Below are 57,671 nucleotides of genomic sequence, written 5' to 3'. Positions count from 1 at the left end.
CCGCTGTTTATATAGATTCTGGCTTTCAGTACCAATTTGATTGCTGACTAATTCCAAAGTCGGAAATCGACCTTTGTAAATAGCAGTGATGTCCATTCGAGCATCTAAAGGGTCTCCGTTCCAGATAATCGTGCTCCCCTTCTCAAAGTCGAATTGTTTTTTGATCGGTCCGAAGTTGAAGGAATAATTTCCTTTTTCAACTGTGAATGTGCCGGACATTGTTATTTTTTCACTAGCATCGATCGCTGTATTCAATTCGGCGATACCTTGTATATTCAATGCGTCTTGTGATCCCTCATCGATGATTATTTTGAATTTGGCTTCGCGATCTGTACTTAGATTTAGAGCGAGATCCATTCCAGAAAACTTGGTAGCTGTAGTCATGGAATCTAGTTTGGCAAAAATATTTGCCCTAGTGGTATCACTTTTATCAACGAATTTGACGACTCCCTCACGGTCTGCAATCCCTGGATTTTCATTTGGAACAATAAAGACAAAGTCAGTGTTTTCATTCGCACGTACATCGCCATCAATAACGGGCTTGTTTATATCTCCAGTGATTCTAATATTGGAGGTAATGTTTAATTTGCCGTAAAACAGATCATTATCTTCTCTAGTAGAATTTACTGCTGCAAAATTTTTTGTCGTCAAATTGAGGTTGAAAGCAAAGTCTGAATAGTTTTTGGTTAAAATAGTGCCGTTTAATTTAGCCAGGTTACCTTTCATGTCATTAAGTGCAAACTGACGGAAAGCAATTCCCTGATCATTGAAGATAATTTTTTGATTATCCATCATTAAATCGGCATTTAACATGGATATGTTCATTCGAGCTTTATTAAAAGTCAGATCACCCAAAATCTTTGGTGCGTCCAAACTTCCACCAATTCGTAAAAGACCATTTAGATCGCCTTCGCTATTTTTTAAGTATCCCATACTGAAGGCTTCGATGGTTTTGATTTTAAGTGGTTTTAGCTCTAACTTAGCATTAAAACTGGCTTCGCCTGACGGTGGAGATATATATTCTCCCAACAGTTGTACATTGTTCCCATTTTCGGTTACTTTAACATCTGCCGAGTAGGTGTTTTCCCGCATGTTATCCACTTTGACTAAGACGTTACCAACAGTGTCTTGTCCAAAATAGAATTTTTGGATTTCTAAATCGGACACGAATACAGGATTGCTTTCTAAACGAGATATTGTCGCTGCTCCGTTTATACCCCCTCCGAAATTCAACGTTTCGGATTCCAACATATTGGATAGGGTCTCTATTCGGAAATTGTTAAAAGTCAGGTTGATAGGTGAATTTAAAGTGCTGTCTTGAGATTGAATCATAAACTCTTGACCTTTATAACTTAATTTGAAATCTTGTGCCCGGATACCATCTTTACCAAAACTAATCTGATTTTCAGGAGATATATTCCACTTATCGTAGTTAAGCATTAGACCATCTTCGAAGAGACTGAGCATATAGTTACTTTCATCTACACTCATTTTTGCGCCTAAATGATAACGGTCTTTTTGTGCCTTGTCCTTGATCCAGAGTCCAAAATCCAAATTGTTTTCAATTATTTTTCCACTGAGAACGGTGTTATTCAACTCAATGTTATCCACCTTAATCTTATTAATAAGCGTAGAATAGTACATTGTACTATCTACGGTAATGATATCTAAACCAACATCTCGAACTTCAATACCATCATATATTAATGTCGGAGCTATTAGTTTGGCCATTATGTTTTTCTCTTGACTATTAAAAGTTCCATCCAGCGAGATATCGTCCATTTTTTCAAGTCCCGGGAAGAAATCTCGTAAGAATCTAGAATTATTTAATGTGGCTGAAAACTCGAAGTTCTGATTTTCGTATTTTAATTGCTGTGCAGGCTCATTTTTAGGGTTATAGTAAATCCGGGCAACATCCTGTAAAGAGGATGAAAGCTCTGTTAATTTGTATTTTCCGACTAAATGGGCCCGCAGAAATTCTGATTTTAGAATGAGTGTGTTGCGGTTAGTATCTGCAGCAGCTGTAAGGGCTATGGTATCTAAGGCATATCGAGCATCGTTGTATGCGATTGATGATTGCGAGACAACTAGCTTACCATTGAGGTGATTAAGATCTGCCGTTTTTAAATCTAGATTTACTTTTCCATGGTAACGGAAATTGTCGTCCATGAGTTTGAGATTTTTTAGATTGACAGAGTCAATCATTAGTTCGGCCTTGACCTGAGGATATTGTCCTTGCATATTGGCAGCCATATCCAGATTGAATTTAATATTCGGGTCGCTAGAGTTTATATTTCCTGCGATGTCTCCATTTTTAGCATTTAGATCGAGACGGATATTTCGATATTGGTAACCAAGCGCATCTACTCGATTTATGATGCCATTAATAGCTGCATTCATTGACTTTGGATCTAAACCTTTGCCCTTTACCTGTGCATCTACCGATATTATTCCTAATGTAGAGTCTTGGTTGAGCAAATGCCCTAGATTGAAGTCTGCTATGGAAAGTGTAGCATCGTAAGTTGTATCTTTTCCGGCCATATTGAGATAGCCATTGATCGTGGCATTGCCCTTTTCTGTCAATAGACTCATATATGCATCAAATCCCTTCATGCCGCCCTTAAAGGTGCCCGATAGCGAAATAGAATTTGGGAATTGAACCGCCATATCTTTAGGCAATATAGATTTAGCAATGAGTCTATCTAAATCTATATTGCTCGTGGTTAGTTTTTTCAGATTAAGATTTATGAACAACTTGTTCATATCGGGGAGTCCCTTTATATCGGCACTGGCTGAGATGTTCGTGTTATCTAATGTTCGAAAGTCTAAAGAGGGGATATGTAGATCATTTAATTTTCCAGTGATGCGACCATCCAGATAGAATTTTTTAGTCATTAGAGGTTGCATGACATCCATTTGTTCGAGATCGGGGACAAAGAAACGGATGTCCGACATATCAATCTGCGTCTTTTTTACTTTGGCATCTATAGATAACAAAGCAGGGGTCTTCGCAACAGCATCTAAGGAAGGGTACGATATTTTGAAGTAATCGCGGATAATAGTATTAGGGGTTTCTGCCAGTAAATTTTGTATGGTGGCACCTGTATTGGTGTAAACAAAATCGGCTCTTAATCGTTTTAAATAAAAGCCAGAATGATCCTTGGCTGTTAAGTTTTGTAATGAGCCGCTAATAGAATCTGCGGAATAATGCAATTGATCGAGTGCACCGGCAAGGTCCGTAATTTTGATGTTAAAATAATCAAAGCCTTTCATTCGGGCTTGATTGTCATCTCTAAAAGCAAAATTTGTTTTATCTATAGCTAGTTTTTCAGTCGATACTACCCAGTTGATCGAGGTGCTGTCTGGTCTTGTAGTTTCCTTTTTAATTGTTTTGCCAAATGTGACATAGGAATCGGACTGATTGAGGATGACTTCACGAAGCTTTACAACTTCATTATTGAGGTCTATGACATCTACATTAGCGGATAGGTTTTTGATATCAAACTTGCTATCCATCGCAGATGAAGCGTCTTGGTAGCGAACGAAAACGTCTTTTAATTGGATGAATTCTGTCCCAATATTTGGTAGCAAAGCTGTCGCATTAGCCGAAGAGTCTGTGATTCCGAAATCTTCCGCTTTAAGAGCCGTGTTTTCTGTCGTAGGTGGCCACTGTTTAATATATGCTGTAAGTCCTTCTATATTTATTTTTGGCATGTCGAAGGTCATGTTTCGCTGCAGGTCAAAGGTTTTGATTCGGGTGTCAAAATGCTTAAGCCAAATATCCGCAGAAGTCCCTATCATATCGTCGGCATAGGCGAAGCGAATCCGGTCAAAGTTGACTTTGTCAATGTTAAAGATAAGGGCTGACGAAGTATCTGGGGCTGTTATATTACTTTCTTTTTCAGAGGTAAAAGCCTTTAGAATATAATCAAAGTTGAATTGACCATCCGGTGAAAATCGCTTTATCTTGGCCGTGATACCTTCTAAATCCAATTCTTGGACCTCAATAGTATTTTTCAATAATTTTAACATATTGATATCTACTACTAATTTTTCGCCAGCGATTAAGGTATCTTTACTTTGGTCTTCAAAATAGATGTTTTCTAAGACCAGTTTCTTGGGGAAAGTAATCTTGACATAACCGATGTTTACTGGGGTGCCGATTTTGGTCTCGAGATAATTTGCGACTTTGCCTGCTATGTAGTTTTGTACTGACGGCAGACGAATTAAGAATATCAGTAAGAGAACTAAAGCTATTACTGAACCAAAAATCCATAGAAAAGTGCGTAATAAAACGCGAGTGAATTTATTCAAACCAACGATTATATATTAATTACAATGCCTTATTATAACGTAAAAATAAGCTAAAAGTTTACTAAATTGTAATTTTTATGGGCGAAAGTCAATAAATTGTAATCCGCTATGATTAATTCCCAAATGTTTCCTAATTATGGTTTCATTATTGTTTGTTAAGGGAATAAAGTTTTTTTATTTTAATATTCACACCGATGAAAGTGCTTATTATTGAAGATGAGATTGAGTTACAACGAAGTATTCAGGATTTCTTGGAAAGAGAACATTTTCTTGTAGAGAGCGCTAATACTTACGAGGCAGGTTTGGACAAGGTACTCAATCATTCTTACGATATCGTATTATTGGATATTATGTTGCCCGGAGGTAATGGATTAGACTTACTAAAAATATTGAAACGTGAAAACAAGTCCCATTCCGTACTTATTCTTTCAGCTAAAGATTCGGTGGATGATAAAGTGCTGGGACTTGAAATAGGAGCGGATGATTATTTGGCTAAACCTTTTCATTTCGCTGAACTTTTAGCTAGAATTAAGAGTATTGTGAGACGAAATAGCCAAAAAGGTGATTCGGTGATCCGGTATCAAAACGTTTCATTGGATGTGGATAATAGAACGGTTTTTGTTGAATACCAAGAACTGCAACTTAATAGGAAGGAGTTTGATATGCTATATTATTTTCTGTTGAGACCGAAAAAGCTTTTAGAAAAAACGACACTGGCAGAAACTGTATGGGGTGATCATGCAGATCAAGCTGATAATCTTGATTTTATTTATTCTCAAATAAAGAACTTGCGGAAAAAGCTGAAAGATGCAGGTGCAAATCTAGATATTCAAGCTGTATATGGGGTAGGTTATAAATTAGTGTAATGGCTGTTTCTCTAAAATATTATACCAATCGATTTATTATTGTTGCCATACTTGTTGTTATGGCGGTTTGGGCATTACTATTTTATGCTATCCTCATGGATGAAGTGTATGATAACATCGATGATGGGTTGAAAAATCAAAAAATCGAAATCATAAGGGAAGCTTATGATAATCCGATCATATTGGATAATACCAAGGAATTTGGAATTAACCAATTTCGTATTCTACCGATAGAAAAAAGCGAAGAAGATCTCGATAAAAACCATTTCTCTAAAGAACTTATCTATATGCCTTACGATGAGGAAGATGAGCCTTATCGCGTCTTGCGAACCGGATTTTATAGCAAAGAGGGGAAGCCTTATTCTTTGGAAATTCGAACCTCAACAGTAGAAGAGGACGACTATTTAATTAATTTGGCAATTTCTTTAGGGGTATTATATCTTGTTATAATTCTCAGTATATTGATTATAAATCATTTTGTATTAAGTAGGGCTTGGAGGCCATTTAGATTGACTTTAGATAATCTGAGTAGTTATAGATTTGGTGACACAGCTAGTTTTAATATAATTCGAACGAATGTTAAGGAGTTTGAGGAGTTAAATCGGGAAGTCAAACACATGATTGATCGTAACGAAGCTGTATTTGAAAGCCAAAAGCTCTTTTTGGAAAATGCTTCACACGAGTTACAGACACCATTGGCAGTTACTATAAACAAATTAGAGCTTTTAATGGACGATTCAAATCTCACTGAAGAACAGCTTGTTAAAATAGCCGATGCTAAAGCCGCATTGCATAGAATGGTGGGTTTAAATCGATCGCTTTTAATGTTGTCACGTATTGATAATAATCAGTATGCGTCGATAGAGTTTGTAGACTTTGGAGCATTGGTGAGATCTATAGTAGAGGAACTTACTGATATGGCCGATCATAAAGGGGTGCTCATTTCTATCAATGAAAAAGCAGCGTTTAGATTGAATTTTAATATGAACCTCGCTCGTATTTTACTTTCTAATTTATTAAGGAATGGGCTTAAGTACAATGTTAAGGACGGGGAGGTGATGGTTGACATTACTGCTGATAAAATTTATATAGCAAATGATAGTAATTCAGGAGCCCTTAATCCTGATTATATTTTTGAAAGGTTCTATAAAGGAAGCCAGGATAATAATTCAAATGGCCTAGGCTTATCCATAGTACGGTCTATTCTTGAAAAGCAACATCAGCTAAAGCTTCTCTATTCTTACGAATCAGGAAAACATTTTTTTATACTTCAGAAAATTTTATAATTTTTTTTGAAAACATTTCTATTCCTAATTGTTTCCTAAGTTGGGTACGAACTTTGAATTATAAAATCAAAATAAGTTAAAAACATGAAACCATCATGATTGATTCAATCGCATCGAGGGATGAATAAATCTGATAGCTTCATCACAAATGAAAAAAATTAAAGGTATGAAAACAATGATTAAATCTTTAATGACTGTAGCACTACTAGTGGTTGCGGTTGTTGCAAATGCGCAAGACAAGGTAATTACGTTTGCGCAATTGCCTAAAAAAGCGCAAAACTTTGTTACTACTTATTATGCTGCAGATCAAGTGGTACTTGTAAAAGAAGAAAGTGAGCTATTATCTGGCAAAAGTTATGATGTAAAGCTTAGAGATGGTGTGAAGTTAGAGTTTGATGCTAAAGGGGAGTGGACAGAGGTAGATGCAGAACTTAAAGCTGTCCCCGTGAAAATTGTACCGGCTTCAATTCTTGAATACGTGAAAAAGAGTTTTCCAAATAATGAGATTGTTCAGATTTCGCGTTCTAGTAGAAAATACGGAGTCGAGTTGACAAACGGGATAGATCTAGAGTTTAATAAAAAGGGACAATTTGTTCGTATAGACGATTAATATTTGATGTAATTTAAAGCGATATAAGATGAAAAAAATAATATTAAAACTTAGTTTATTGTTGGCAGTTGCCTTTATTGCTGTGTCATGTGAAAAGGAAGAACTTATTGATGTGAATAATCTTCCGGCCGTAGCCAATACATTTTTAAATGACCACTTTAAGGATGTTAAAGTACTTTCTGTAACTCGGGAAAAAGAAACTTTGTCCGGTACAGAGTATCAGGTGCTTTTGAACAATGGCGTAGAGGTGAAATTTGATAAAAATGGAAATTGGACAGAAGTTGAAGCTCGTGAAAACATGACGTCTATACCAACTTCATTTGTTTTGAAACCTATCGTGGATTATGTAAAAGATAACTATGATAATGCTGGGATAAACGGTATTGATAAAGAGAAGTATGGATTTGATGTCGAATTGACCAATGGATTAGATTTGGTGTTTGACACGGATGGTAAGTTTGTACGTATTGACGTTAATTAAGTTAAAAAAAGAGGGTTATTAAACCCTCTTTTTTTAACTTAATTAACCTTTTCTAGCAAGTTCTATTTTAGTCTCTATCTCGTTGACTACTTTGTCGACATCTGCGGAACCACCAGATGATTCAAAACGAATAAAACCTTCTTTATCAATAACTACTTTGTGAGGAATTCCAGAAACGCCGTATGCGGTAGTCGTTGCTTTGGTACGATCTTTCATTTCATCAAACAATACATGAAATGTGTAGTTGTTTTTTGTCATGAATTCATTTACCAAATCTTTGTAGTTTTCTTCACGCTGCCAAGTATCTATAAAAAGGAACTCTACATCTTTGTCCGCTTTGTATTTGTTTACTGCTGCCTGCATTCCTGGGAATGACATCACACAAGGGCCGCACCAAGTTGCCCAGAAATCTAATACAACAACTTTTCCTTTGTAATCGGCGAGGGAAACTGTTTTACCCTCTCTATTCACTAAAGAGAATTGTGGAGCCTCTTTTTTTATCATTTCCGATTTGTACTTGGAGACCATTGCGTCCTTGGCTTTGGCTTCAACAGCCGCAAAGTAAGTGTTGAAATCAGCTTTATTGTTATTTAACTTGTTGTAAAGCGGTTGCATTTCTTTCACTACGTCTGCATTTTTACCGTTCTTAACCACAAAATTTTCTAAGGATAGAAAGGCATCCAATTCTTTACCCTGTTTCGCAAAAGCCTTGGCTAACGTCATTACATTGCTAGGAGAACTAGCAGCATATGGAGACGACTTCATTAAGTCTTCCATCACACGAACTGCTTTGTCTACATTGCCTTTTTCTAATAAAGCCTGTGCATAAGTGGGAGCTAATGATCCGTATGCTCTAGCTGCTGCTCCATTTTTTATTTTCGGATCAGTAGACTTGGATGCTTCTAAACCGCTAATATATGCCTCTTCTAAGATCGGAAGAGCAGCGTCATAGTTGCGGTCTTTAATTAAGCCTGAGGTAATCCTGCTCGCATAAGATGCAAAGCTTGGACTAGCTTTAAGTTGATTGATGTAGCTATTGGCTTTGGCGATATTGTTTGCTTTGAAATACAAGGATGCTAAGCTTACTGCCGCTTGATCGTAGATACCTCTATCTTTTTCTTCGAAAGAAGCCGCTGGAAATTGTTTTAACCAAGCGGTATATCCTTTTTCAACAATTTCAGCAGAAGCTTTTTCATCGCCAAAAACTTTTTCGTAAGCTTCAGAGCGCGCTTTAATTCCTTTAGGGAATTTTTTTAGAATAGTTTTATTTATTGCTTCTGCTTTGTCTTCTTGTTCTAGGCTTTGATATACCCTGGCAGCCATGGATACAAAGCTCTCATTCTTGCTTTTTGACATAGCCAGGGCTTCTTTTCCTAGCTCTACCTTAGATGCTTCATCGCCTTTTTGGAATAATCCGTTCAGGTGTTTTAACAAATCATCCATTTTGACATCTTTCTGCTTAGCCATTTGGGCATGTGCAGAAGAAAAGGCGATTCCAGCACTTAAAAGTGCAATTGATAAGATTTTCTTATTCATCAGTCTATAATTTTTTCTCAAATATAAATTGAAATGTATTTGTTTATCTATTGTAAGTAATTTATTACACCTACTTTTTAAGGCTGAATTTATAAATTATCGTCTGATCAAGCTCTTCACCAGGGGCTAAGATCACGTTAGGGAAGTTTTTTTGATTAGGGCTATCGGGGTAATGCTGTGCTTCAAAACAGAATCCGCCATGCCGTAAATAGCGGTGGCCAGACTTTCCTAAATCATTGGAAAGAAAATTCCCTGTATAGAGGTGTATACTAGGTTGGCTTGTAAAGACTTCTAATAATATCCCGCTTTCCTGAGAATAGGCAGTTGCAGCAGCAGTACTTATCGTTGATTGATTGACAAAGCCATGATCATAACCTTGCGCATATTGTAGTTGTTCTTCGGGACTATGGATATTCTCAACTATCTTTTTTGGTTCCCTGAAATCAAAGGCCGTGTTTTCTACAGAGAACACTTCTCCGGTAGGGATTTGCTTGCTGTTGATAGGTATGTATTCCGTAGAAGGGATCTGTAGGATGTGATTAAGTACGTCGCCATTGCCCTCGCCATTCAGATTGAAATAGGCATGGTTTGTCAGATTGATGACAGTCGTTTTATCTGTAGTGGCTCGAAAGCGAATTTTGATCTCGTTTTCATTGGTCAATTCATAACTAACATTGACCTTTACAGTACCTGGAAAACCCTCCTCTCCATCAAGGGAGATGTAACAAAAATCGACTTGTTTTTGCAAACTCACCTGTCTATCCCATACCTTTGTGTGAAAGCCATTGGGGCCACCATGGAGTGAATTCTCCCCATTATTTTGTGCTAATGTATAAGGAGTATTGTCTATTTTGAAAGAACCATGAGCAATTCGATTGGCATATCTCCCGATTGTAGCTCCATGATACTGTTCGCCTGCATTGATATATCCCGTTAAGGTATCAAACCCTAAGACTACATCAACAAGGTTGCCATGTTTGTCTGGGACTAAAGCACTTACTAAGCGAGCCCCATAATCACTTAAGGCAATTTGCATACCTGCACGGTTTACGAAAGTCAGCAGGTGCGTATTTTTATTATTTAAGCAGCTTTCGAAAGCTTTTGTATCAGGAAGTTTGTAGATTGTCATGACTTGAATTGTTTCTATAAAAATAGCAATTATTTAGTTAGTCCGAAAGTTTAATACGTGTCATTCTCCCAGAATTAACCCACTAATGGAGATATAATATGCAGGTAGATTCAAGCTGATTTTTCCTGTAGGTATTCGCGAATTCAAAGCATTTTATATAAGTTTGCCCTAGAAAATCCATAATATTGATGAACTGGAAACAACTTTTGTCTGCAAAAAGATGGGGGTACGAAGATCGTATTCCGAATGAACAATTTGATGCAAGATCTGAATTTCAGCGTGATTACGACCGGTTGATCTTCTCTTCTCCGTTCCGTCGGCTGCAGAATAAAACCCAAGTTTTTCCCTTGCCAGGTGCTGTTTTTGTTCATAATAGATTGACACATAGTTTGGAAGTGGCGTCTGTCGGGCGCTCTTTAGGTAGGTTGTTCTATAACCTGATGAAAAAGCAGAACCCGGATATTGATGCAGAGGTGCCTTATTTACAAGAGGTAGGCAATATTATATCATCTGCTTGTCTTTCGCACGATTTGGGAAATCCAGCCTTTGGCCACTCGGGAGAAGCTGCTATATCGTCCTTTTTTACCCAAGGAGCAGGCCAGAAATATCAAGAGCATGTTTCGGCAAAGCAGTGGGCGGACTTAACTCATTTTGAAGGGAATGCGAATGCATTAAGGATACTAACCCATGCTTTCAGTGGTAAGGACGAAAAAGGCTATGCGCTCACTTACTCGACATTAGCTTCTATCGTCAAATATCCATGTTCGGCAATTGATGGTCATATAAAAGGTAATCATCATCGTAAGAAATACGGTTTTTTTGAGGGAGAAAAGGTTGTTTTTGATAAAATAGCTGTGGAATTGGGGCTGGAAAAGGATCCGACTAATCCCAATGGCTATTTACGACACCCTCTAGTGTATCTTGTTGAGGCCGCAGATGATATCTGTTATAATATTATTGATCTCGAAGATGCGCACCACCTCAAGATATTGTCTTACAAAGAAGTCGAAGAACTCTTGTTGCCTCTTTGTGGAGGAGAGGAGTTGAGGAATAGGCTTGACGGACTAAAAGATTCCGGGAGCCGGGTGGAGTTGTTGCGTGCTAAAGCTATAAACACATTGATAAATGGCTGTGCCGAAGTGTTTACAAATAATCAAGACAAGTTTCTGTCGGGGACATTTGAAAGTTCGTTGATTGACGCGTTGTCTCCCGAGATTGTAAGTCAGATGAAAAGGATAGAAAAAGTTTCGGTTTCAGAGATTTACAATGCTTCTACGGTAGTTCAAATCGAAATAGCAGGATATAAAGTGATGAATGCTTTGCTTGAAGAATTTGTTCCTTCCTATCTGAAAACAAACAAAACTATGTTTGATCGTAAGATTGTAGCTATGATTCCCGCGCAATTTCATACAGAAAAGGAAGATGCGTATTCTAAAATTCGAGCTGTATTGGATTTTGTTTCCGGAATGACGGATGTGTACGCGGTAGACCTGTATCGTAAAATAAAGGGAATTTCCATCGCGTCGCTCGACTAAGGTTTGTCGACTATTGGAAATAGAAGAACGGAGATTAGAAATAAGGAATAACGTGATAGTATAGAGGTTGTGTCTCGATACACAACTCTCGATACGTAATACTATAATATGAAGGTAGTAATAGCAGAGAAACCCTCTGTCGCGAGAGATCTAGCCCGAGTGATGGGGGCAAAGGAAGTAAAGGATGGATACATAGCAGGAAATGGTTATGCTTTTACCTATGCATTTGGACATTTAGTACAATTGTGCACGCCACAGGCTTATGGTTATCATAACTGGTCCGTTTCCAATTTACCCATCATTCCTAATAAGTTTGAGCTAGAAGTCAAAAAGGTCCGTAAAGACGGCAAGCAGATCGATGATGGAGGTGCTTTGAAGCAAATTCAAATTATCAAAGGATTACTTGATCAGGCGGAAGAAATCATTGTCGCGACGGATGCTGGACGTGAAGGGGAATTGATCTTTCGCAATATATATTATTTTCTAGGCTCTAAAGTACCTTTTCGACGATTGTGGATATCTTCACAAACAGATAAAGCGATTAAAGAAGGATTTGCTAATCTAAAAGGGGGACAAGAGTATGATAGTCTTTATGAATCTGCTCGATCTCGATCAGAATCAGATTGGTTAATTGGGATTAATGCGACCCAAGCTATTACACTAGCAGCTGGTAACAAGGGGTTACTTTCGTTGGGGAGAGTTCAAACTCCTACATTGGCGATGATCTGTTCTCGTTATCTGGAGAATAAGGATTTTAAGCCTCAGGCTTTTTACAAGATCCAAGCTGGATTTGAAAAAGATAGTATCGCTTTTAAAGCAACGTCAGATAAAATTGAGAAAAAAGATGTTGCAGAAGAAGCTATATCGAAAATCAATATTGGAACAGAAGCTAAGGTTGTTAAAGTTGAAGCAAAAGAAACAAAGGAGCAGCCTCCACTACTCTTTGATCTGACTTCATTGCAACAAGACGCAAATAAAAAGTATGGTTACTCTGCTGATCAGACACTTGGTATTGCACAGACATTATACGAAAAGAAGGTGATTACCTATCCCAGGACAGGATCTAGATATATAGGGGAGGATGTCTTCGAGCAGATCGATCCCCTTTTTCAGCATTTGGCAAATACTGCTGAAGAAGGAATCGCGGCTATATCTGGGAATTTAATAGGAGCTAAGCTCAATAAACGTTCTGTGGATGATAAAAAAGTGACGGACCACCATGCGCTATTAGTGACCGATGAGAAACCTGGTCCTATGCTCAAAGAACAGCAGAATATTTATAATATGATAGCTAAGCGCATGGTCGAGAGCTTTTCAGAAGTCTGTCTGAAAGATATTACAACGGTAACTATCGATGCGAACGGAGTAGAGTTGATCGCTAAGGGAACAGTAATAAGGCAATATGGATGGCGGTTGTCTGCTGATCAAATTGAGGTAAATGATGACGAGAAAAACTCGGACGATCAAGACAATGAAAATGCACAACTCCCGAAATTAATAGCCGAAGAGTTATTAGAGATACTATCTCTAGAGTTATCTGAGCGTTTTACCAAAGCAAAGCCTATCCATACCGAAGCTTCATTGCTTAAGGCTATGGAAACATCCGGAAAGGAAATTGAGGATGAGGAAATGCGCCAAGCTATGAAGGATTGCGGACTCGGAACACCTGCGACTCGTGCTGCAACTATTGAAACTTTGTTTCAAAGAGAGTATATCAAGCGGGATAAAAAGAAACTTGTTCCAACAGATAAGGGGCTCGCTGTTTATAATCTCGTCAAAGATAGATCGATAGCTAAAGTGACATTGACCGGGAAATGGGAACAAAAGTTGGAGGAAATGCGGGCTAATAAGGTGTCTTATGATGTTTTTATGAAACATATTAAGGACTATACTGCAAAAATTACCAAAGAGTTGTTGCAGCTTCGCATATCCATTGCACAGGAGGAAATCAAGCCACAGCAAAAGGGAAAAATAAAGTGCCCGAAATGTCAGCCCGGAAATATTCAGCTTTATGATAAAGTAGCGCAATGTGATCATTATGCACGAGGCTGTGACTTTAAAATATGGAGGACATTGAACGGTGTTTTTTTGGAAGAAAAAGAAATGAAAAACTTGCTGGAAAAAGGAAGGACCTCAGAATTGAAGGGGCTGCTAACCAAGGAAGGGCAGGTGGTAAATGCTTCTTTAGTCTTTCAAGATTTTAAAGTAAACGTAGTATAGCATTAAGAAGGAAATCTATGGTCAAATTAGAGTCAATCCTTTCGTATAGTCGTAAATTAAAAATGTAAAACTCTACCTTTGCGGCTTATGACAACAAAACTGTACAACCCCTTTATAGATTTTAAGTTCGATCTACACACCTGTTTTTTAACAGGTGAGACATTGAGCTCTGATGAAGAGCGTATCCAGGTTTTTCCGGTCTGGATGATGCGTTCTTTCGATTTGGAAGAAAAGCCTTTCAAATTACTCGATGAAAGTATGATTACCTATAATAAATTGCAATTGCCATGTTCAATAGGTGCTTCCTTACATATCGAGAGAGTTGAGAAAGAGGTAGAAGAGGCGATGAAGACGGGATACGATGCGGTTAGTCAGTTGGATCAGATCACACTATTTCAATGGATTTCAAAAATATTGTATGGTGTGGTGTTTAATGAGATCCAGGTCGGAATTAGACAATCGATGTTGACTGGCGAGGAAATGAATTTTTCTCAAGCCTTGGTGCATAAGTTTAGGAATCTACATGCGATGATGCAATCGTTGTATATCCCTATGGAATTTGAGCATAGAAACCCTTTCGATATCCGGGTGTTTCCTGTAAACAATGCCCCAGATACATTTTTGTACCGAGATGAAATCAATACGCTGATCTTTTCGTTACGTATGGGGGATTTTGCGATTATTGCAACTCTACAGGATAATGGGACTAATGCAATCTATCACGAGGATGCATTGCAAAATATAGGTGGACAAGTGCTCCACCCAATCCAATTTGAAGAGATATGCGCCCGCTACTTTTATTCTGCTTATCTGTTTAATCGTTTGCCGGAATATACCTATATGGAAACTCCGCTTGCAGTTTTCGTAGAACCGATGCCTTTGACCGATTGGACATTGAAACCAATATTTGATAATTGGCAGGTTAAAACGTATGGTCAGGTGCTAGAAAACTTCTGGAAGCCATGGGGACATACCTTATTCGAAATTATTAAAGATCCGGAGCGTCCAATGACTTTTTTAACGGATGAAAACGGTGTTTTTAAAAATGTTGAAAATTTAACGAAAGGATAAATCGACCTTACTCTCCATATTTATAATCGATATTTTTTTTGTTTTTGATATTCAAATAGTTTTATTAACTTAAACCTACAAAGAGTAGAGTTATGAGGGTTGGAATTATTATTGTGCTGTGTATATGGGGGGTAGCTTCGGATGCAAAAGAAAAAAAATTGAATTCGTATCAAGATACAAGTATTGTGGCTGATATTGATATGGCCCCACAGTTTAAGGGAGGTATTAACGCTTGGAGTAGATTCTTGCAGAATAATCTAAATGTAAGTAATCTAGCCCAAAATATGGATAGTACCGAGTATGTAACTTACGGTGTACGACAAACAGCAATATTGGAATTCACAGTTTGCGAAGATGGGGCTGTATGTGATATTACCGTTGTTAATAAGGATAAAATAAGTCCGGATTTTGCTAAAGAGGTTTTACGGGTTATGAAGAGGTCTCCGAAATGGATTTCAGCAACCAAAGAAGGTGTTCCTGTTCGTACAAAATTTAAACAGTCAATAAGGGCTATATTAGACTAATAAAAGCATGTCTTTTTGGAACAAAGTAAAGAGAATTATTTCTTCTGGCGCAGAACTAGAAAATGAAAAGAATAAAGACGAAAATAATTCGATCGAAAGTGAGGTGACTGCTGGTGGATCTAGAGTGTATCGCTATGAGGATACCGATGAGGGAGATCGAGGATTTTCATTTCCTGAGGTAGTCTGTGTTTATTTGGAAGAAATAGAGCAACATTTGTCTAAATATATTGGGGCACCGGATATGGTTTTCCATGAAATTATTTCTGATTTGGTACATATTGATGTGCATTGGATTAAACCATCTGCAGAATATCCTTTTAATATATTGGTCACCTCAGGTATGAGTGATTTTCCGATGACTGTTTCTGATGAAATCGAAGATAAGGAAGAATATGAGCGAGCTGAGCTAATGGTTGTGTTGCCTGTTGATTGGAAAATTGGTGATGAGGATTTTCAAGATAACAACAATTACTGGCCCGTGTATTTTCTCAAGATGTTAGCTCGTTTTCCACATGAGTACAAAACATGGCTTGGTTATGGTCACACGATACCGAATGGGATGGATGCTGAACCTATCGCTAACACGGGATTTGGCTGTATGTTGTTATTGCCTCCGTTTCTATCTTTTGAAGATGATTTCCTTTGTATGAAAGCCCGTGATGGAAAGGTAATTAATTTTTACGCTGTTATCCCGCTATTCACGAATGAGATGGAATTTAAGCTTGAAATGGGCACAGAAGCATTATTAGACAAATTTGATGAGTTTGGTGTGTCTGAACTCATTGATATAAATAGATCCAGTGTTGTGTCTTAATAGAAGTTGCCGGATTATTTTTTCTTTTTTGATTTTTTTGTTGAACCTGAATTAAGGTTTTTTTTTGATTTTTTTTCAAGCTCTTTATTAAATATCCAAATCATTATTGAAGGACCCAATACTGGAATTATTAATGCTAAGAAAGTAATTATAAGTTGTCCACCGGTAGCACTGTTTAATTTAAAAAGACGGAACAGCATTATTCCGGTGAGAGCCATGTGGATTACGAGAACTATATTTACCAGAGTTGCTTTGTCAAATTCCATTTATTGATAAGTTTTGTTCAAACCTACATAAATTCGCCTTTACACGCAATATAATTGTGTCGTAATATAAAAGCGAATTTTGTAGCTCTCCTCATCCATTTAGATTCTTTTAATAGAGGAAAAATAGGTGAGTTGTTTTGGAATGTCAATCTCAAAAAAATATTTCTGTCTAACATCTAACACATTTAATTTTTATTGATTAGTTTTGTTTTCAATCGAATAACATATAACCGTTCCCGTGGCATTAGTATTTAAAGATGATCGTCCTGTCGTTAGATTAAGAGCATTCCGTGCTATCGATGACCCTAAAACTTGTGAACGTTTTATTGAGGGGCATGCGCACGTCTTGACTGCGATCGGAGTAAAGAAAGTTACCTCGTCCAAAAATGATTGGATGTACAATCCTGCAGCTTTTGTTTTAATCGTTGAGTCTCTTGATGGTGAAAACGTATATGGAGGAGCTCGGATACATGTCGCTGGTGGTTCTCAGCCACTCCCTATTGAAGAAGCTACGGGAAATATGGATGCTAAGATCTTTGATCTTGTTTGGGATTATGCGCAAGATGGGACTGGAGAGGGATGTGGTCTGTGGAATTCAAGGGAGATTGCCGGTTATGGTATCGGGAGTATCTTCTTGACAAGAGCTGCCATTGCAATAGCACCGCAAATCGGTATTAAATCTTTGTTTGCCCTTTGTGCGCCCTATACGATAAGTCTAACGAAGAGTGTCGGCTATAGACAAGAAACAAGTGTTGGGAATAATGGAACTTTTTATTATCCTAAACTAGATCTTTTGGCTACAACTATGATTCTCGACGATGTACAAACCTTAGATCTTGCATCTGAAGAGGATAAAAAGGCAATTATGGCTCTACGTGAGAATCAAAACTGTGTGAGGATAGAAGTCTTAAGATCGAAAGAAATCGAAATTCAATACAAGCTCGATTTGGATGGTATGGACCAGTGGGATTTGAAGAAAATTATTGCTAATACAAAAAAAAGAACTACGTTAGAAGTCGACATCAATGATGATGACATTCAAATAATGTAAAAAGCTATTTACCGAGAGAACATGATTGATGAATTAGATAATAAATTTCCTTATAAAGTATTATTTCTTAGGCTTTCAAATGTTGCTGATAAAGACCAATTTAAAAGGCTTCAAGAAGATGGTGAGATTGCTTTTACATATGATGAAATCGAGCGACAGCTTAAGGAGTTAGTTCGGTGTCGTTATCCTATGGGATTAAGTCTTGAAGATGAGCAACGGTATATTAAAGAGTTGTTAGAAGAAAAAACTCTTGACGAATATGGCGTTTGGGTTTATTACTCTTGGCGTAAATCAATAGTTCATATTTTAGATGAAGATGAATTTATAGAGGTAAGAACAAATAGAAATCAGCTTAAGATTTCTAAAGAAGAGCATAAGGTTTTATCAAGTAAGAAAATAGGTGTCATAGGTCTATCTGTAGGACAGTCTATCGCGTTAACCATCGCTATGGAGCGGATATGTGGTGTTTTGAGATTAGCAGATTTTGACACGCTGGATCTAAGCAATATGAATAGATTGCGTACGGGAGTATTTAATCTGTCAGTGCCAAAGGTCGTTATTGCTGCAAGAGAAATTGCCGAGATAGACCCTTACTTAAAAGTAGAACTTTTTCCTGAAGGTGTAAATAGTGATAATTATGAGCGTTTTTTTTACGAGCATGGAGGAATCGATGTGCTAGTTGAGGTTTGTGATAGCTTCGAAGTGAAAATGGAAAGCAGATTTAGAGCAAAGGAAGCTAGAATACCTGTTGTAATGGATACGAACGATCGTGGTATGTTAGATATTGAAAGATTCGATTTGGAACCTAACCGTCCGATTTTGCACGGCTTTGTTCAAGATTTGACGTTAGAAAAATTGAAGACATTAAGCGATATTGAAAAACTCAAGTATCTGATGCAAATTGTAGACGCCGAAAATCTTTCGTCGAAAATGAAAGAGTCTATTCCTGAGATGAGACGCAGTATTGTTTCTTGGCCTCAATTAGCCTCAGAAGTTATTTTAGGAGGAGCAATGACTACTGCAGTGTGTCGAAGAATTTTGCTGGGGCGAAATGTCAATTCTGGACGTTATTATTTAGATGTTGAACAAATAGTAGGTGGTTAGATTGATCTACAGTCTTTTGCGAAAACTAACATAATTATGAAGAATAAGAGTTTTCTGTTAGCTTTATTGGTTTTAATACCATTTTTATATACATACTCTGCTGAGGGATTTAAGTTTTTTAAAGAAAATGACGGAGAGTATATCGGTAAAAATATTTCTATATTTAAGGATCCAACGAAGCAGTTAACCTTTGAAAAGTTACAAAGAGAACCGGATTTGTTTAAGAAAAGCAACAAAGCCGTTCCTAATCTTGGAGCTGAAGACGTAAATAATTGGATTCGGTTTTCTGTCACGAACTTATCTGATATAAATAATTTAATTATAAACCTATCTCAAACAAATATTGATGATGTTGTTTTTTATTCTGTAAGAAATGGTATTGTTGACAGTGTACATATCAATTCTGAAAGCGACATAAATAGTTTACAATATCCTCATCAATTTTTCCTGTTTGAAATACCGCTAAATAAAGGTGAAGAAATAACTTGTTATCTTAAATTATTTAGTAATACGCAGCTTTCTGTTCCTATTTCTGTTCATAGTGCGAAAGGCCTATTTAAAACACTTTTACAGACAGATGTGTTTTCAGCAATTTATATTGGATTGATGTTATCCATGATACTGTATAATATATTTCTATACTTTTCGACGAAAGAGCCTCACTATTTCGTGTATGTGAATTATATTTTTTGGGTCACAGTTGCACAGCTCGCTATTTTAGGTCTTTTAGAACCTCTTTTCCGGATACAGAGTAGTTGGATTTCGAGTAGGATTTTGACTCTTTCGGGAGCACTCTCAGGGATTGCTACAATTTTTTTCGTTAAATCATTTCTTCAGACAGCAAAGGATTCTCCAAAGTTCAATTTTTTACTGAATGTATTTTTGGTGGGATATGTCGTAGCAATCGGACTTTTGATTGGTGGTGTAATGATCCCTGCATATAAAATGGTTAATGTAGTTGCTGGTGGCGGGTCCACTATTGTATTGATATTGGCATTTCGTTTATCGCGCGAAAAATATAGACAAACTAAGTACTTTTTATTTGCTTGGTGTATCTTTTTATTAAGTGTGTTGGTTTATGTACTAAAGGATTATAATGTACTGCCTTATAATTTTTTTACGCTTAGGGCTATACAGATAGGCTCTGTTATTGAAGCTATACTTTTATCTTTTGCCCTAGGAGATAAAATTAATATCTATCGCAAAGAGAAAGAAGAGTCTCAGGCCAGAGAATTGACAATCTCTCAAGAAAACGAACGTCTAATTCGCGAACAAAACTTTGTACTTGAACAGAAAGTTAATGAGCGTACGAGAGAGTTGACTGAATCTAATGAGTCTTTGCAGACTACATTGACGCATCTGAAAGAAACGCAATCACAACTTGTAGAAGCAGAAAAAATGGCTTCTTTAGGACAACTCACCGCTGGTGTAGCGCATGAAATCAATAATCCCATTAATTTTGTGACCTCTAATGTAGCTCCCCTAAAACGGGATATTAAGATGGTTTGGGGTACCTTAGATGAAGTAGAACGTATAGCATTTGCCGAAGGACTATCTACAGAAGAAAAGCAGGCACAAATCAAAGCATATAAAGAAGATATCGATATTGATTATTTGAAAACAGAGGTTGATTTTCTTCTTAGAGGAATGCATGATGGAGCAAGTCGTACAGCTGAAATTGTAAAGAGTCTTCGGATTTTTTCACGCGTGGATGAAGACACACTGAAATATGCTGATATTAATGAAGGGTTAGAGTCTACATTAATTATTTTAGGTAGTATTATAAAAGAGGGGATAGAGGTTGAGAAGATATATGGGGATATTCCGCAAATTGAATGTTACGCTGGTAAGTTAAACCAAGTTTTCTTAAATATATTGACAAATGCTATTTATGCGATCAACAAAAAGTACGATCGTGATACGGGTGGAAAGCTTAAAATAGAGACAGGTGTTTGCGATGATGATTCTTTTATTTATATTAACATTATGGATAATGGTATAGGCATCCCAAATGATATTCGAGAAAAGATATTTGAACCTTTTTTTACAACAAAAGATGTTGGAGAGGGGACTGGGCTGGGGATGTCGATCGCGTACAATACAATAGCAAAGCATGAGGGCAAAATTATTGTTGAATCCGAGGTTGGGGAAGGCACACTATTTAAATTAGTTATTCCTATTAAGCAAGACGTCTAGGAAAAGATTAAGCTTAAATCGCCTAAATTTCCGTAACTTTGTTTAAAGGTTATTTGGTTATCACTATTTTATTACCAAATTTATGCAAGAAGTTCCAGAGATATTATATATCGATGATGAGGTGAATAACCTAGTTGGTTTTAAAGCTAACTTTAGATATCAGTATCTGGTTCATACCGCCTCTAATACGACAGAAGCTAGAGAAATCTTGCTGGCTCATCCGGATATACGGGTTATATTCTGCGATCAACGTATGCCCGGAGAATTGGGAGTTGACTTTTTACATCGGATCAGAACGGAGTTTCCTCGACCTATAAGAATTTTACTTACGGCATATGCTGATATGGAAACTGTGGTTGATGCGGTGAATAAGGGGCATATCTTTAGATTCGTTCGTAAGCCTTGGCAGCAGGAAGAAATAATCTCATCTATAGAGGAAGCAAACAAATTTTATATTGCGACCTCAATGCTAGATATAAGAAACGAAGAACTGCAAAAAGCGTATCATGAGTTGGATAAGTTTGCTTATAGTGTGAGTCATGATTTGCGTGAGCCGCTGACAGGTATTCTTACCGCAATAAAGTTGGCAGCGGGCTTTGATCAGATTGAACGTATGCATGAGATATTGGGGCTGATGGAAGGATCTTTGATGCGTTTGGATGCCTATATTAATAGTTTGCGGGATTATTTCTTGCTTAGACGAGGAGAACTTGAGCTGTCTAATATTGATTTTCATTCATTATTTGATAATATCGCTCAGTTTTATAAAATGTACACGAAGAACAATCAAGTGGCTTTTCACGTGACTGTCGAACAGAGAGATACATTTAAAAGTGATTTAGCTGTTCTTGAGCTCGTTTTGCACAATCTGCTATCCAATGCCTTTAAATATCAACGTAAAGACAATCTGGATAAGCGGGTCGACTTATCCGTGATTGTGAAAGACGATCACGCTATCATAGAAGTAAGTGATACAGGAATTGGTATTTCGCAAGAATACATAAAAGATATATTCAGACTTTTCTTTAGAGCGAGTAATGAGGCCGAGGGTATGGGCTTCGGTCTTTACAATGTTCAGAATGCTTTGTCAAAACTACAAGGGACTATTTCTGTACAGTCAGAGTTAGGGAAAGGAACTTCCTTTAAAGTGTCAATTCCCAACAAGTAAGAGTTTTCACTCTTACTTAGGATAGTAGTTTTTGACGTAAAAGGAATTCTAACTGCTCGTTAGATACTTCTAGTTTAGAATAGGTTTCTAATACGTCTTTACGCTCTGCATATATTTCATACGCCCGCTGTATGGTTTCATCTAATTCTTCTTCACTCCAAGGTTTACTGAGATAATGGTAAATTTTTCCTTTATTAACAGCATCCACAACGGCGCTCATATCAGCATAACCTGTTAATAAAATACGCATTGGATCTGGATTTATTTTGATAATCTCTTCTAACAATGCAACACCGGTCATTTCGGGCATGCGCTGGTCAGTGATAATAATATCGATGTGATTTTTCTTCACAATATCGATAGCAGTAGGTCCGTTGATTGCTGTAAATACTTTATATTTTAACCGAAAAGTAGCCTTAAAGGAAACCAAGTTATTTTCCTCATCATCTACATACAATACTGTGATCTTGTTTTTGTTTTCCATAGTTTTAACGCATACGATCCCGCCTAGATTAGAGGAATCTCTTTGATATACAAAGTAATGAAAAGTATTGTAAGAATCAAATAGCTGATTATCGTTTGTTTTATCTCCATGTTAAAAAAATGTAAATAAGAGTGATAAGTTTCTAAACACGAAGAGGTTGCCTATACAAGGCAACCTCTTCGTGTTTAGCTAAACCTTATGTTAAGGACTAGTTGTGTACATCTTCTTGTCTAAATATTTTTGCACCAAGGTACTCTCTATTTAATCTAGCAATGTTCGTTAATTTTATACCAACAGGGCACTCAGCTTCACAAGCTCCTGTATTTGTGCAGCTACCGAAGCCTTCTGCGTCCATTTGATCTACCATCGCTTGAGCACGCTCATAACGTTCTGTTTGTCCCTGCGGTAACAAGGCAAATTGAGAAACTTTTGCTGAAACGAATAGCATTGCTGAAGCATTTTTACATGCAGCTACACAGGCTCCGCAACCAATACAAGTTGCCGATTCAAATGCCTCATCTGCAATACGCTTAGGTATAGGGATAATATTGGCATCTGGTACGCCGCCTGTATTAACGTTGACATATCCTCCTGCTTGTTGAATACGATCGAAAGCTGTACGGTCAACCGCTAAATCCTTAAGTACAGGAAATGCAGCAGCTCTCCAAGGCTCGATAACGATAGTCTGTCCGTCATGGAAGCTACGCATGTGTAATTGACAGGTGGTAGTCCCTTGATTAGGTCCATGAGGACGACCGTTGATTACTAATGAACACATACCACAGATTCCTTCACGGCAATCGTGATCAAAATATATCGGGTCTTCTCCCTTACGAGTCAAATCGTCATTGACAATATCTAGCATTTCTAAGAAAGACATATCATCTGCGATGTCTTTTGCTTGGATAGTCACGAATTGACCTGTTGATTTATCATTTTTTTGACGCCAAACTTTAAGCGTTAAATTCATGTGATTACTCATATCTGTATATGATTTTAGATTTTAGATTTCAGACAAGAGATGTTAGATCTTATAGAACTATGATGTCTCTTGTTTTTTTTCTCCAATCTATTTATAACTTCTTTGTGTTAACTTAACATTTTCGAATACTAACTCTTCTTTGTGAAGTACTTCCGCTTGTCCTTCTCCTTTGTATTCCCATGCAGCTACATAAGCGTATTCTTCATCATTACGTTTGGCTTCACCTTCTTCAGTTTGTGACTCCAGACGGAAGTGTCCACCGCATGATTCGTTGCGATTCAAGGCGTCATCGACCATCAATTCTCCTAATTCGATAAAGTCAGCAACACGACCAGCTTTTTCTAAAGACAAATTCATCTCTTCGTTTTCTCCTAATACATTAGCATTAGACCAGAATTCTTTTTTCAAATCCTGGATTAATCCTTTAGCTTTAGTCAAGCCTTCAGCTGTACGAGCCATACCACAGTATTCCCACATGATAAGACCTAACTCTTTGTGTATATCATCGACTGTTTTGGTACCGCGTAGTGCTAATAATTTCTTAATATTATCTTCTACATCTTTACGCGTTTGCTCAAAAGCCGGGTGATTTTTGTCTACAGGAGCAAAGCTTCCTAAGTTAGCCAAGTAGTCTCCAACAGTGTAAGGGATAACGAAGTAACCATCGGATAATCCTTGCATCAAAGCAGAAGCCCCTAGGCGGTTAGCACCGTGATCCGAGAAGTTTGCTTCACCTAAACAATAGAGCCCTGGTATGGTAGTCATTAAATTATAATCAACCCAAACACCACCCATAGTATAGTGTACTGCAGGGTAAATACGCATAGGTTGTTTGTATGGATTTTCATCTGTGATTTTAGCATACATGTCAAACAAGTTACCATACTTGGCACGTACCGTATCTTCTCCTAAGCGAGCAATGGCATCCTTGAAATCTAAGTAAACAGCAAATCCTGTTTTACCGACACCACGTCCATCATCAACGGCTTCTTTAGCATTACGGGAAGCTACGTCGCGAGGAACTAAGTTACCAAATGATGGGTATTTACGTTCTAGGAAGTAATCTCTATCGTCCTCTTTAACATCAGCCGGTTTCAATTCTCCTTTACGGATTTTAGCTGACATTTCTTGTGTCTTAGGAACCCATACACGACCATCATTACGTAATGACTCTGACATCAAAGTCAATTTTGACTGGTGGTCACCGGTTACAGGAATACAAGTTGGGTGAATCTGTGTATAACATGGATTGGCAAAGAAAGCACCACGTTTGTGTGCTCTCCAAGCTGCTGTTACGTTACAGCCCATAGCGTTTGTAGATAAGAAGAATACGTTTCCGTACCCACCTGTACATAATAGTACCGCATGCCCTTCGTGCGACTCTATTTTGCCGGATACCATATCTCTTGTAATGATACCTTTGGCTTGTCCATCAATTTTGACAATATCCAACATCTCGTGACGAGTGTAAGATTGTACTTTGCCTTTTTGGATTTGACGGTTCAATGCAGAGTAAGCACCAAGTAACAATTGTTGTCCTGTTTGACCACGAGCGTAGAAAGTACGAGATACTTGCGCTCCACCAAATGAACGGTTATCTAATAAGCCTCCATATTCGCGAGCAAAAGGTACACCTTGAGCTACACATTGATCTATAATATTAACAGAAACTTCTGCTAAACGATACACATTCGCTTCACGGGCACGGTAATCTCCTCCTTTAATGGTATCATAGAATAAACGATAAACCGAGTCACCATCATTTTGATAGTTTTTTGCTGCGTTGATACCTCCTTGAGCTGCGATAGAGTGTGCGCGACGAGGAGAATCTTGATAACAAAATGTTTTTACATTGTAGCCCAATTCTGCTAGAGAAGCAGCTGCTGAGGCTCCGGCCAAACCTGTTCCAACAACGATAATAGTAAATTTGCGTTTGTTGGCTGGGTTAACCAGTTTCATGTTGAATTTATGTTTTGACCATTTTTCGGCTAATGGGCCTGCTGGTACTTTTGAATCTAACATATCTTAATACTATTAATTCGATATTACAAACTTTTAAAATAGAAATACAAAGGCATTGCCGCAAAAGCGAGAGGGATAATAACCCCAAATACCCAGATCCCAAGTCCTTTGATGAATCCGATGTATCTTCTGTGATTGAAGCCTAATGTTTGAAACGCAGATTGGAATCCGTGGATCATGTGAAACGCTAAGGCAGCCATTGCTATCACATACAATAATACAATGAAAGGATTTTGAAAAGTATAGGCTACTTGTTTGTACAAATCTTTAGTTTGAATAGTCTCGATACCATTGTTTACGAAGATTTTATAACCATCATAATCACTTGGAATGGCATCAGAAGCGATAATTTGACGATTTCCAGTAGACATTTCTGTATTATACTCTACATAAGGCGTAGTGCCAAATTTGTATTGGAACCAGAATTGCTGCATGTGTGTTGCTAAGAAAACAAGAATTACAGTGCCTAATATCCCCATATTTCTAGAATTCCACTTACTACTTACATTTCCACTACCTTGGTTGTAACCGATTGGTCGTGCTGCTTTGTTGCCTAGCGTTAAAATTAAAGCATAAACAGCATGGATGATAATAGATGCGTAAAGTAAATAGGAAACTACTTTAATAGGGGTGAAGTGCGTCATGAAGTACGCATAATTGTTGAATGCATAGCCTTGATCATCCTTAAACAACTGTAAGTTACCAATCAGGTGAACTACTAAGAACGAACATAAAAATAGTCCGGTTAAGCTCATGATGAGTTTCTTTCCCAGAGAAGAAGTCAATAGTGGCTTTGATTTACTACTCATTATCCTTTTTTTTATAGATTTTAATATCGCAAAAATATCTAATTCATTTATAAAAATGACTTTAAATCCATTAAATAGCATTAATTTAGAATTGTTCTAAATCTTTCGCGTTGAATGATTTTTATTTCTAGATCTTCAATTTTCGCTAAAACCAGTGTTTGTTGTTTGCCGATGTTCATATGCCCTATCGATGTTTTCGGGGATAATACGGAGGGCTTTTAATAAAATCGGTCGGGACGTATAAAGGATGTCCCGACCGATTTGTAATAATTTATAAGATTAAGTGTTATGACTTAAACTAGATTTTGAACAAACGGTACCCCAAACCGATACTCCACATGTTGATTTTTTGTGTATGTTCTCCTCCTTTTGCTAGATTGTTCAATCCTAACTCGTAGCGAAGGTCAACACGGAGACTCGAAACATCGAGCCCTGCACCAAACGCCCATGATGTTGAGTTTTTCTTATATTCAGAAAATTCAAGTACTTTTTTAATTTTGTCGCCATCGTCGTTAGTAATAAAAGAAAATACTGGACCTGTTTGTATTCTAGCTCCAATCGGACCTAGTCCAAAACGTTTACCCAATAAAATAGGAATGTCAACGCTAGTGAATTTTATGTCTTCCGCTTTGCTGTCTTTATTTATTTCTATATTTTTTCCTGTGATGTACAACTCCGGCTGTACGTGGAAACCTAAAACCCCGATACGGGAATATAGACCAGCCTGGTAACCCGCTTTGTTTTTTGAATTAAAGAAATTATCCTCTTTTAATTTTGAGTAGTTTAAGGCACCTTTTAGTCCGATTTCAAAACTAGGCAGTACTTGTGCTTGGGCCACAGTAGCACCAGAGAATAATAGAAGTAATGAAGGTAAAAACTTTTTCATCGTTGATTTATTTATGTAGATTTGTTTAATATACTATAGTTTAAAACGTGTTTTATGGTACAGACGACATTTCAGTCGTTGTAAATATATGCAATTTTAATACCACAATTATGAGCAGTATCAAAATTAACGAAGAAGATTGGCAAGTAGCTAAAATTAAATTGAGTCGTAAATATAATCATTTGACTGATGATGATTTATATTATGCGCCAGGAGAGGAAGAGCAGCTGGTCGAGCGTTTAGCGAAGCGTTTAAAAAGGACAAAAGATTATGTTGTATTTACAATATCTAAGCAATTAGAAGATCTTTCAAGTAATAGGTTGTAATGTCAGAAAGTAATGAAATAAATTGGTCGGATTTCGAGAAGGTTGATCTACGTGTAGGCACTATTCTTGAGGTTAACGACTTTCCTGAGGCGAGGAGGCCTGCTTATCAGTTGTTTATCGATTTCGGGTCCGAAATAGGGATGCGCAAGTCTAGCGCGCAAATAACTAAACTGTATACCAAAGATGAATTAGTGGGTAAACAAGTTATCGCTGTTGTGAATTTCCCCCGTAAGCAAATCGGTAAGTTTATGTCGGAGTGTTTAGTAACAGGCCTTCCCAATGAAAATGGGGATATAGTGCTCACTGCTGTAGAACGTCCATTGCCAAATGGAGCTAGATTAATGTAATATATGCGTATTTATAATTTCGAAGATACAACAGCCGAAGTAAATACGGATGAAATGTTTATGCGTGAGGCACTTCGGTTGGCCCAAAAAGCCTTTGAAGAAGATGAAGTGCCTATTGGTGCTATAATTGTTGCGCAAAACAAAATTATAGGACGAGGGTATAACCTGACTGAACGGTTGAACGATGTGACTGCGCATGCGGAAATGCAGGCATTTACTGCTGCTGCTAATTTTTTAGGGGGCAAATACCTGAAGGACTGCACACTGTATGTGACCGTAGAGCCATGTGTAATGTGTGCCGGAGCATCCTATTGGACGCAAGTGTCTAGAATCGTATATGGAGCCAAGGACGAGAAGAGAGGATATAAGACAGTGGCTCCTTATGCTATGCATCCTAAAACACAGATTATCGGAGGGATTTTAGAGGAGGAGTGTGGCGAGTTAATGCGGTCTTTTTTTCGGGCTAAGCGATAAAATGGCATTATTATGAAACATTAGCTAAAGTGTTTTGTTATATTCGTGGTATTAAAATAAACTTGATAATTTAATTAAAATAAGTAACTATGGCATTTGAATTAGAAGCGTTACCATACGCAAATGACGCATTGGAACCTCATATTGATAAAGAAACAATGGAGATTCATCATGATCGCCATCATCAAGCATATGTTGATAATTTGAATAAAGCGATTGCAGGCACTGATGCAGAAAACGAATCGTTGGAAGATATCTTGAAAAATGTTAGTAAGTATTCTCCTGCTGTTCGTAACAACGGTGGGGGGCACTATAACCATAGACTTTTTTGGTCTGTTTTAGGTGCTAACGCTGGTGGAGAACCTAAAGGTGAGTTAGCTACAGCTATTAATGAAGCATTCGGTTCTTTTGATGAGTTGAAGAAGAAATTACAAGAGGCTGGTGCTACGCGTTTTGGTTCTGGATGGTCTTGGTTAATTGTTGGTGCTGATGGTAAACTAGCAGTAACCTCGACTCCAAATCAAGATAATCCTTTGATGGATATTGCGGAAGTGAAAGGAACTCCTATTTTTGGAATTGATGTATGGGAGCATGCTTATTATTTGAAATATCAAAATAAACGTCCAGCCTATTTGGAAGCTGTTTTCAATGTCGTAAATTGGGATGCTGTTGCTAAAAACTACGCGGCCGCTAAATAGTACTGAGTTTTAACGGATTTAATAAAAAGCGACATGGAATTCCATTGTCGCTTTTTATTTACCAAGCATATGTTGCAAAAGTAAGTAGCGATTAAGGTTAGGTATATGAAGCCAATTCAATTTACAGTTTCTGTGTACGGTGAAGGCGTTTTCGCTGTTATGGAGGACAAAAAGGAAAACTTCTACAATTATTATCATCGTCATGATGAAGCGCAGATAACCTATATACTTAAAGGTAAAGGGACAATTATGGTGGGGAATATTTTACAGTCTTTTCAGTCTGGAGATATCTTTGTTTTAAAGCCAAATGAACCCCACATGTTTGATCGAGATATGGAGTGTGAAGAGGAGATTGTTGATATTCACGCTATTCATATTTTTGTTAATCTAGAGCGGATGAGAAAGCTTTATCATATTCCAGAGTTCGAGAGTGTTAAAGATTATTTGTTAGAGTTAGATACAAGTAAACGCGTAGATCGAAGCGTTTCTGAGTCAATGATGCATTATTTTACTAATTTGATGGTCAAGACATCTATGCCGCGTTTTACAGAGTTTCTTTCTTTACTTTATGCATTGGCTTTTCATAAGGGGGAGGCTTCGTCACTTTATTCTGGCGTTCGAAACGTAACTTACTCTGATAAGGATGGTGCACGGATTAGTCAGGTCTACAAGTATACTTTTGATCATTATAATGAAGATATCACCGTCGAGCAGGTAGCCTCAATTGTACATATGACGGCGACATCATTTTGTAAATTTTTTAAGAAGCATACAAGAAAAACATATATAAGCTTTTTGAACGAGGTACGAATTGAGAAGGCCTGCCAGATTTTGATTGATAATAAATCGGAACATATAGCAGAAGCAGCTTTTCAATCGGGATTTAATAATGTTGTCCATTTTAATCGCGTTTTTAAGTCTATTACCAAGATGTCTCCACGAAAGTATATAGCACAGCATACGGTAGAAGTATAACAAAAATTGCAGTCGGTAATTGGCTTTTGTGATTTTTATTTTTGATGTATACTATTGATTTTTAGTTGCTTTTGGAAGATGTTTTGTTTTTGTTTTAAATTCATGGAGTCTTCTTTTTGGATAGAATATGTTTATTTATGGACAATTGAAGATTATAAATTCAGGGATATATTTCGTTATTTTACAGTTATAATAAATAAAATAAAATTATGTTAAAGGGATTTTTTAATGTTCCGGCTCCTATTAACGAACCGGTATATTCATACGCACCAGGCACTAAGGAAAGAGCTTTATTACGTAAGGCTATCAATGATGCAAGAGCGCAAGAAATTGACGTTCCTATGTACATCGGTGATAAAGAAGTTCGTACGGAGAAAAAAGTTAAATTGACTCCTCCACACGATCATAAACATATTTTGGGATATTATTCTCAAGGTACCAAAGAACATGTTAAAGAGGCTATCCAGGTGGCTTTATCTGCTAAGGAAGATTGGGAAAACTTACCTTGGGAACAACGTGCTGCGGTATTTTTGAAAGCGGCCGAGTTGATCGCTACTAAATATCGTTATAAGCTCAACGCAGCTACAATGTTAGGGCAATCCAAAAATCCTTATCAAGCAGAGATTGATTCGGCGTGTGAAATCGTAGACTTTTTACGTTTCAACGTGAAATATATGTCTGAGATCTATCAACAACAACCGCCAGCAAACAGCAAAGGGGTATGGAATCGTGTTGAGCAACGTCCTTTAGAGGGGTTCGTTTTTGCGTTGACACCTTTTAACTTTACGGCAATTGCTGGTAATTTGCCAACATCAGTAGCGATGATGGGAAATGTAGTCGTTTGGAAGCCTTCCAATACACAGATCTATTCGGCGAATGTGCTTATGCAGATTTTCAAAGAAGCCGGACTTCCTGATGGCGTTATCAATTTGGTGTATGTTTCTGGACCTGATGCTGGTGATGTGATTTTTAAACACCCAGATTTTGCAGGTATACATTTTACAGGATCAACAGGAGTATTTCAAGATATCTGGAAGACTATTGGTGAAAATATCCATTTGTATAAAACCTATCCACGTATTGTTGGTGAGACTGGTGGAAAAGATTTTATCGTTGCACATTCGTCAGCTGACTTAGATGTGTTGAATACAGCATTGATTCGTGGTGCGTTTGAGTTCCAAGGACAAAAATGTTCTGCTGCATCTAGAGCATATATTCCACAATCCCTTTGGAATGATCTAAAAGGGTTAATGGAAAGAGATATTAAATCTTTCAAGATCGGAGGGACAGAAGATTTCAGTAATTTTATCAATGCTGTGATTGACGAGAAGTCGTTTGATAAAATTACGAGTTACATCGATAGAGCAAAAGAGTCTAAAGACGCTGAAGTTATCATCGGAGGTACTTACGATAAGTCAACAGGATATTTTATCCATCCGACGGTCATTCTAGCTAAAACGCCAGATTATGAAACACTATCTGAAGAATTATTTGGACCAGTATTGACTATTTATGTGTATGAGGATGAGCAATGGTCGGATATGTTAAAATTGGTAGATAGCACATCTATTTATGCGTTAACAGGTGCGATTATTTCCCAAGATCGGTATGCTGCACAAGAAGCTACACATGCATTACGTAATGCTGCTGGTAACTTCTATATAAATGATAAATGTACAGGGGCTGTTGTAGGCCAACAACCATTTGGTGGAGCAAGGGGCTCTGGTACAAATGATAAGGCAGGGTCGATGATAAACTTATTACGTTGGGTTTCGCCTCGTACAATTAAAGAAACTTTTACGCCAGATACGGATTATAGGTATCCATTCTTGTCTGACGAGCAATAAAATCAAGATAGTTTTAGTAGAAAAGGCACAATCGTCAGATTGTGCCTTTTTTTAATCATTACTTTAAGCTTTTGAGAAGCTATTAATGAGTTCTCCAGTTTCCTTCTTTAATTTCACATCTAGTTTTTTTCCTGATGCGGATACTTCAATAAGCGTACGTTGACCTTGTTTTGGGCCACCACCTATAATAACTGGATAATTGTGATCTGTATTCGCAGGGTAAAATCCAAATTTATGTGTGTGGCCGGAAATCAATGCGTCCACATTATGTTTCTGCAAGAGATCATGAAAACATTCTCTATTATGTAGTGTGCCATGCCAATCATCGGAATGGAAGAATGGAATATGATTTAGGACCAGAGTATGTTTGGCTTTTTTTCTTTCTTTTGATGTTAGAACTTTAGCTAACCATTCTTTCTGTTCGAGCCGATACGTATCATAATCAACGGTGTTCGCATATACCTCATGATTGTCTGGTTTATCTTCTCCTCCGTCTAAGAGAATCCAAAAGACAGGTCCCAATAAGAATGCCTGGTAAAACTTGTTGTTTGGGTAATCGAAATATCTTTTATAATCCCTTGCGAATGAGCCTCTTGTTTCGTGATTCCCTCTGATCATTACAAAGGGGGTCTGCGATGAAGAAAGGTCATTCATGGGTTGAAATAGTTTACTAACTAGTTCTTGGGATCGAGTGACATAATGGAATAAGTCTCCATTTAATAAGATAGCGTCCTTTCTTGGTAAAGTGCTTCGATCAAAAAGTAATTTATAACTTTTTACATCCTCATGGATGTCGTTTAATATGAGTACGTGAACGTCTTCTTTTGCGAAAGGTAGCTTGGTTGTTATCGCTTGCGTCCCGATCTCTTTGCCATATTCAATTTTATAAGGGTCAAATTTGATAATCTCTTTTGCAACTATACGATATTTGAAATCTTTGCCTAAATGAGGGACTTTAAATTTAAAGAAGTCTGTATTTGCGTTGCGCATGCCATCTTCTGTCTGATAAATGGAGCTATAAGAATTGCCATTATCATCCAAGAGCTCGACCCAGGCCAAGCAAGGTTTGTTAAAAAATGCACAGATTGTGACATTTTCGGAATCAAAGTTTTGAAGATAGGGAGGACAGGATAATGAAAAATCATTCTTTTGTTGATTTTCCGTATACGCAGAAGTCGTCTTAATTGTTGTGCTAAGACCAATAGCTCCGACAGTCTTTAGGAAAAATCTTCTATCAATTGCCATAATAAGTTAAGGTTGTTCCTAGCTAAAGTACATAAAATAGGAGGATTTTTGCATAAGTAATAGAGTTGTTGCAGTTAACAAATAGAAAAGGGAGCTTACTTAAACGCTCCCTTTTATCTCTTATTTAAGTAAGTGATATTATTCTTCTAATAAGGCTGATTGATCTACAGTCTCACCTGTTACTTCTGCTCTTATTTTTGACTCAAGCTCGTCCATTAAATCTGGATTATCGAATAAAAGGTTCTTAACAGCATCACGACCTTGTCCTAACTTAGTGTCACCGTAGCTAAACCAAGAACCTGATTTTTTTATAATGTTATATTCGACACCCAAGTCGATAATCTCTCCTACTTTGGAAATTCCTTCTCCAAACATAATATCAAACTCTGCGATACGGAAAGGAGGAGCTACTTTATTTTTAACAATTTTTACTTTTACTCTGTTTCCTGATACTTCATCCGAATCTTTAATTTGAGATGTGCGGCGGATGTCTAAACGGACTGATGCATAGAATTTTAGTGCATTACCCCCTGTTGTTGTCTCTGGATTACCAAACATTACGCCAATTTTTTCGCGTAATTGGTTAATAAAAATACAACAACAGTTTGTTTTAGAAATAGTACCTGTAAGCTTACGCAATGCTTGAGACATGAGGCGAGCTTGAAGTCCCATCTTAGATTCTCCCATTTCACCTTCTATCTCTCCTTTAGGTACTAAGGCTGCAACAGAGTCAATCACGATTACATCTATAGCTCCAGAGCGTATAAGGTTGTCTGCAATTTCTAGCGCCTGTTCACCATTGTCTGGTTGAGAGATTAAAAGGTTCTCTACATCGACGCCTAACTTTTGTGCGTAATATTTATCAAATGCATGCTCCGCATCGATTATTGCTGCGATTCCTCCTTTTTTCTGTGCTTCTGCTACAATGTGTGTGGCCAAAGTTGTTTTTCCGGAAGATTCAGGACCATATATTTCGATAATACGACCTTTGGGAACCCCTCCAATACCTAAGGCAATATCTAGGCCCAATGAACCTGTAGAAATAGCTTCGATGGGTTCAACTGCTGAATCGCCTAATTTCATGATAGTACCTTTTCCGTAAGATTTTTCTAACTTATCTAAGGTAAGCTGTAGTGCTTTTAGTTTGTCTGCGTTGCTCATGTTTTTAGTATTGTTATGTCAAATATATAACCTTTATTTTTTAAATGCAATTTTTTTGCTAAAATAATTAGTTTGTCGCTATTCGTGTTAATATTTTATAGATTCATTGTTTTTTTATCAATAGGTTTTGCTTTTTTCGTTTTTTCAAAGTATTTGCAAAAGTAGGTGATAGGGCATTGCTCGCATTTTGGCGTTCTTGCAAGACAAATATATCGGCCGTGTAGAATAAGCCAGTGGTGTGCTATTGCTATTGTCTCCTGAGGTAGATATTTAACTAGCTGTTTCTCAACGGCCAAAGGGGTTGTAGCATTGCTGGTCAAACCGAGTCTGTTGCTGACTCGAAACACATGGGTGTCAACGGCCATAGAAGGATTGTTATAGACAACCGATGATATTACATTAGCCGTCTTACGACCTACTCCCGGTAGCTTTACTAGATCTTCTACTTTTTCAGGGACAATACCCTTAAAATCAACTAACAACTTTTGAGCCATACCTACTAGGTGTTTCGCTTTATTATTTGGATAGCTTACAGATCTAATATAACTAAATACCTCATCCTGACTACTAGCGGCTAGAGACTCTGGATCTGGAAAGCGATTAAAAAGGGCTGGAGTGACTTGATTGATTCTTTTATCGGTACATTGAGCGGATAAAATCACGGCTACCAAAAGTTCATAGGGGTTTCCATAGTGAAGTTCCGTTTGAGCATCTGGATTGTGTGTTGAAAAATATTCTACAAAGGCTTTATAGCGGTCTTTTTTTAACATAAACAAAGATACTCATTTTGCCGGATACTGTAGAAACAACAAAGTCTCTAAACTTTTAGAGACTTTGTTATTTACTTGCTTACAAAGGTTTTTGAGTAGGCGAGAATGTTGTCTATAACATTTTGAGAAGGTTCTTTTGCTAGACTTTGGATACCATTTTTAATCTTTGTCTCGAAATTTACTTCTGCTTCAGTTATCACTTCCTTTAAATCGCTGTTGTAAGCTTCTTCATAAATTGTAGTAGAATTTTCAACCATAAGCGTCTTATTTATTGTTGTTTAGTAGTAAAACGCAAAATAGGAATTATTATTATAGAAAATTTAACATTTTTTTACTTTTTGCTAGAAATTTTCTTATTTGCTTCTACAACAGCATTATATGCATTTACTATTCCTCCACTTACAGATATTTCGTCTAGATATACCTTTTTACTGGATCCGTCTTGTTTTACCTTCACCTTTTGATCCACCTTCGTAACAGATTTGAGAATTACATCTTTAACCTCTTCAGCACTTAATTGTGGGTAGTAGGATCGAAGGATAGCAGCGAGTCCAGATACAACAGGGGCTGCCATACTTGTACCTTGTTGTTCTTTGTATTGATTCTCTGGCATTGTTGAGTTTATAGCTACACCAGGAGCGAATACGTCAACGGATTTATATCCGTAATTCGAAAAGTCTGCCAGAAGATCGCTATCCATTTTCCATGAGGTGGCACCGACAGTAATCCATCCCTTAGCTTCTCCAGTTATCGCATTAAGGCTATCTGTATAGTATTTGTTCGGATAGTTTGGTGTGATATCAATATTTTTTCCGTCGTTTCCTGCCGCATGAACCAATAGTACATCCTTTTCCATAGCATAGCGAATAGCATCATCTACTGTTTTCTTATTGTAATAGTATCCTTTACCAAAGCTCATGTTTATGATTCTAGCGCCATTATCGACAGCGTAGCGAATTCCATTTGCAACATCCTTATCTCTTTCATCCCCATTAGGTACGACGCGAATAGACATAATTTCTACATTATCTGCAACACCGTTGATACCAATATTATTGTTCCTTTTGGCTCCTATGATTCCAGCTACGTGGGTGCCGTGTTCTGCATCCGGGCCTTTTACATCTGGATTGCCGTAATTGCGTTCTGTTGCATCATTGTAATTGTCACCAATAATGGATCTTGAATCATAGTCTTTATTCAAGTGATATTTGACTTGAGCGCCAAAGTAATCAGTAGCTTCTTCAATATCTTTATAGAATTTTTCGAAACCAGCTCCTTCTACCTCTTTTTTGGCGATACGAATAGCGAGTTTTTGCTGATCATTTTCTGTCTTGAAGTTGTCTAAATCTTCTTTTGTAATATCCTTAGGTTCTTTCCCGATTTTAGCAATGACTTTGTCAATACTTTGTTTAAGTCGGCCATAGTTTAAATCGCCGAATTGAGCTTCGTCCATTTTACTGGTATAATCCGAGATCATTTTTTGGTAGGCAACAAACTCTCTTCTTTCAGCTTCAGAAAGACGCGTGCTTGGAAGGATTGATATGTACTTTGGTTCAAATTTGCGAATTAGACGAGTAACTTCTAGGTTGTCATAGTTCACATTCTCACCATTGGCATTTCCTATAAAATTCCAGCCGTATTTGTCATCAATATATCCATTTCCATCATCGTCTTTGCCATTTGTATTGGCGTCTTTTTTATTGATCCATAATACTTCCTTAAGATCTTCATGTTTTACATCTACACCGCCATCGATTACAGCAACAATCACCGGTGTAGATTTTTGCCCTTTTAATAATTCATAAGCTCTTTCGGTACTGATGCCAAAAATGCCGTCAGTCTTGTAATCTAGATTGTACCAGTTTGCGGGGGCCTTATCCTTCTTGTCCTGAGAGAATCCAGAATAAGGAAGTATACTAATACCCAACAGGGCAATGAATAATTTTGTCTTATGCATAGTTTGTTTTTTGTTTCAATTGCAAATATAATGCTAGGAGCTGTGTCAAAATAGTTAAATCTATGTAAAATAAGTATTGTAACTTAATAATTGCAGAGTTTTTGTATTTTTAAATTCTATTCGTCAATTATAACATAGGTCTATGGTGAGAAAAATAAATAATTACATAATAATATTAAGTATGGCAGCAGCATCTTGTGCCCCACAAGCAGATACCGTTAGTACAGTAACTTGGCCCGATATTCAAGCTCCTGTAGCAGAAATAAAACCTTATACTAGAGTTGTGCACGGAGACACCGTGGTTGATAACTATTATTGGTTGAATGACTATTTCAAAAAAGGAGCAGACTCATCTGCGGTTATTAAGTATTTAAAACAAGAGAACGATTATACAGCCCTCATGTTGAAAAGTACGGAACCATTACAAGAGAAGTTATTCAACGAGATGAAGTCCAGAATTAAAGAGAAAGACGAATCTGTACCTTACTTGGAGAATGGTTATTATTATTACCGACGCACAGAGGAGGGGAGACAATACTATAAGTTTTGTCGAAAAAAAGGTGGACTTGACGGTAAAGAGGAAGTCTTGTTGGATGTCGATGAGATGGCAAAAGGAATGGCTTATTATGCCGTTTCGGGACTAGCTGTAAGCCCTGATAACAAGTTTTTGGCTTATGGAGTAGATACTGTTTCTAGAAGGGAATATGTAATTCATATTAAAAATCTAGAAACAGGTGAGTTGCTTACGGATAGGATTTCTAATACGACCGGTAGTGCTGTCTGGGCATCCGATAATAAAACAATATTTTATACAAAGATTCATCCTATAACGCTTTTGTCTGAAAAGATCAAACGACATTCATTGGGGACCAGTAGTGAACTGGATGCGGAGGTATATCAGGAAAGGGATAATACAAATTATATTTGGGTTAATAAATCAAAGAATGGACGGTATATCTTTATACAATCTCAAGGGACTTTGAGTACTGAAGTCAGGTACTTGTCAGCAGATGAACCTACTGGTGCTTTCCGGGTATTTCAAGAGAGACAAAAGGATGTCTTATACTCGGTTACAGCATTGGAAGATAGGTTTTTGGTAACGACCAATGCTGGAGCACAAAATTTTAAAGTCGTATCCTGCCCATTGGATAAGACGACAAAGGAAAACTGGAAAGAATATATACCACATAGATCGGATGTGCTCATAGAGGGGTTGGACGAGTTTAAAAACTTTTTGGTGATTTCAACACGGAAAAACGGACTCACAAACTTAACGATACGGGATCTAAAAACGAATAAGGATCATGCATTAGATTTTGGTGAAGCAGCCTATACTGTTTATCCAAGTATCAATGTTGAGTATAGCAGCGATGTCGTACGTTATGGATACACGTCTTAAGTTACGCCTTTATCTACCTTCGATTATAACATGCTTACCAAGGAAAGAATACTTCTGAAACAACAAGAGGTATTGGGAGGATATAATGTAGATGATTACATTACAGAACGTGCCTTTGCTCCAGCCACGGACGGCGTACTTGTCCCGATATCCCTGGTGTATAAAAAGGGAACAAATAAAGATGGATCAGCTCCACTTTATTTGTATGCTTATGGATCGTACGGAGCATCTATGGATCCTACATTCAGTAGTACGAGATTATCTCTCCTCGATCGAGGTTTTATTTATGCCATAGCCCATATTCGCGGTGGAGAAGAAATGGGAAGACAATGGTATGAGGATGGCAAACTGATGAAGAAGAAAAATACTTTTACGGACTTTATCGACTGCGGAAGGTATCTGGTTAATCAAAAATATACCAGTAAGGGACATCTCTATGCTGAAGGAGGAAGTGCTGGCGGTTTATTGATGGGAGCAGTAGTTAATATGGCTCCTGACTTATGGAACGGTGTAATCGCAGCGGTCCCTTTTGTCGATGTTGTTACCACAATGCTAGATGAGACGATACCATTGACAACTAATGAGTATGACGAATGGGGGAATCCTAATAATAAAGAGGCATACGATTACATGAAGTCTTATTCGCCTTATGAAAATATCGAAGAGAAAGCCTATCCTAACCTCTTAGTAACAACTGGATTGCATGATAGCCAAGTTCAGTATTTTGAACCTGCAAAGTGGGTGGCTCGTTTGCGCACAACTCATACAGGAAATAGTGTTATTTTACTGAAGACTGATATGGATTTTGGACATGGGGGCGCTTCAGGACGATTTGATTACTTAAAAGACCAGGCGCTTGAATATGCGTTTATCTTAAAATTGGAAGGTATTAGTAAATGATGAATTAGATAAATTAAAAAAATGCAAGCCAATATTTTAATGTTGTTATTTGTTGCGTTTAGTCTGTCCGTACAAGCGCAAAAGAAGAATGAATTTGTTGTAAATGTAGGCCAATCCACGGTAAAGTGGGCGGGTAAGAAGATTGTTGGGGGAAATACTGAAGGTACGATATCACTACAAAGTGGCAAGATGATTCTCGAGGGAGAAAGACTCACTGCAGGGGAGTTTGTTTTGAGTACGAATACAATAGCCTCTTCTACCGCTTCAAGTCGATTGATCAGTCATTTGAAAAATGAAGATTTTTTTGACGTAGAGAAATATCCTACGGCTAAATTTGTGATTACGAATGTTAAATCAGAAAATGGTAAATCTATGATTACTGGAAATATGACGATCAAGGGTATTACAAAAGCCATAACATTTCCGGCAACGATTTTAACCCATAAAAATAGGGTAGAAGCAAAAGCATCTGGCGTAAAAGTGGATCGGACTCAATATGGAATACAGTATAATTCTGGATCCATATTCACAAGTTTAGGGGATAAGGCTATTGAAGACCATTTTGTGCTGGATATTTCGATTATCGCCGAAAAGAAATAATTTAGAATAATAAAAACAGGAGTGCGGGATATTTTATCCAGCACTCCTGTTCTAGTTTATCGAAAAGTAGTTGTTATTTTCTATTCTTTAAAGAATCTGTTGCATTTTCAGACTCTTGTTCTCTAGCATCAATTTGATGTTGTCTATAATTTTCGATTGCATTTTTACTGGCTTTTTGTGATACGTAAATGCCCAGAATTGCAATTAAGGTCACTATCGCGAGCCCCCACGCGTATTTGCGTTTATCTTGTTTAACCAACCAATACATCACGAAAATATAAGGAACAGCAAATAAAATGTAAAAAATGATACTTGGGCCTACCATAGCTAATTAATATGTTCAGGTGCAAAAATACGCTATTTGAAAAGAGAAGTCAAATAGAATCCCAAAATCTAGATTTTTATTTTTTTTGTTTTGTATTTTAAACATTTCAAGGATTTTGCAGTCTTATTGATAGTTTTTGTGTCATTGAAATTAAAAGTGATGTTTTTCAAAAAAAAACTGCAATCTTCTTACATAAAAGAAAAAAATAATTCTTTACTTTTGCAGGGTCAGATATAAGAAATAAACACAAGAGTTTAAATGTATAATAAAAAAGGGCATATAAATAGCATGGAACAAACTTTCAAAAAGTTTGTTGTTATGGTTATGACCGGACGTATTACATTAAACTGTCCAATTCTCCGATTCCGACGACCTATTCTGCCTCGAGCTTGATACAAGAGGCAGGAAAATTCTATTAATGGTAAATTCATCTGGCTCGATGAATTTCTTAATCCTTGGTTATTACTTTTAGCGCACGTTTAGTGTATTAATTTTTAGGTCGACATCTTAAGATGACAATTTCAGATTTTTTAATTATCCCAGCTACGGCAGATCATGTTAGGTATGCCGAGCAGATCTGTGATGAAATGTTTGAGTCTGCAAAGGCTCGGGGTACAGGTATTGCCCGTCGTAAGCCCGAATATGTGGCTATGAAAATGAATGAAGGCAAGGCTGTCATAGCTTTGCATAAAGATGGTACTTGGGCGGGGTTTTGTTATATTGAGACTTGGGGACACGGCGATTATGTCGCGAATTCTGGACTCATTGTGAATCCTATTTTTCGCAAAGTGGGATTAGCAAAGTCGATTAAAAAACGAGTATTCGAACTATCTCGGGAGAAGTACCCCAATTCGAAAATATTTGGATTGACAACAGGACTAGCAGTGATGAAAATTAATTCCGACCTAGGCTATGAACCCGTAACGTATTCTGAATTAACGCAAGATGAAGAATTTTGGAAAGGTTGCCAAAGTTGTATAAATTACGATATATTGATGAGTAAAGATCGTAAAAATTGTATGTGTACAGCGATGTTGTGGGATCCTGTTGAAAAAGAAAAGGAATTGAAAGAAAAGATACAACGTAAAGCAGAAGCAAAGGAGCGACTAGACCGTATTTCGAAAAAGCAATCTTTATTGAAGCGTATTGAAGCGAAATTGTGGAAATCGACACGTAAAATGCTTGTTATGTTATTCCCTTTGGGCAGGAAGCCAGTAAAGGGATTTTGAATTGATACCCTCTTAAACACAAAACGAGTGTGAAGAACGCATTTATGCCGTTTTTTTAATAAGCACTCACAAATATTTATTAGATGAAAAAAGTAGTTTTAGCATTCAGTGGAGGTTTAGATACATCGTTTTGCTGTATTTATCTTTCTAGGGATTTAGGTATGGAAGTTCACTCTGTAGTAGTTAATACAGGTGGTTTTTCAGAAGATGAAATAAAGAATATAGAAGCGCGTGCATACGAGCTCGGTGTAAAATCACATACTACGATTGATGAAACACAAGACTATTATCGTGACACCATTAAATACCTGATTTTCGGTAACGTACTGAAAAATGCAACCTATCCGCTATCGGTATCTGCGGAGCGTGTTTGCCAAGCGACAGCGATAGCTAATTATGCGAAGAAGATCGGAGCAGAGTGCGTAGCACATGGATCTACGGGTGCTGGAAATGATCAGGTCCGTTTTGATATGATCTTTAATACGCTGATCCCGGGTGTAGAGATAATAACACCAATTAGAGATTTGAAATTATCACGTGAGGCTGAGATTGAGTATCTTGGTAATCACGGTTTCCCTTATAGTGCGGAAAAAGCAAAATATTCCATTAATAAAGGACTTTGGGGAACTTCCGTAGGAGGTGCAGAGACCTTAACATCTAATCAGTATCTACCAGAATCTGCATGGCCTACTGCGGCCACTTCTACTGCTCCTCAAACAGTCACAATTGACTTTGAGAAAGGTGAGCCTGTGGCGTTAAATGGAAATAAAATAGGCCCTGTGGCTGTAATACAGCAATTACAGGATATGGCGCAACCTTACGGTATTGGACGCGATATCCATGTTGGTGATACTATCATAGGGATCAAGGGAAGGGTCGGTTTTGAAGCAGCTGGACCTATCATTTTGGTAAAGGCACATCATACCTTGGAAAAGCATACGTTAACAAAATGGCAGCTGGCCTGGAAAGATCAAATCTCGGGTTTTTATGGCAACTGGATGCATGAAGGGCAAATGCACGATCCTGTAATGCGTGATATAGAGGCATTTTTGTCCTCTTCACAGAGTACCGTTACGGGACGGGTTATTGTGGAATTACATCCATATCGATTTGTGATTGTGGGTATTGAATCTTCACATGATTTGATGAATAATGAGTTTGGTAGTTATGGTGAGATGAATGAAGGTTATACAGGGGATGACGTAAAAGGATTCTCAAAGATATTTGGGAATCAAACTATTATTTGGCACAAAGTAAACCAAAAGGGTTAAGACAATCAATAGATTGTATTAATAAAGAAAATGGGTGCCACGTTTTGTACGTAGTGCCCTTTTTTTTAGATAGAAAACATATTTTATGGAAAAAATTAAAGTAGGCATCGTCGGATCTGCAGGCTATACAGGAGGAGAGCTCTTACGGATCCTTATCTATCATCCCCATGTGGATATTGTATTTGCAAATAGCGGATCAAATGCTGGTAAGAAAATATATGAGGTGCACAATGACCTTTTGGGGGATACAGAGCTATACTTCACTACTGATTTTCATTCGGAAATAGATGTGTTATTCTTGTGTGTTGGTCATGGAGATGCGCGTAAGTTTCTGGAATCAAATACGGTTGCGTCTAAGGTGAAGATAATTGATCTGTCACAAGATTACCGTCTTAAAGCTAACTCAATATATCAAGGGCAACAATTTATATATGGACTGCCTGAGTTAAATCGTGATGCCATACGGTCTGCTCATTATGTGGCTAATCCAGGTTGTTTTGCAACTAATATTCAACTGGCACTTTTGCCTTTGGCTGCTCACAGTCTATTGCCAGCGCAAGTTCATATCACGGCGACTACCGGGTCTACTGGAGCTGGACAGAAACCAGGCGCTACTTCCCATTTCTCTTGGAGATCGGGAAATCTTTCAGCATATAAGTCTTTTGAGCATCAACATCTGCAAGAAATTTCTGAGTCGTTAAATCAGTTGCAAAAAGGTTTTATAGAAGATTCAGATAGGACATTAATGGATCGAGCAGCAAAACGTATTAATTTTGTGCCATTACGTGGAGCTTTTCCCAGGGGTATCTTTTCAAGTATTTATGTCGATGCAGATTTGACAGAAGAAGAAGCCTATTCATATTACGAAAATTTTTATCAGGAGCACCCATTTACCATTGTTTCACGTGTCAACATCGATCTAAAGCAAGTTGTCAATACCAATAAAAGTATTCTTCATCTCGAAAAGCATGGTGATAAGCTGCTTATTGTAAATGCTACGGACAACTTGTTAAAAGGTGCATCTGGTCAAGCTGTTCAGAATATGAATCTTATGTTTGGATTAAGCGAGAGAGCTGGATTAAACCTTAAATCGGTAGGTTTTTAAATCTGCAAAAGAATATAATATCAAAGGCAGGTTTCTAGGATTAGGAAACCTGCCTTTTTTTTATCGTAACATTCCTGTTTGACAAACGTTTGATCGTTGTCAGATCTTTTATAGTATGCTTTGATTACGATATTTTTAGGGAGTAATACTGAATCAACCAATTCAAAAATTTTAATTTAGTTAATATTTAATGATGAAGAACACAAAGTCTATTTTTTACTTTCTTACTTTTCTTTTGTGTAGTTTTTGCCTCGAAATCTGGGCACAAACTACAAAACCCTATGAAGTAGCATTAGCTGGTAACGCCTTTCAAATAGGCGAAAGTCCAGGGAAGTCAAGGGTCGGAAGGGAAACTGCATTTATTGTATCAGGAGATTCTCGTATTACAAGTACGTATTTTAAAGTACTTGGAAAGGGCGATATTCAAATAAAACTACGGGGAAGAAAAATAGGGTCATCAATAGCCCAATTAGGAATAGTGTTTTTAAAAAATAAAAACCACGTCGTCATTGATAAAGAAGAATTCAAGGATATCGATTTAGGTACTTTTAAGGTCAAAGAACCCGGATATCTCCATCTCGATCTAAAGGGATTGGAAGGTCAGGCAGAGGTGAGCCATCTTATTGTTTCAGGTTCTGCGGTCCAGCAAGGGGTAATTTTCTCAGATGACCCTAGTTTCTATTATTGGAGTAGGAGGGGGCCTTCCTGTCATATGGGATATGAGGTGCCTGAAAGTGAGACTGTGAGCTATTATTATAACGAAATGAAGATCCCTGTAGGTGAAGATAAAATTGGATCATACTTTATGGCTGTAGGGTTTGCACAAGGATATTTTGGTATTCAAGTGAATTCAGCTTCAGAAAGACGTGTTTTATTTTCTGTATGGAGTCCATTCGAGACGGATGATCCGAAATCAATACCGGAGGACCATAAGATAAGACTGTTGAAAAAGGGTGCTTCGGTGCATACAGGAGAGTTTGGAAATGAAGGCTCGGGAGGACAAAGCTATCTTAAGTATAATTGGAAAGCTGGAAATACTTATAGGTTTTTATTAAAAGGTAGTCCCGATGGAATGGGAAATACAGATTTTACAGCTTGGTTTTTTGCTCCTGAAGTAAATGAATGGAAGCTGATTGCAAGTTTTAAGCGTCCACAGACCGATAGCCATTTGAAGCGATTTCATAGTTTCTTAGAAAACTTTGATCCTAATCAAGGGTATCTTGGGAGAAGAGTAATTTATAAAAACCAATGGTACTATGCTGATAAAACGTGGAAGCCTATCGAAAGGGCTCGGTTTACGGTGGATAATACATATACGAAAAGGCAACGGATAGATGCGACCGGTGGCGTCACAAAAGAAGGGTTTTATCTCAAGAACGGTGGTTTTTTTAGTGAGATTGTAAGTCCTGGTAGTAAATTTGATGCGATAGGAAAAGGAACTGTTCCTGTGATAGATTTCAATAAACTGCCTTAATAAATAAAAAAACCTGACCGAGAGGCCAGGTTTTTTTATTTGAACTTAACGTTTATTTTTCGTTTTCTTCGCTTACATCTGATGAGACAGAACTGTCCCCAGAATTACCTCCTTTAACTACGATTTCTTTTTTCTCTTCATCGAGATCTACCATAATCACAGCATTAGCTTTAAGTTCTCCTTTGAGGATTTCTTCAGCAATTGGATCTTCAAGATACTTTTGTATTGCTCGTTTCAATGGACGCGCACCAAAGTTAGTATCATAGCCCTTTTCGGCAATAAACTCTTTAGCTTTGTTCGTTAGGTTAATGGAATGCCCTAGTGCCTCTATACGCCCAAAGAGGGATCTCAATTCAATATCGATAATCTTGAAAATATTTTCTTTCGTTAGTGAATTGAAAACAATCACATCATCGATACGGTTTAAAAACTCAGGAGCAAATGCGCGTTTTAAGGCTGTTTCTATGACACCTCTAGAATGCGAATCTGCTTGATTCTCCTTTGCAGCAGTTGTAAACCCAACCCCTTGACCAAACTCTTTTAATTGACGGACTCCAATATTAGAAGTCATGATAATAATCGTATTTCTGAAGTCAACTTTCCGACCTAGACTATCCGTCAGCTGTCCTTCATCAAGTACTTGGAGAAGAAGATTGAAGACATCGGGATGGGCCTTTTCTATTTCGTCTAATAATACAACGGAATACGGTTTACGGCGGACTTTCTCTGTAAGTTGCCCTCCTTCTTCATAACCTACATATCCTGGAGGCGCCCCAACTAACCTAGATACGGCAAATTTCTCCATGTATTCACTCATGTCGACCTGAATCAAAGAATCTTCAGAATCAAACATAAACCGAGCTAATTCTTTAGCAAGTTCTGTTTTACCGACACCGGTAGGCCCCAAAAAGATGAAGGAACCGATAGGCTTTTTAGGGTCTTTCAATCCTGCGCGTGTTCGTTGTATTGCTTTGACCAATTTATGAACAGCATCATCCTGACCTATAATTCGTCCTTTCATGGACTCACCCATGTTCAGTAATTTTTGACTATCAGTTTGACTTACCCGTTGCACAGGGATACCTGTCATCATAGAAACTACTTCGGCTACATTGTCTTCTGTAACCGTATAACGTTTACTTTTGGTTTCAGCCTCCCATGCCGCCTTCTCCTTGTCCAGTTCTTCTAACAGTTTCTTTTCTGTATCCCGAAGCTTTGCTGCTTCCTCATACTTTTGAGAGCGGACAACTTTGTTCTTTTCGACTTTAATCTCTTCGATTTTCTCTTCAATATCAATGATAGATTGGGGAACATGGATATTGGTAAGATGTACACGAGATCCCGCTTCATCAAGAGCATCAATGGCTTTGTCCGGTAAAAAACGATCTGTAATATATCGAGTTGTTAACGTGACACAAGCTTCTAATGCTTCTGGCGTATAATTGACGTTATGATGTTCTTCATATTTGTCTTTTATTCTGTTGAGGATTTCAATAGTCTCATCATGAGAAGCTGGCTCGATCATCACCTTTTGGAATCGCCTATCGAGAGCCCCATCTTTTTCTATAAATTGACGGTATTCATCCAGTGTTGTCGCTCCGATACATTGGATTTCACCACGAGCTAGTGCTGGCTTAAACATGTTTGAAGCATCTAGCGAGCCTGACGCTCCACCTGCTCCTACAATTGTGTGGATCTCATCGATGAATAGGATCACATCAGGAGATTTTTCAAGCTCATTCATGACTGCTTTCATACGCTCTTCAAATTGTCCTCTGTATTTGGTGCCAGCAACAAGCGAAGCAAGATCTAGTGTGACCACACGTTTATTAAATAATACACGTGAAACTTTGCGTTGTACAATACGTAGAGCAAGACCTTCTGCTATTGCTGATTTACCAACCCCTGGTTCACCGATAAGAATTGGATTGTTTTTCTTACGACGAGATAGGATCTGAGATACACGTTCGATTTCCTTTTCACGACCCACAATAGGATCTAGTTTGCCCTCTTCAGCCGCACGAGTTAGATCCCTACCAAAATTGTCAAGAACTGGAGTCTTGGATTTGATATCGGAGACTTTTTTCGGTGCCGAAAAGTTTTCTTCTTCTGCATAGTCATCATCAGGTGTAGACGACCCAGGAGCTTCATCTGTAATCGTAGCTTTATTCTGTTCTACTTCATTCTTGAATAAATCGTATGTCACATTGAATTGTTGTAAGATTTGTGAGGCGATGTTGTCTTCGTCCCGCAGTATAGCCAACAGTAAATGTTCGGTGCCTATAATGTCACTTTTGAAAATTTTAGCTTCAAGATATGTAATCTTCAATACCTTTTCCGCTTGTTTCGTTAGCGGGACTGATCCTACCGGTGCTCTGGATACCGATGAACCTTTTACAGCATCCTCAATAGACTGACGGATCGAAGCCGTATCTACTAATAGATTTCTAAGGATTTTTATCGCCACCCCATCACCTTCTCGAATAAGTCCAAGTAATAGATGTTCTGTGCCTATATAGTCATGACGAAGACGTAATGCTTCTTCTCGGCTATAAGATATCACATCTTTGACTCTTGGTGAGAATTTTGCTTCCATGTAATTACCTTTCTTTCTTTTAAACTAAGTTAGGACTTTTATAAATGTATGAAATAAATGTAAATCCCGACCTATTATTTTCTATAAATTATCAACAATCAAGCCACAGAGAGATGAAGCCAAAATGGCAGGATACGTTCGTTGATATATAACGTTTTGATGTATAGTATAGCTACAGTGTTTCACAATTCGTTGCGAATTTGGTATCTTTGATGCATAAAAATAAAAATATAAAAGTTTAGGTCTAAAAAGATATGTCAGACGAAAAAATAATTTTTTCAATGGCTGGTGTAAATAAAATTTACCCACCCCAAAAGCAGGTTCTAAAAAATATATATCTATCATTTTTCTATGGTGCCAAAATCGGTGTTATAGGTCTCAATGGATCAGGTAAATCATCTCTTTTGAAAATTATTGCAGGACTGGATAAATCCTTCCAAGGAGAGGTGGTCTTTTCTCCAGGATATTCGGTTGGTTATTTAGCACAGGAACCAGAATTGGACTTGGAGAAGACGGTGAAAGAGATTGTAGAAGAAGGTGTAGCAGAGATTACAGCGATTCTGAAAGAATATGAAGAGATTAATGATCGTTTTGGTTTGCCTGAAGTATATGAGAATCCAGATGAAATGGATAAATTGTTAGCTAGACAGGGCGAACTACAGGACAAAATAGATGCCACTAATGCTTGGGAATTGGATTCTAAACTAGAGCGCGCGATGGACGCGCTTCGCTGTCCGGAGCCAGAATCTAAAATTGCCAATTTGTCAGGAGGAGAGCGCCGTAGAGTCGCTCTTTGTCGGTTACTATTACAAGAACCCGACGTGTTATTGCTCGATGAGCCGACTAACCATTTGGATGCAGAATCTATTGATTGGTTAGAACAACATTTGCAACATTATAAAGGGACGGTCATCGCTGTAACACACGATCGATATTTCTTGGATAATGTAGCAGGGTGGATATTAGAACTTGACCGAGGCGAAGGTATTCCATGGAAAGGAAATTATTCTTCATGGTTGGATCAGAAGTCTAAGCGGTTAGCACAAGAGGAAAAGACAGAATCAAAACGTCAAAAAACGCTAGAGCGAGAGTTAGAGTGGGTACGTATGGCTCCGAAAGCCAGACATGCTAAATCCAAAGCGCGTCTGCATAACTATGAAAAACTAGCTTCTGAGGAGACTAAGGAAAGAGAAGAGAAGCTAGAGTTGTTTATTCCTCCTGGTCCCCGTCTTGGAAATGTCGTGATAGAGGCAGATAATATATCCAAAGCGTATGGAGATCGAATTTTATTTGAAAATCTTAGTTTTTCACTGCCTCCGGCAGGTATTGTCGGGATCATCGGTCCAAATGGAGCTGGAAAGACAACGTTGTTTCGTTTAATAACTGGACAGGAAACTCCGGATACAGGAACTTTCAAAGTCGGTGAGACTGTGGTTTTGGGCTATGTCGATCAGCTGCATAACGACTTAGACCCTGAAAAGTCAGTTTGGGAAAACATTACAGAAGGTAATGATAATATTATGTTGGGCAATCGTTCTACAAATTCCAGAGCCTACGTTTCAAAATTTAATTTTAACGGTGCGGATCAGCAGAAGAAAGTTGGGGTACTGTCTGGAGGGGAACGTAATCGGGTTCACCTCGCTATTACATTGAAAAAGGCGTCGAATGTTCTATTATTAGATGAGCCCACAAATGATATTGATGTAAATACACTACGTGCATTAGAAGAGGGGCTGGAAAACTTTGGCGGCTGTGCTGTTGTTATCTCGCACGATAGATGGTTCTTAGATCGAATTTGTACCCATATTTTAGCCTTTGAAGGAGATTCACAAGTCTATTTCTATGAAGGGAATTATTCGGAATATGAAGAGAATAGAAAAAAGAGATTAGGGGATGTAGGTCCCAAACGTATCCGTTACAAAAAACTGGTTAAATAGATGAGTCTAGAATCCGCACGGTTATTAGAAGCAATAATAGAGACGGCAATAGATGGAATTATAACTATCGATAATAAAGGTATTGTCGAGACGATAAATCCAGCCGCTTTAACTTTATTTGGATATGATGCAGAGGAGGTGATTGGCAATAATATATCTATGTTGATGCCTGAGCCGGATCGGAGTAGCCATGATAGTTATATTTCCAATTACAAAGAAACAGGAAGAAAGAAAATAATTGGAATAGGTCGAGAAGTAAGAGGAAAGAAGAAGGATGGTACCACTTTTCCGTTTCGTCTCGCTGTGAGTGAAGTCTTTTACAAAGACAAAAGTATTTTTACCGGATTTATTCATGACTTAACCAAGGAGAAGAAAGCTGAAGATGAACTTTTGAAGCATACATTAGAACTGGAGGAAGTCGTTAGGCATCGAACCAAGGATCTGATATCTTTGGTGTCTGAATTAGAGAAAGCTAAAGCAGATGTCAGTAATTCTTTGGAAAAGGAAAAGGAATTAAATCAGCTTAAGTCTCGTTTTGTTTCAATGGCATCACACGAGTTTAGAACTCCCTTGAGTTCGGTACAGCTTTCGGCATCTTTGATTGACAAGTATATTGAAAGACCAGACTTTGATGCTGTCATAAAGCACACTAATCGAATCAAAGGATCAGTACAGTTACTTAATAATATCCTTAATGATTTTTTATCCTTGGAGAAACTAGAGGCAGGTGTTGTTGTTGTTAATAAACAAGAGATAAATCTAGTACATCTAGGTGAAGAGATTTCTGGTGAAATGCAATTAATCTGTAAAAAGAATCAGCATATTGTGTATCAGCATACAGGGGCACAGGCTGAGTTTTTTTTGGACGCCCATTTACTTAAAAACAGTATTATTAATCTGATATCCAATGCGATAAAATATTCTGGGGAAGATACTTTTATAGAGTTTTCTACAGAGATTACAGAAGATATGTGTACAATAGTGGTCAAAGATAATGGAATAGGGATCCCTGTTGAAGATCAAAAGAATCTATTCGAACCTTTCTTTAGAGCGCATAATACAGGTAATATCCCTGGGACAGGATTAGGACTTAATATTGTAAGACGATACATTAGCCTTATGGATGGAGAACTTGAGTATTGGTCAGCCATAAATCAGGGGGCACTTTTTCGTATGGTATTTAAACGCTAAGCTTAAAGCAAAATAAATGAAGAAAAGAACCATTTTAATCATCGAGGACAATTTAGAGATTAGAGAAGGAAGTGCAGAAATTTTGGAACTCACGGGTGAGTATGATATTGTCACTGCGGAGAATGGTATGATCGGTGTCGAACTAGCGAATAAACATCATCCTGATCTTATTCTTTGTGATATAATGATGCCTGAACTGGATGGGTATGGTGTTCTTTATATGTTAAGTAAACAGGAGAGTACTATGCATATACCTTTCATCTTTATTACAGCAAAGTCGGAGCGTGTAGATATGCGCAAGGCGATGGAGATGGGGGCAGACGACTATATAGTCAAGCCTTTTGATGATATTGAATTATTGAATGCAATAGAAAGCAGGCTAAAGAAAAAGGAAAGTTTGCTAAATATCGCCGCGAGTAATAATCGGTTCTTAGATCTAGAGGAAGATGAACAGAATTATTTATTAGAACATCTTGTCGCTGAATCGCGGGTCAAAATGTTCAAGAAGAAACAGCTCATTTATGAAACAGATGATTCTCCTGTCTTTATGTATTATGTCGTGAAAGGTAAGGTTCGTAGTTTTCTCAACTATCAGGATGGTAGAGAGTTATCGACAGGTATCCATGGCGATGGTCATTTTTTTGGTTATGAATCCATTCTGATGAATGAGAATTATACCGAAAGTACGGCTTCTTTGGAAGATTCCGAGGTTGCTTTGATTACTAAGGACAGTTTCTTTGAATTGCTGTACAGCAAACCTGGTATTGCAAATAAATTCATAAAAATGCTATCGGGTGATATTAAAGAGAAAGAAGAGCAAATGTTGGGATTTGCTTATGATAGTGTTAGAAAGCGGGTCGCCAATGCTTTGACTCAAATAGCATTGAAAAGTAGGGCTAATGAGAGTGATGACGAAGTACTGGTACGTATTTCCAGAGAAGATCTTGCCGCCTTTGCCGGAACAGCAAATGAAACAGTGAGTCGTATTCTCGCAGAGCTCAAAGACGAAGGGATAATAATTAAAGAGCGAACAGCGATTCGAATATTGTCTATTAATAGATTGAAGAAAATAAAATAGTAACAGCGGCCATTAGAAAAAATGGCCGCTTTTCTTTTTTGTACAATAAGTGACAAAAATCATTTATTTGCTTGATGAGTTGCATTCGTAAAGTGCAGAACTACTGCTAGATTTGGAGTGTTATACCATGAATGAATCAATGAGAGTTGTTGCATATAATATAATAGAATTCGAGAAGGAACTACTTGCGAAGGCGAACGCTAAAGTGCATGATCTTACCCTGATTTCAAATGGACTTAACTTAAATACGATTCATTATGCGGAAGGTAAAGAAGTAGTCATTGTTTCTGAGCGGGATTTACTGGATAGATCTTTGCTTGATGCGTTATGGAAAATAGGAGTCAAGAAAATAATAACCCGGTCTACAACCTTAGACCATATTGATATTCCTTATGCTTCTGTACTCAAGTTACACGTGGCTAATACACCTTCTGAGGATAAATCCCCTGAAAATATTGCAATGCAGACGATCGTCAATCTCAATAATTGGGATAAAAAAACATGCTTAGGCGATGCCTGCTATTGTTCATTTAATTGTGACAGCAAAAATGATATTAATAATCGATTATGAGTGTAGAAAGCAAAAACGTGTTGATCTCTAAATACAATGTTGCGGCTCCTCGGTATACGAGTTACCCGACGGTACCGTTTTGGCAGAATGAAGACTTCAATGAGTCGGACTGGCGGTTTCATGTAAAAAGTCGTTATGAAGAATCAAAAGATCAAGGCATAAGTATTTATATTCATTTGCCTTATTGCGAAAGCCTTTGTACGTATTGTGGTTGTAATACACGTATTACTAAGAATCATAACGTAGAGGATCCTTATATTACTTCGTTATTGAGCGAATGGAAGATGTATAGAAAGGTGTTGGGTTCTGAGGTGTTGACAATTAGTGAGATACATTTAGGTGGGGGGACACCAACTTTCTTTACCCCTAATAATCTGAAGAGGTTGATTGAAGGGATTCTGCATGGAAATGAGAAAAGTGAAAATGCATCATTTTCATTTGAAGCTCACCCCGCAAATACGACGGATGAGCATCTACATACATTATATAATTTAGGCTTTAGGAGGCTTAGCCTTGGTATTCAGGATTTTGACGAGAAGGTTCAAGCAATAATAAATCGACATCAGACTGTTGAGGATGTGCAGCAAGTGATGCGCGTAGCGAGAGCTATTGGTTACGAATCAATTAATTTTGACTTAATCTACGGATTGCCTTTACAGACCTTAGCGTCTGTCTTGAAAACTATTGAAATTTCGTTGGAAATGCTGCCAGAGAGGATTTCCTTTTACAGCTACGCGCATGTACCTTGGATAAAGCCGGGGCAAAGAAAGTTTACCGAGCATGATCTACCAGATGGAGAAGATAAGCTTGAGTTATATAAAAAAGGTAAAGAGATGATTCAAGCTGCCGGATACGAGGATGTCGGTATGGATCATTTTGCAAAAAAAGATGACGCTTTATTTTTGGCCTCCCAAAGCGGAACTTTACATCGTAATTTTATGGGATATGCGGATAGATATACTCCCCTGATGATTGGTTTAGGTGTTTCTTCGATTAGTGATTCGTGGAGCGCATTCGCGCAGAATGTGAAGACTGTAGAAGAATATCATGCTAAAATTAATGCAAACGAATTGCCGGTGTTTAAAGGACATCTTCTTAATGAAGAGGATTTGATCATTCGCACATATATTTTAGATATGATGTGTAAAGGAAAAGTGATTCTAAATGGAAATATAGAAATAGATGATAAAATCAAAAAAAGATTAGTTCCTTTGATTAATGATGGATTGGTGCTGGCGGAGGATTCGGAAATAAGAATCACTGATTTGGGTAAGTCTTTTCTAAGAAATGTTTGTATGGCTTTTGATGAAAGGTTGCAAAAAACAAAAGAAAGAGATAATTTGTTTAGTCAAGCAATTTAAAAATATTTTTTATGGCAGAGCAAAGTAGTTTGATCACTAAAACCAAATGCTATCATTGTGGTGATTTAGTGGAACAGACCTCCTATATTTTGAATGAGCATCAGTTCTGTTGTTTAGGCTGTCAGACCGTATATCAAATTTTAAAAGAAAACGACCTTCAGAGTTATTATAAATACAATACGCATCCTGGTAAATCTCAAAATGGACATAAGGAAGATCTAAATTATTTAGACGAGCCTAATATTGTCTCAAGATTAGTCGATTATCAGGACGATCACATCACGATTATTACATTTTATGTGCCGGCTATTCATTGTAGTTCTTGTATTTGGTTACTTGAAAATTTGTTTAAGCTGAATACTGCCATAAAATCCGCGAAGGTAGATTTTATGAAAAAGCAGGCCAGTATTACATTTAATAAACAAGAGATTTCACTGAAGGAAGTTGTTCAGCTTCTTCACAATATCGGGTACGATCCAAAGATTACCTTACAGGATGTTGTAAAGGAAGGGAATAAGGTTAATCAAAATGGTTTGATCGGAAAGATTACTGTTGCAGGTTTTTGCTTTGGAAACTCTATGATGATTAGTTTTCCAGAGTATTTCGGGATGGCAGATTTTGAAAGGGAATATGCTAATTTCTTTGGTTATATGAATTTAGCATTTGGTTTACCTGTTTTGTTGTACAGTGCTTCCGATTATTTTAAATCAGCTTGGTATAGTTTAAAGCAGAAAAGATTGAATCTTGATGTACCTTTAGCGCTCGGTATCTTTGTTCTTTTTTTTCGATCCGCGTTCGAAATTTTAACCCAAACTGGGGCTGGTTTTATAGATACCCTATGTAGCTTGGTCTTTTTTATTTTAATTGGTAAATGGGTGCAGGAAAGAACCTATTATCATATTTCCTTCGAAAGGGATTATAGGTCCTATTTTCCTGTGGCTGTCACCGTGTTGACAGAAGGTAAGGAAAAACCTACTCCAATAGGGAATCTTAAAGTTGGAGAACGAATTCTAGTACGAAACAATGAAATTATTCCTGCAGATGCTATTCTGCTTAAAGGTGATGCATTTGTTGATTTTAGTTTCGTGACGGGAGAAAGTGATGCAGTGGAAAAGATCCTCGGCGAAGTCGTGTACGCTGGAGGTCGCCAGACGGGCGGCGTGATTGAGTTGGAGGTGGTAAAAGCTGTTTCCCAAAGCTATCTTACAAAGTTGTGGAATAATGAGAGTTTTAAATCCTATGAAAGAAAATTTGAAACTTTTGTTGGAGTAATCAGCAAGTATTTCACCATAGGATTGATTTCAATAGCGATGTTTGCAGCTGCATTTTGGTTGGTAGGAGAAGCTACAGATAGGGCATGGGCAGCATTTACGGCTGTACTTATAATTGCTTGTCCATGTGCGTTGGCTTTAAGTTCTCCTTTTACGTTGAGCGCAGCGTTGAGTATATTTGATAAAAATAAAATGTATATCAAAAATACATCTGCTATTGAACAGATGGCTGCTATTGATACGGTTGTGTTTGATAAAACTGGTACAATATCTTCTCCCAAAGCTTCTACTATGTATTTCGAAGGAGCCCTATCTAAAATGGAAAGAGATTTGGTATATACATTGTGTCGAAATTCAAATCATCCTTTAAGCAGAGAAATAATCAAATGGTTAGGTCTGTGTGCTGTTCTGCCAATAAATGGGTATGAAGAGTTTGCTGGTAAAGGGCAATCAGCGTGGTATTCTGATTGCCAAATAATGGTAGGCAGTGCATCGTTTACCGGTGTGAGACATTCTGATGCCGAAGGTTCTGTCGTATATATAAAGATAAATAGTGTAGTGAAGGGTTTTTTTACACTGGGACAATCGTGGAGGAAAGGGCTTACGGAGGTAATTGGCAAATTAAAAGATAGTTATGGATTACATTTGATATCTGGTGATAATGAGCGTAGGGCGGAAGCTTTGCGGTTGATCTTTCCGTCAAATGCTACTCTGTTTTTTAACCAGAGTCCAAATGATAAGCTTTTGAAAATAAGTAATTGGCAGAAGGATGGGCAACAAGTATGTATGGTTGGTGATGGGTTAAACGATGCAGGTGCCTTACGTAAAGCAGACCTTGGGATTGCGGTGTCTGATGATATCAATAATTTTTCACCGGGCTGTGATGCTATTCTAGACGGCGTCTCGTTCGAAAAGCTTCCTAGTTTCTTCGCTTTTAGTAAAGATACGGTTAAAGTTATTAAAATGAGTTTTGTTATTTCTATACTTTATAATATCATAGGATTGAGTTTTGCTGTTCAAGGGACAATGTCTCCTTTATTCGCGGCGATCTTAATGCCCATAAGTACAGTGACAATTATTTCCTTTACCAGTTTAATGACAAGGTGGTATGGTAAGAAGAGAAATCTTATTTAACTTTGGTATTATGTCTATAATTTTTTTCTTAATTGGCTGTAGTGTTTTTATCGCTTTGATTTTTTTAGGCGCATTCTTTTGGGCGAATAAAACGGGGCAAAATGATGATACGTATACGCCCTCGGTGCGAATTCTTTTTGATGACGAGGTGAAATCGGATGACGGATCAAAAGATAAAAAATAGACTGCCCGCATTTTATTTTTTCCATATTTAAATCAATTGCTTTTTTGTTTGTACTAAACTATTAGCAGATCCGATACATATTCTAATTTTATAGAGATTTTCTAGGGGAATAATAGAGGGTTTGTAGAGGGTTCATAGAGGTAAATCTCTGTTTTCCCTCTATTGTGTCTCCGTTAAAATAGGGGAATCGGAGGGAAAGCCTAGAATTGCTCTGCCCTTTGGTAATAATATGGCCTGAAAGAGAAGGTGGTCCATCGTGTTTTTTTTAGCTTACCACTTCTATACAGATGGGCTTTTTATAGCTATAGTGATATAACACGATACTTTGTAAAGCCCCATTTTCCTAGCTACGGTTATCCCATTTCAATTTTATTCTCCGCATTTCCAGCGTTTTAGGGTTTTATTTCAAAAATAGATGGGGATATCCTTTGGAACTATGGGTTTAATTATCCTATCTTTGCACCACTCCGCAAGGGAGGAACGGTCGGATCTTAGGACGGGACCATGAAAAAAGAGGGGTTTAAAGTTATTTAAACGCGGGAATACAAGAAAAGGTGCTGAAATAAATTTTCACATTTATTTTGGAGGTTTGAAAAAGATTCCTACCTTTGCAGTCCCAACGGAAACGAAGGGCAACAGAAAAAGCAGGATAACGGATTTTGTTCCGGCATCATAAAAGCAGAAGCGCGAAGCGGATGCGAAAAAAGTTCTTTAAAAAATGATCATGTAACGTAACGAGTAGTGTTGAGAAACGACGAAAGTTAAAAAATCAGCCATTTGGTCCTAGAATCAGAAATTATAATAAAGACAATTCTATTTTCATAAATAGTCTTGGTCTTACACTTCATTTTACAATGGAGAGTTTGATCCTGGCTCAGGATGAACGCTAGC

At 37.6% G+C, this 57,671-nt stretch carries 48 protein-coding genes (1 of these 48 running past the window's edge); 33 read left to right on the top strand and 15 right to left on the bottom strand.

The window, feature by feature from the left end; translation table 11 throughout:
* On the bottom strand, positions 1–4,314 hold the 5' portion of the coding sequence (locus G7B20_RS03275; RefSeq protein WP_164108610.1) for a translocation/assembly module TamB. Its footprint begins 975 nt before the window's first position; 4,314 of the gene's 5,289 nt are visible here — the first part of the coding sequence; the start codon lies at positions 4,312–4,314; the stop codon falls past the left edge of the window.
* A gap of 194 nt (positions 4,315–4,508) precedes the next feature.
* On the opposite strand from G7B20_RS03275, the gene G7B20_RS03270 reads away from it, so the two are divergent.
* The 4 genes from G7B20_RS03270 to G7B20_RS03255 all read left to right on the top strand — a co-directional run bounded on the left by G7B20_RS03270 (position 4,509) and on the right by G7B20_RS03255 (position 7,557).
* Complete coding sequence (locus G7B20_RS03270; protein WP_164108609.1) at positions 4,509–5,180, top strand: response regulator transcription factor; 672 nt, start codon at positions 4,509–4,511, stop codon at positions 5,178–5,180.
* Entirely contained in the window at positions 5,180–6,466 is a 1,287-nt protein-coding gene (locus G7B20_RS03265) for a sensor histidine kinase (RefSeq protein WP_164108608.1), read from the top strand. The genes G7B20_RS03270 and G7B20_RS03265 overlap by 1 nt, the downstream gene beginning before the upstream one ends.
* A 166-nt stretch (positions 6,467–6,632) precedes the next feature.
* Positions 6,633–7,076 carry a PepSY-like domain-containing protein gene (locus G7B20_RS03260; protein ID WP_164108607.1) on the top strand — a complete coding sequence of 148 codons (444 nt, stop codon included), beginning with the start codon at positions 6,633–6,635 and terminating at the stop codon, positions 7,074–7,076.
* A 28-nt stretch (positions 7,077–7,104) separates the two neighbouring features.
* Positions 7,105–7,557, top strand: a complete 453-nt coding sequence (locus G7B20_RS03255) for a PepSY-like domain-containing protein (RefSeq protein WP_164108606.1) — start codon at positions 7,105–7,107, stop codon at positions 7,555–7,557.
* Between the two features lie 42 nt (positions 7,558–7,599).
* On the opposite strand, the gene G7B20_RS03250 is transcribed toward G7B20_RS03255, so the two are convergent.
* Together G7B20_RS03250 and G7B20_RS03245 are read right to left on the bottom strand one after the other, a co-directional pair.
* Positions 7,600–9,093, bottom strand: a complete 1,494-nt coding sequence (locus tag G7B20_RS03250; RefSeq protein WP_164108605.1) for a TlpA disulfide reductase family protein — start codon at positions 9,091–9,093, stop codon at positions 7,600–7,602.
* Positions 9,094–9,163: 70 nt separating this feature from the next.
* Positions 9,164–10,222 carry an aldose epimerase family protein gene (locus G7B20_RS03245; protein WP_164108604.1) on the bottom strand — a complete coding sequence of 353 codons (1,059 nt, stop codon included), beginning with the start codon at positions 10,220–10,222 and terminating at the stop codon, positions 9,164–9,166.
* Between the two features lie 188 nt (positions 10,223–10,410).
* Between G7B20_RS03245 and G7B20_RS03240 the strand changes: the two genes are divergently transcribed.
* The 5 genes from G7B20_RS03240 (at position 10,411) to G7B20_RS03220 (ending at position 16,386) form a co-directional block, all read left to right on the top strand.
* Positions 10,411–11,757: a deoxyguanosinetriphosphate triphosphohydrolase gene (locus G7B20_RS03240; RefSeq protein ID WP_164108603.1), complete on the top strand. Its 1,347-nt coding sequence runs from the start codon at positions 10,411–10,413 to the stop codon at positions 11,755–11,757.
* 108 nt (positions 11,758–11,865) lie between these two features.
* Positions 11,866–13,977: a type IA DNA topoisomerase gene (locus tag G7B20_RS03235; protein ID WP_164108602.1), complete on the top strand. Its 2,112-nt coding sequence runs from the start codon at positions 11,866–11,868 to the stop codon at positions 13,975–13,977.
* A gap of 87 nt (positions 13,978–14,064) precedes the next feature.
* Positions 14,065–15,048, top strand: coding sequence for a hypothetical protein (locus G7B20_RS03230; RefSeq protein ID WP_164108601.1), 984 nt, complete (start codon positions 14,065–14,067; stop codon positions 15,046–15,048).
* A 92-nt stretch (positions 15,049–15,140) separates the two neighbouring features.
* Positions 15,141–15,572, top strand: a complete 432-nt coding sequence (locus G7B20_RS03225) for an energy transducer TonB (protein ID WP_164108600.1) — start codon at positions 15,141–15,143, stop codon at positions 15,570–15,572.
* Between the two features lie 7 nt (positions 15,573–15,579).
* On the top strand, positions 15,580–16,386 hold the full coding sequence (locus tag G7B20_RS03220) for a suppressor of fused domain protein (protein WP_164108599.1): 807 nt from the start codon (positions 15,580–15,582) through the stop codon (positions 16,384–16,386).
* Positions 16,387–16,400: 14 nt separating this feature from the next.
* Here the strand turns inward: G7B20_RS03220 and G7B20_RS03215 are convergent, their stop codons facing one another.
* Complete coding sequence (locus G7B20_RS03215; RefSeq protein ID WP_164108598.1) at positions 16,401–16,652, bottom strand: hypothetical protein; 252 nt, start codon at positions 16,650–16,652, stop codon at positions 16,401–16,403.
* A gap of 238 nt (positions 16,653–16,890) precedes the next feature.
* Here G7B20_RS03215 and G7B20_RS03210 point away from each other — a divergent pair, with 238 nt between their 5' ends.
* From G7B20_RS03210 to G7B20_RS03195, 4 genes are all read left to right on the top strand, one after another.
* Positions 16,891–17,703, top strand: a complete 813-nt coding sequence (locus tag G7B20_RS03210) for a hypothetical protein (RefSeq protein ID WP_164108597.1) — start codon at positions 16,891–16,893, stop codon at positions 17,701–17,703.
* A gap of 21 nt (positions 17,704–17,724) precedes the next feature.
* Positions 17,725–18,807: a ThiF family adenylyltransferase gene (locus G7B20_RS03205; protein WP_164108596.1), complete on the top strand. Its 1,083-nt coding sequence runs from the start codon at positions 17,725–17,727 to the stop codon at positions 18,805–18,807.
* 36 nt (positions 18,808–18,843) lie between these two features.
* On the top strand, positions 18,844–21,003 hold the full coding sequence (locus G7B20_RS19570; RefSeq protein ID WP_164108595.1) for a 7TM diverse intracellular signaling domain-containing protein: 2,160 nt from the start codon (positions 18,844–18,846) through the stop codon (positions 21,001–21,003).
* A gap of 82 nt (positions 21,004–21,085) precedes the next feature.
* Entirely contained in the window at positions 21,086–22,171 is a 1,086-nt protein-coding gene (locus G7B20_RS03195; protein WP_164108594.1) for a sensor histidine kinase, read from the top strand.
* Positions 22,172–22,187: 16 nt separating this feature from the next.
* Here G7B20_RS03195 and G7B20_RS03190 read toward each other — a convergent pair whose 3' ends face one another.
* The 5 genes from G7B20_RS03190 to G7B20_RS03170 all read right to left on the bottom strand — a co-directional run bounded on the left by G7B20_RS03190 (position 22,188) and on the right by G7B20_RS03170 (position 27,354).
* Positions 22,188–22,655: a response regulator gene (locus tag G7B20_RS03190; protein ID WP_079644987.1), complete on the bottom strand. Its 468-nt coding sequence runs from the start codon at positions 22,653–22,655 to the stop codon at positions 22,188–22,190.
* Positions 22,656–22,863: 208 nt separating this feature from the next.
* Complete coding sequence (locus G7B20_RS03185) at positions 22,864–23,637, bottom strand: succinate dehydrogenase/fumarate reductase iron-sulfur subunit (RefSeq protein WP_205600169.1); 774 nt, start codon at positions 23,635–23,637, stop codon at positions 22,864–22,866.
* An 87-nt stretch (positions 23,638–23,724) separates the two neighbouring features.
* A complete protein-coding gene (locus G7B20_RS03180; protein WP_164108593.1) occupies positions 23,725–25,659 on the bottom strand; it encodes a fumarate reductase/succinate dehydrogenase flavoprotein subunit in 1,935 nt (644 codons plus the stop codon).
* 23 nt (positions 25,660–25,682) lie between these two features.
* Complete coding sequence (locus tag G7B20_RS03175; protein ID WP_079645097.1) at positions 25,683–26,468, bottom strand: succinate dehydrogenase cytochrome b subunit; 786 nt, start codon at positions 26,466–26,468, stop codon at positions 25,683–25,685.
* A gap of 298 nt (positions 26,469–26,766) precedes the next feature.
* Positions 26,767–27,354: a porin family protein gene (locus tag G7B20_RS03170; RefSeq protein ID WP_164108592.1), complete on the bottom strand. Its 588-nt coding sequence runs from the start codon at positions 27,352–27,354 to the stop codon at positions 26,767–26,769.
* Positions 27,355–27,464: 110 nt separating this feature from the next.
* On the opposite strand from G7B20_RS03170, the gene G7B20_RS03165 reads away from it, so the two are divergent.
* The 6 genes from G7B20_RS03165 (at position 27,465) to pruA (ending at position 32,021) form a co-directional block, all read left to right on the top strand.
* Positions 27,465–27,680, top strand: coding sequence for a hypothetical protein (locus tag G7B20_RS03165; protein WP_164108591.1), 216 nt, complete (start codon positions 27,465–27,467; stop codon positions 27,678–27,680).
* Positions 27,680–28,027: a tRNA-binding protein gene (locus tag G7B20_RS03160; protein ID WP_164108590.1), complete on the top strand. Its 348-nt coding sequence runs from the start codon at positions 27,680–27,682 to the stop codon at positions 28,025–28,027. Before G7B20_RS03165 ends, G7B20_RS03160 begins: the two co-directional genes overlap by 1 nt.
* Before the next feature lie 3 nt (positions 28,028–28,030).
* On the top strand, positions 28,031–28,501 hold the full coding sequence (locus tag G7B20_RS03155) for a nucleoside deaminase (RefSeq protein ID WP_164108589.1): 471 nt from the start codon (positions 28,031–28,033) through the stop codon (positions 28,499–28,501).
* A gap of 89 nt (positions 28,502–28,590) precedes the next feature.
* A complete protein-coding gene (locus G7B20_RS03150; RefSeq protein ID WP_164108588.1) occupies positions 28,591–29,199 on the top strand; it encodes a superoxide dismutase in 609 nt (202 codons plus the stop codon).
* Positions 29,200–29,304: 105 nt separating this feature from the next.
* Entirely contained in the window at positions 29,305–30,174 is an 870-nt protein-coding gene (locus tag G7B20_RS03145; protein ID WP_164108587.1) for a helix-turn-helix domain-containing protein, read from the top strand.
* Positions 30,175–30,383: 209 nt separating this feature from the next.
* Positions 30,384–32,021 carry an L-glutamate gamma-semialdehyde dehydrogenase gene (gene pruA, locus G7B20_RS03140; RefSeq protein WP_164108586.1) on the top strand — a complete coding sequence of 546 codons (1,638 nt, stop codon included), beginning with the start codon at positions 30,384–30,386 and terminating at the stop codon, positions 32,019–32,021.
* Between the two features lie 63 nt (positions 32,022–32,084).
* Here pruA and G7B20_RS03135 read toward each other — a convergent pair whose 3' ends face one another.
* The 5 genes from G7B20_RS03135 to G7B20_RS03115 all read right to left on the bottom strand — a co-directional run bounded on the left by G7B20_RS03135 (position 32,085) and on the right by G7B20_RS03115 (position 37,154).
* On the bottom strand, positions 32,085–33,266 hold the full coding sequence (locus G7B20_RS03135; protein ID WP_164108585.1) for a metallophosphoesterase family protein: 1,182 nt from the start codon (positions 33,264–33,266) through the stop codon (positions 32,085–32,087).
* 138 nt (positions 33,267–33,404) lie between these two features.
* A complete protein-coding gene (gene recA / locus G7B20_RS03130; protein WP_164108584.1) occupies positions 33,405–34,427 on the bottom strand; it encodes a recombinase RecA in 1,023 nt (340 codons plus the stop codon).
* Positions 34,428–34,522: 95 nt separating this feature from the next.
* Complete coding sequence (gene nth, locus G7B20_RS03125; protein ID WP_164108583.1) at positions 34,523–35,197, bottom strand: endonuclease III; 675 nt, start codon at positions 35,195–35,197, stop codon at positions 34,523–34,525.
* Positions 35,198–35,268: 71 nt separating this feature from the next.
* Entirely contained in the window at positions 35,269–35,454 is a 186-nt protein-coding gene (locus G7B20_RS03120) for a hypothetical protein (protein WP_164108582.1), read from the bottom strand.
* A 74-nt stretch (positions 35,455–35,528) separates the two neighbouring features.
* Positions 35,529–37,154, bottom strand: a complete 1,626-nt coding sequence (locus G7B20_RS03115) for a S8 family peptidase (protein ID WP_164108581.1) — start codon at positions 37,152–37,154, stop codon at positions 35,529–35,531.
* A gap of 181 nt (positions 37,155–37,335) precedes the next feature.
* On the opposite strand from G7B20_RS03115, the gene G7B20_RS19405 reads away from it, so the two are divergent.
* From G7B20_RS19405 to G7B20_RS03080, 7 genes are all read left to right on the top strand, one after another.
* Positions 37,336–38,553: a hypothetical protein gene (locus tag G7B20_RS19405; protein ID WP_240465972.1), complete on the top strand. Its 1,218-nt coding sequence runs from the start codon at positions 37,336–37,338 to the stop codon at positions 38,551–38,553.
* A 30-nt stretch (positions 38,554–38,583) separates the two neighbouring features.
* On the top strand, positions 38,584–39,453 hold the full coding sequence (locus G7B20_RS19400; protein WP_240465971.1) for a prolyl oligopeptidase family serine peptidase: 870 nt from the start codon (positions 38,584–38,586) through the stop codon (positions 39,451–39,453).
* Positions 39,454–39,474: 21 nt separating this feature from the next.
* Entirely contained in the window at positions 39,475–40,053 is a 579-nt protein-coding gene (locus tag G7B20_RS03105) for a YceI family protein (RefSeq protein ID WP_164108580.1), read from the top strand.
* Between the two features lie 837 nt (positions 40,054–40,890).
* Positions 40,891–41,607: a GNAT family N-acetyltransferase gene (locus tag G7B20_RS03095; RefSeq protein WP_164108578.1), complete on the top strand. Its 717-nt coding sequence runs from the start codon at positions 40,891–40,893 to the stop codon at positions 41,605–41,607.
* Positions 41,608–41,690: 83 nt separating this feature from the next.
* Positions 41,691–42,878 carry an argininosuccinate synthase gene (gene argG / locus G7B20_RS03090; protein ID WP_164108577.1) on the top strand — a complete coding sequence of 396 codons (1,188 nt, stop codon included), beginning with the start codon at positions 41,691–41,693 and terminating at the stop codon, positions 42,876–42,878.
* An 85-nt stretch (positions 42,879–42,963) separates the two neighbouring features.
* Entirely contained in the window at positions 42,964–43,983 is a 1,020-nt protein-coding gene (gene argC, locus G7B20_RS03085; RefSeq protein ID WP_164108576.1) for an N-acetyl-gamma-glutamyl-phosphate reductase, read from the top strand.
* 190 nt (positions 43,984–44,173) lie between these two features.
* Positions 44,174–45,457, top strand: a complete 1,284-nt coding sequence (locus G7B20_RS03080; RefSeq protein WP_164108575.1) for a DUF3472 domain-containing protein — start codon at positions 44,174–44,176, stop codon at positions 45,455–45,457.
* A 52-nt stretch (positions 45,458–45,509) separates the two neighbouring features.
* Here the strand turns inward: G7B20_RS03080 and G7B20_RS03075 are convergent, their stop codons facing one another.
* Positions 45,510–48,053: an ATP-dependent Clp protease ATP-binding subunit gene (locus G7B20_RS03075; protein WP_164108574.1), complete on the bottom strand. Its 2,544-nt coding sequence runs from the start codon at positions 48,051–48,053 to the stop codon at positions 45,510–45,512.
* A gap of 254 nt (positions 48,054–48,307) precedes the next feature.
* On the opposite strand from G7B20_RS03075, the gene ettA reads away from it, so the two are divergent.
* The 7 genes from ettA to ccoS all read left to right on the top strand — a co-directional run bounded on the left by ettA (position 48,308) and on the right by ccoS (position 56,780).
* A complete protein-coding gene (gene ettA, locus G7B20_RS03070) occupies positions 48,308–49,990 on the top strand; it encodes an energy-dependent translational throttle protein EttA (protein WP_164108573.1) in 1,683 nt (560 codons plus the stop codon).
* Entirely contained in the window at positions 49,991–51,181 is a 1,191-nt protein-coding gene (locus G7B20_RS03065; RefSeq protein ID WP_164108572.1) for a PAS domain-containing sensor histidine kinase, read from the top strand.
* Positions 51,182–51,197: 16 nt separating this feature from the next.
* Positions 51,198–52,259, top strand: a complete 1,062-nt coding sequence (locus tag G7B20_RS03060) for a response regulator (RefSeq protein ID WP_164108571.1) — start codon at positions 51,198–51,200, stop codon at positions 52,257–52,259.
* A gap of 139 nt (positions 52,260–52,398) precedes the next feature.
* Positions 52,399–52,830: a lactate dehydrogenase gene (locus tag G7B20_RS03055; RefSeq protein WP_164108570.1), complete on the top strand. Its 432-nt coding sequence runs from the start codon at positions 52,399–52,401 to the stop codon at positions 52,828–52,830.
* A complete protein-coding gene (gene hemN / locus G7B20_RS03050) occupies positions 52,827–54,191 on the top strand; it encodes an oxygen-independent coproporphyrinogen III oxidase (RefSeq protein WP_164108569.1) in 1,365 nt (454 codons plus the stop codon). Before G7B20_RS03055 ends, hemN begins: the two co-directional genes overlap by 4 nt.
* An 11-nt stretch (positions 54,192–54,202) precedes the next feature.
* Positions 54,203–56,596 (top strand): heavy metal translocating P-type ATPase, encoded by a 2,394-nt coding sequence (locus tag G7B20_RS03045; protein WP_164108568.1) that lies wholly within the window; start codon positions 54,203–54,205, stop codon positions 56,594–56,596.
* 10 nt (positions 56,597–56,606) lie between these two features.
* Positions 56,607–56,780 carry a cbb3-type cytochrome oxidase assembly protein CcoS gene (gene ccoS / locus G7B20_RS03040; RefSeq protein WP_164108567.1) on the top strand — a complete coding sequence of 58 codons (174 nt, stop codon included), beginning with the start codon at positions 56,607–56,609 and terminating at the stop codon, positions 56,778–56,780.
* The last annotated feature ends 891 nt before the right edge of the window (positions 56,781–57,671 follow it).

Source organism: Sphingobacterium sp. xlx-96, from assembly GCF_011007365.1.
GTDB lineage: Bacteria > Bacteroidota > Bacteroidia > Sphingobacteriales > Sphingobacteriaceae > Sphingobacterium > Sphingobacterium luzhongxinii.
The sequence above is the reverse complement of the archived record's forward strand: the minus strand, read 5'-3'. Positions and strand labels throughout refer to the sequence as shown.

Coding starts and splice junctions, on each gene's coding strand:
- G7B20_RS03270 (WP_164108609.1), top strand. CDS start 4,509: ATGAAAGTGCTTATTATTGAAGATGAGATTGAGTTACAACGAAGTATT.
- G7B20_RS03265 (WP_164108608.1), top strand. CDS start 5,180: ATGGCTGTTTCTCTAAAATATTATACCAATCGATTTATTATTGTTGCC.
- G7B20_RS03260 (WP_164108607.1), top strand. CDS start 6,633: ATGAAAACAATGATTAAATCTTTAATGACTGTAGCACTACTAGTGGTT.
- G7B20_RS03255 (WP_164108606.1), top strand. CDS start 7,105: ATGAAAAAAATAATATTAAAACTTAGTTTATTGTTGGCAGTTGCCTTT.
- G7B20_RS03250 (WP_164108605.1), bottom strand. CDS start 9,093: ATGAATAAGAAAATCTTATCAATTGCACTTTTAAGTGCTGGAATCGCC.
- G7B20_RS03245 (WP_164108604.1), bottom strand. CDS start 10,222: ATGACAATCTACAAACTTCCTGATACAAAAGCTTTCGAAAGCTGCTTA.
- G7B20_RS03240 (WP_164108603.1), top strand. CDS start 10,411: ATGAACTGGAAACAACTTTTGTCTGCAAAAAGATGGGGGTACGAAGAT.
- G7B20_RS03235 (WP_164108602.1), top strand. CDS start 11,866: ATGAAGGTAGTAATAGCAGAGAAACCCTCTGTCGCGAGAGATCTAGCC.
- G7B20_RS03230 (WP_164108601.1), top strand. CDS start 14,065: ATGACAACAAAACTGTACAACCCCTTTATAGATTTTAAGTTCGATCTA.
- G7B20_RS03225 (WP_164108600.1), top strand. CDS start 15,141: ATGAGGGTTGGAATTATTATTGTGCTGTGTATATGGGGGGTAGCTTCG.
- G7B20_RS03220 (WP_164108599.1), top strand. CDS start 15,580: ATGTCTTTTTGGAACAAAGTAAAGAGAATTATTTCTTCTGGCGCAGAA.
- G7B20_RS03215 (WP_164108598.1), bottom strand. CDS start 16,652: ATGGAATTTGACAAAGCAACTCTGGTAAATATAGTTCTCGTAATCCAC.
- G7B20_RS03205 (WP_164108596.1), top strand. CDS start 17,725: ATGATTGATGAATTAGATAATAAATTTCCTTATAAAGTATTATTTCTT.
- G7B20_RS19570 (WP_164108595.1), top strand. CDS start 18,844: ATGAAGAATAAGAGTTTTCTGTTAGCTTTATTGGTTTTAATACCATTT.
- G7B20_RS03195 (WP_164108594.1), top strand. CDS start 21,086: ATGCAAGAAGTTCCAGAGATATTATATATCGATGATGAGGTGAATAAC.
- G7B20_RS03190 (WP_079644987.1), bottom strand. CDS start 22,655: ATGGAAAACAAAAACAAGATCACAGTATTGTATGTAGATGATGAGGAA.
- G7B20_RS03185 (WP_205600169.1), bottom strand. CDS start 23,637: ATGAGTAATCACATGAATTTAACGCTTAAAGTTTGGCGTCAAAAAAAT.
- G7B20_RS03180 (WP_164108593.1), bottom strand. CDS start 25,659: ATGTTAGATTCAAAAGTACCAGCAGGCCCATTAGCCGAAAAATGGTCA.
- G7B20_RS03175 (WP_079645097.1), bottom strand. CDS start 26,468: ATGAGTAGTAAATCAAAGCCACTATTGACTTCTTCTCTGGGAAAGAAA.
- G7B20_RS03170 (WP_164108592.1), bottom strand. CDS start 27,354: ATGAAAAAGTTTTTACCTTCATTACTTCTATTATTCTCTGGTGCTACT.
- G7B20_RS03165 (WP_164108591.1), top strand. CDS start 27,465: ATGAGCAGTATCAAAATTAACGAAGAAGATTGGCAAGTAGCTAAAATT.
- G7B20_RS03160 (WP_164108590.1), top strand. CDS start 27,680: ATGTCAGAAAGTAATGAAATAAATTGGTCGGATTTCGAGAAGGTTGAT.
- G7B20_RS03155 (WP_164108589.1), top strand. CDS start 28,031: ATGCGTATTTATAATTTCGAAGATACAACAGCCGAAGTAAATACGGAT.
- G7B20_RS03150 (WP_164108588.1), top strand. CDS start 28,591: ATGGCATTTGAATTAGAAGCGTTACCATACGCAAATGACGCATTGGAA.
- G7B20_RS03145 (WP_164108587.1), top strand. CDS start 29,305: ATGAAGCCAATTCAATTTACAGTTTCTGTGTACGGTGAAGGCGTTTTC.
- pruA (WP_164108586.1), top strand. CDS start 30,384: ATGTTAAAGGGATTTTTTAATGTTCCGGCTCCTATTAACGAACCGGTA.
- G7B20_RS03135 (WP_164108585.1), bottom strand. CDS start 33,266: ATGGCAATTGATAGAAGATTTTTCCTAAAGACTGTCGGAGCTATTGGT.
- recA (WP_164108584.1), bottom strand. CDS start 34,427: ATGAGCAACGCAGACAAACTAAAAGCACTACAGCTTACCTTAGATAAG.
- nth (WP_164108583.1), bottom strand. CDS start 35,197: ATGTTAAAAAAAGACCGCTATAAAGCCTTTGTAGAATATTTTTCAACA.
- G7B20_RS03120 (WP_164108582.1), bottom strand. CDS start 35,454: ATGGTTGAAAATTCTACTACAATTTATGAAGAAGCTTACAACAGCGAT.
- G7B20_RS03115 (WP_164108581.1), bottom strand. CDS start 37,154: ATGCATAAGACAAAATTATTCATTGCCCTGTTGGGTATTAGTATACTT.
- G7B20_RS19405 (WP_240465972.1), top strand. CDS start 37,336: ATGGCAGCAGCATCTTGTGCCCCACAAGCAGATACCGTTAGTACAGTA.
- G7B20_RS19400 (WP_240465971.1), top strand. CDS start 38,584: ATGCTTACCAAGGAAAGAATACTTCTGAAACAACAAGAGGTATTGGGA.
- G7B20_RS03105 (WP_164108580.1), top strand. CDS start 39,475: ATGCAAGCCAATATTTTAATGTTGTTATTTGTTGCGTTTAGTCTGTCC.
- G7B20_RS03095 (WP_164108578.1), top strand. CDS start 40,891: ATGACAATTTCAGATTTTTTAATTATCCCAGCTACGGCAGATCATGTT.
- argG (WP_164108577.1), top strand. CDS start 41,691: ATGAAAAAAGTAGTTTTAGCATTCAGTGGAGGTTTAGATACATCGTTT.
- argC (WP_164108576.1), top strand. CDS start 42,964: ATGGAAAAAATTAAAGTAGGCATCGTCGGATCTGCAGGCTATACAGGA.
- G7B20_RS03080 (WP_164108575.1), top strand. CDS start 44,174: ATGATGAAGAACACAAAGTCTATTTTTTACTTTCTTACTTTTCTTTTG.
- G7B20_RS03075 (WP_164108574.1), bottom strand. CDS start 48,053: ATGGAAGCAAAATTCTCACCAAGAGTCAAAGATGTGATATCTTATAGC.
- ettA (WP_164108573.1), top strand. CDS start 48,308: ATGTCAGACGAAAAAATAATTTTTTCAATGGCTGGTGTAAATAAAATT.
- G7B20_RS03065 (WP_164108572.1), top strand. CDS start 49,991: ATGAGTCTAGAATCCGCACGGTTATTAGAAGCAATAATAGAGACGGCA.
- G7B20_RS03060 (WP_164108571.1), top strand. CDS start 51,198: ATGAAGAAAAGAACCATTTTAATCATCGAGGACAATTTAGAGATTAGA.
- G7B20_RS03055 (WP_164108570.1), top strand. CDS start 52,399: ATGAGAGTTGTTGCATATAATATAATAGAATTCGAGAAGGAACTACTT.
- hemN (WP_164108569.1), top strand. CDS start 52,827: ATGAGTGTAGAAAGCAAAAACGTGTTGATCTCTAAATACAATGTTGCG.
- G7B20_RS03045 (WP_164108568.1), top strand. CDS start 54,203: ATGGCAGAGCAAAGTAGTTTGATCACTAAAACCAAATGCTATCATTGT.
- ccoS (WP_164108567.1), top strand. CDS start 56,607: ATGTCTATAATTTTTTTCTTAATTGGCTGTAGTGTTTTTATCGCTTTG.